At 61.2% G+C, this 56,260-nt stretch carries 54 protein-coding genes (2 of these 54 running past the window's edge); 39 read left to right on the forward strand and 15 right to left on the reverse strand.

Annotated features, from left to right (window positions below; translation table 11 throughout):
• The 7 genes from KCG45_RS14475 to KCG45_RS14505 all read right to left on the reverse strand — a co-directional run.
• A protein-coding gene (locus tag KCG45_RS14475) for an efflux RND transporter permease subunit (RefSeq protein ID WP_010412724.1) crosses the window boundary here: on the reverse strand, positions 1-2,962 show its 5' portion. It extends 206 nt beyond the left edge of the window; the window shows 2,962 of its 3,168 coding nt (coding positions 1-2,962); it begins with the start codon at positions 2,960-2,962; its stop codon lies beyond the left edge, outside the window.
• Positions 2,959-4,467 carry an efflux RND transporter periplasmic adaptor subunit gene (locus KCG45_RS14480; RefSeq protein ID WP_011413841.1) on the reverse strand — a complete coding sequence of 503 codons (1,509 nt, stop codon included), beginning with the start codon at positions 4,465-4,467 and terminating at the stop codon, positions 2,959-2,961. The genes KCG45_RS14475 and KCG45_RS14480 overlap by 4 nt, the downstream gene beginning before the upstream one ends.
• The gene (locus KCG45_RS14485) at positions 4,464-5,699 is read right to left on the reverse strand and encodes a TolC family protein (RefSeq protein ID WP_218317976.1); all 1,236 of its coding nucleotides are present in this window, start codon (positions 5,697-5,699) and stop codon (positions 4,464-4,466) included. The genes KCG45_RS14480 and KCG45_RS14485 overlap by 4 nt, the downstream gene beginning before the upstream one ends.
• A 123-nt stretch (positions 5,700-5,822) precedes the next feature.
• Positions 5,823-6,296 carry a hypothetical protein gene (locus tag KCG45_RS14490; RefSeq protein ID WP_255548251.1) on the reverse strand — a complete coding sequence of 158 codons (474 nt, stop codon included), beginning with the start codon at positions 6,294-6,296 and terminating at the stop codon, positions 5,823-5,825.
• 32 nt (positions 6,297-6,328) lie between these two features.
• Positions 6,329-6,772, reverse strand: coding sequence for a CBS domain-containing protein (locus tag KCG45_RS14495; protein ID WP_090479084.1), 444 nt, complete (start codon positions 6,770-6,772; stop codon positions 6,329-6,331).
• Between the two features lie 430 nt (positions 6,773-7,202).
• Entirely contained in the window at positions 7,203-8,609 is a 1,407-nt protein-coding gene (locus KCG45_RS14500) for an aldehyde dehydrogenase family protein (RefSeq protein WP_218317977.1), read from the reverse strand.
• Positions 8,606-10,246, reverse strand: coding sequence for an acetolactate synthase large subunit (locus KCG45_RS14505; protein ID WP_011413840.1), 1,641 nt, complete (start codon positions 10,244-10,246; stop codon positions 8,606-8,608). The genes KCG45_RS14500 and KCG45_RS14505 overlap by 4 nt, the downstream gene beginning before the upstream one ends.
• Before the next feature lie 500 nt (positions 10,247-10,746).
• Between KCG45_RS14505 and lspA the strand changes: the two genes are divergently transcribed.
• The gene (gene lspA / locus KCG45_RS14510) at positions 10,747-11,238 is read left to right on the forward strand and encodes a signal peptidase II (protein WP_010412703.1); all 492 of its coding nucleotides are present in this window, start codon (positions 10,747-10,749) and stop codon (positions 11,236-11,238) included.
• Between the two features lie 26 nt (positions 11,239-11,264).
• Here lspA and KCG45_RS14515 read toward each other — a convergent pair whose 3' ends face one another.
• Positions 11,265-11,660 carry a MerR family transcriptional regulator gene (locus KCG45_RS14515; RefSeq protein WP_010412699.1) on the reverse strand — a complete coding sequence of 132 codons (396 nt, stop codon included), beginning with the start codon at positions 11,658-11,660 and terminating at the stop codon, positions 11,265-11,267.
• Positions 11,661-11,798: 138 nt separating this feature from the next.
• On the opposite strand from KCG45_RS14515, the gene KCG45_RS14520 reads away from it, so the two are divergent.
• The 13 genes from KCG45_RS14520 (at position 11,799) to KCG45_RS14580 (ending at position 29,431) form a co-directional block, all read left to right on the forward strand.
• Positions 11,799-12,440, forward strand: a complete 642-nt coding sequence (locus KCG45_RS14520) for a cation efflux transmembrane domain-containing protein (protein WP_011413839.1) — start codon at positions 11,799-11,801, stop codon at positions 12,438-12,440.
• Positions 12,437-14,368, forward strand: coding sequence for a cytochrome c/FTR1 family iron permease (locus KCG45_RS14525; RefSeq protein ID WP_011413838.1), 1,932 nt, complete (start codon positions 12,437-12,439; stop codon positions 14,366-14,368). Before KCG45_RS14520 ends, KCG45_RS14525 begins: the two co-directional genes overlap by 4 nt.
• Before the next feature lie 159 nt (positions 14,369-14,527).
• Positions 14,528-14,872, forward strand: a complete 345-nt coding sequence (locus KCG45_RS14530; protein ID WP_137678721.1) for a hypothetical protein — start codon at positions 14,528-14,530, stop codon at positions 14,870-14,872.
• 64 nt (positions 14,873-14,936) lie between these two features.
• Positions 14,937-16,190, forward strand: coding sequence for a TolC family protein (locus tag KCG45_RS14535; protein WP_010412683.1), 1,254 nt, complete (start codon positions 14,937-14,939; stop codon positions 16,188-16,190).
• 11 nt (positions 16,191-16,201) lie between these two features.
• Positions 16,202-17,350, forward strand: a complete 1,149-nt coding sequence (locus KCG45_RS14540; RefSeq protein WP_011413836.1) for an efflux RND transporter periplasmic adaptor subunit — start codon at positions 16,202-16,204, stop codon at positions 17,348-17,350.
• Between the two features lie 37 nt (positions 17,351-17,387).
• Positions 17,388-20,651 carry an efflux RND transporter permease subunit gene (locus tag KCG45_RS14545; RefSeq protein ID WP_137678839.1) on the forward strand — a complete coding sequence of 1,088 codons (3,264 nt, stop codon included), beginning with the start codon at positions 17,388-17,390 and terminating at the stop codon, positions 20,649-20,651.
• Positions 20,652-20,664: 13 nt separating this feature from the next.
• Positions 20,665-21,090, forward strand: a complete 426-nt coding sequence (locus KCG45_RS15515; protein ID WP_225982092.1) for a hypothetical protein — start codon at positions 20,665-20,667, stop codon at positions 21,088-21,090.
• 116 nt (positions 21,091-21,206) lie between these two features.
• Positions 21,207-23,702, forward strand: coding sequence for a heavy metal translocating P-type ATPase (locus tag KCG45_RS14555; RefSeq protein ID WP_137678722.1), 2,496 nt, complete (start codon positions 21,207-21,209; stop codon positions 23,700-23,702).
• A complete protein-coding gene (locus KCG45_RS14560; protein ID WP_090479109.1) occupies positions 23,699-24,328 on the forward strand; it encodes a cation efflux transmembrane domain-containing protein in 630 nt (209 codons plus the stop codon). Before KCG45_RS14555 ends, KCG45_RS14560 begins: the two co-directional genes overlap by 4 nt.
• A complete protein-coding gene (locus tag KCG45_RS14565; RefSeq protein ID WP_090479112.1) occupies positions 24,325-25,191 on the forward strand; it encodes a hypothetical protein in 867 nt (288 codons plus the stop codon). Before KCG45_RS14560 ends, KCG45_RS14565 begins: the two co-directional genes overlap by 4 nt.
• Complete coding sequence (locus KCG45_RS14570; protein ID WP_090479115.1) at positions 25,191-26,144, forward strand: cation diffusion facilitator family transporter; 954 nt, start codon at positions 25,191-25,193, stop codon at positions 26,142-26,144. The genes KCG45_RS14565 and KCG45_RS14570 overlap by 1 nt, the downstream gene beginning before the upstream one ends.
• 327 nt (positions 26,145-26,471) lie before the next feature.
• Positions 26,472-28,580: a TonB-dependent receptor family protein gene (locus tag KCG45_RS14575; RefSeq protein WP_369410800.1), complete on the forward strand. Its 2,109-nt coding sequence runs from the start codon at positions 26,472-26,474 to the stop codon at positions 28,578-28,580.
• A gap of 194 nt (positions 28,581-28,774) precedes the next feature.
• The gene (locus KCG45_RS14580; protein ID WP_010412650.1) at positions 28,775-29,431 is read left to right on the forward strand and encodes a peroxiredoxin; all 657 of its coding nucleotides are present in this window, start codon (positions 28,775-28,777) and stop codon (positions 29,429-29,431) included.
• 98 nt (positions 29,432-29,529) lie between these two features.
• Here the strand turns inward: KCG45_RS14580 and KCG45_RS14585 are convergent, their stop codons facing one another.
• Both KCG45_RS14585 and KCG45_RS14590 read right to left on the reverse strand, forming a co-directional pair.
• The gene (locus tag KCG45_RS14585) at positions 29,530-30,174 is read right to left on the reverse strand and encodes a class I SAM-dependent methyltransferase (protein WP_010412648.1); all 645 of its coding nucleotides are present in this window, start codon (positions 30,172-30,174) and stop codon (positions 29,530-29,532) included.
• An 8-nt stretch (positions 30,175-30,182) separates the two neighbouring features.
• A complete protein-coding gene (locus tag KCG45_RS14590) occupies positions 30,183-30,545 on the reverse strand; it encodes a DUF3703 domain-containing protein (protein ID WP_010412645.1) in 363 nt (120 codons plus the stop codon).
• Positions 30,546-30,627: 82 nt separating this feature from the next.
• Here KCG45_RS14590 and KCG45_RS14595 point away from each other — a divergent pair, with 82 nt between their 5' ends.
• Positions 30,628-31,014, forward strand: a complete 387-nt coding sequence (locus tag KCG45_RS14595; RefSeq protein WP_010412642.1) for a MerR family transcriptional regulator — start codon at positions 30,628-30,630, stop codon at positions 31,012-31,014.
• A gap of 47 nt (positions 31,015-31,061) precedes the next feature.
• On the opposite strand, the gene KCG45_RS14600 is transcribed toward KCG45_RS14595, so the two are convergent.
• Together KCG45_RS14600 and KCG45_RS14605 are read right to left on the reverse strand one after the other, a co-directional pair.
• Positions 31,062-31,328: an AlpA family transcriptional regulator gene (locus tag KCG45_RS14600; RefSeq protein WP_010412637.1), complete on the reverse strand. Its 267-nt coding sequence runs from the start codon at positions 31,326-31,328 to the stop codon at positions 31,062-31,064.
• A gap of 1 nt (position 31,329) precedes the next feature.
• Positions 31,330-31,791: a hypothetical protein gene (locus KCG45_RS14605; protein ID WP_029140025.1), complete on the reverse strand. Its 462-nt coding sequence runs from the start codon at positions 31,789-31,791 to the stop codon at positions 31,330-31,332.
• 363 nt (positions 31,792-32,154) lie between these two features.
• Here KCG45_RS14605 and KCG45_RS14610 point away from each other — a divergent pair, with 363 nt between their 5' ends.
• From KCG45_RS14610 to KCG45_RS14695, 18 genes are read left to right on the forward strand one after another with little or no spacing between them, the layout of a single operon-like run.
• A complete protein-coding gene (locus KCG45_RS14610) occupies positions 32,155-32,481 on the forward strand; it encodes a hypothetical protein (protein ID WP_010412629.1) in 327 nt (108 codons plus the stop codon).
• A 26-nt stretch (positions 32,482-32,507) separates the two neighbouring features.
• Positions 32,508-32,795 (forward strand): type IV conjugative transfer system protein TraL, encoded by a 288-nt coding sequence (gene traL / locus KCG45_RS14615; RefSeq protein WP_010412623.1) that lies wholly within the window; start codon positions 32,508-32,510, stop codon positions 32,793-32,795.
• 12 nt (positions 32,796-32,807) lie between these two features.
• Positions 32,808-33,377: a type IV conjugative transfer system protein TraE gene (locus KCG45_RS14620; RefSeq protein ID WP_218317978.1), complete on the forward strand. Its 570-nt coding sequence runs from the start codon at positions 32,808-32,810 to the stop codon at positions 33,375-33,377.
• The gene (locus KCG45_RS14625; protein WP_011413831.1) at positions 33,374-34,129 is read left to right on the forward strand and encodes a type-F conjugative transfer system secretin TraK; all 756 of its coding nucleotides are present in this window, start codon (positions 33,374-33,376) and stop codon (positions 34,127-34,129) included. Before KCG45_RS14620 ends, KCG45_RS14625 begins: the two co-directional genes overlap by 4 nt.
• Positions 34,129-35,412 carry a TraB/VirB10 family protein gene (locus tag KCG45_RS14630; protein WP_138615240.1) on the forward strand — a complete coding sequence of 428 codons (1,284 nt, stop codon included), beginning with the start codon at positions 34,129-34,131 and terminating at the stop codon, positions 35,410-35,412. Before KCG45_RS14625 ends, KCG45_RS14630 begins: the two co-directional genes overlap by 1 nt.
• On the forward strand, positions 35,409-36,287 hold the full coding sequence (locus KCG45_RS14635) for a DsbC family protein (protein WP_007163824.1): 879 nt from the start codon (positions 35,409-35,411) through the stop codon (positions 36,285-36,287). Before KCG45_RS14630 ends, KCG45_RS14635 begins: the two co-directional genes overlap by 4 nt.
• A gap of 44 nt (positions 36,288-36,331) precedes the next feature.
• Positions 36,332-36,868, forward strand: coding sequence for a hypothetical protein (locus tag KCG45_RS14640; RefSeq protein ID WP_011413828.1), 537 nt, complete (start codon positions 36,332-36,334; stop codon positions 36,866-36,868).
• On the forward strand, positions 36,865-39,414 hold the full coding sequence (traC, locus tag KCG45_RS14645; protein ID WP_218317979.1) for a type IV secretion system protein TraC: 2,550 nt from the start codon (positions 36,865-36,867) through the stop codon (positions 39,412-39,414). The genes KCG45_RS14640 and traC overlap by 4 nt, the downstream gene beginning before the upstream one ends.
• Positions 39,414-39,818 (forward strand): hypothetical protein, encoded by a 405-nt coding sequence (locus KCG45_RS14650; protein ID WP_137678734.1) that lies wholly within the window; start codon positions 39,414-39,416, stop codon positions 39,816-39,818. The genes traC and KCG45_RS14650 overlap by 1 nt, the downstream gene beginning before the upstream one ends.
• The gene (locus KCG45_RS14655) at positions 39,811-40,191 is read left to right on the forward strand and encodes a TrbI F-type domain-containing protein (RefSeq protein WP_066769759.1); all 381 of its coding nucleotides are present in this window, start codon (positions 39,811-39,813) and stop codon (positions 40,189-40,191) included. Before KCG45_RS14650 ends, KCG45_RS14655 begins: the two co-directional genes overlap by 8 nt.
• Positions 40,188-40,694, forward strand: coding sequence for a S26 family signal peptidase (locus KCG45_RS14660; protein ID WP_066769751.1), 507 nt, complete (start codon positions 40,188-40,190; stop codon positions 40,692-40,694). Before KCG45_RS14655 ends, KCG45_RS14660 begins: the two co-directional genes overlap by 4 nt.
• On the forward strand, positions 40,694-41,326 hold the full coding sequence (traW, locus tag KCG45_RS14665; RefSeq protein WP_218317980.1) for a type-F conjugative transfer system protein TraW: 633 nt from the start codon (positions 40,694-40,696) through the stop codon (positions 41,324-41,326). The genes KCG45_RS14660 and traW overlap by 1 nt, the downstream gene beginning before the upstream one ends.
• Positions 41,323-42,336, forward strand: a complete 1,014-nt coding sequence (gene traU, locus KCG45_RS14670; protein ID WP_137678738.1) for a conjugal transfer pilus assembly protein TraU — start codon at positions 41,323-41,325, stop codon at positions 42,334-42,336. Before traW ends, traU begins: the two co-directional genes overlap by 4 nt.
• Positions 42,333-43,088 (forward strand): type-F conjugative transfer system pilin assembly protein TrbC, encoded by a 756-nt coding sequence (trbC, locus tag KCG45_RS14675; protein ID WP_137678739.1) that lies wholly within the window; start codon positions 42,333-42,335, stop codon positions 43,086-43,088. The genes traU and trbC overlap by 4 nt, the downstream gene beginning before the upstream one ends.
• The gene (locus KCG45_RS14680; protein ID WP_137678740.1) at positions 43,085-44,806 is read left to right on the forward strand and encodes a conjugal transfer protein TraN; all 1,722 of its coding nucleotides are present in this window, start codon (positions 43,085-43,087) and stop codon (positions 44,804-44,806) included. The genes trbC and KCG45_RS14680 overlap by 4 nt, the downstream gene beginning before the upstream one ends.
• Complete coding sequence (locus tag KCG45_RS14685; RefSeq protein ID WP_152434334.1) at positions 44,803-45,615, forward strand: conjugal transfer protein TraF; 813 nt, start codon at positions 44,803-44,805, stop codon at positions 45,613-45,615. Before KCG45_RS14680 ends, KCG45_RS14685 begins: the two co-directional genes overlap by 4 nt.
• Positions 45,605-47,041: a conjugal transfer protein TraH gene (locus KCG45_RS14690; protein ID WP_152434333.1), complete on the forward strand. Its 1,437-nt coding sequence runs from the start codon at positions 45,605-45,607 to the stop codon at positions 47,039-47,041. Before KCG45_RS14685 ends, KCG45_RS14690 begins: the two co-directional genes overlap by 11 nt.
• Before the next feature lie 9 nt (positions 47,042-47,050).
• Entirely contained in the window at positions 47,051-49,753 is a 2,703-nt protein-coding gene (locus KCG45_RS14695) for a conjugal transfer protein TraG N-terminal domain-containing protein (protein WP_137675986.1), read from the forward strand.
• 1 nt (position 49,754) lies between these two features.
• Here KCG45_RS14695 and KCG45_RS14700 read toward each other — a convergent pair whose 3' ends face one another.
• On the reverse strand, positions 49,755-49,964 hold the full coding sequence (locus KCG45_RS14700) for a hypothetical protein (protein WP_137675987.1): 210 nt from the start codon (positions 49,962-49,964) through the stop codon (positions 49,755-49,757).
• A gap of 123 nt (positions 49,965-50,087) precedes the next feature.
• Here KCG45_RS14700 and KCG45_RS15520 point away from each other — a divergent pair, with 123 nt between their 5' ends.
• The 6 genes from KCG45_RS15520 (at position 50,088) to KCG45_RS14725 (ending at position 53,519) form a co-directional block, all read left to right on the forward strand.
• Positions 50,088-50,627 (forward strand): thermonuclease family protein, encoded by a 540-nt coding sequence (locus KCG45_RS15520; protein WP_240048789.1) that lies wholly within the window; start codon positions 50,088-50,090, stop codon positions 50,625-50,627.
• On the forward strand, positions 50,627-50,758 hold the full coding sequence (locus tag KCG45_RS15525) for a hypothetical protein (protein ID WP_255478505.1): 132 nt from the start codon (positions 50,627-50,629) through the stop codon (positions 50,756-50,758). The genes KCG45_RS15520 and KCG45_RS15525 overlap by 1 nt, the downstream gene beginning before the upstream one ends.
• Positions 50,758-50,949 carry a DUF6961 family protein gene (locus KCG45_RS14710; protein ID WP_137675988.1) on the forward strand — a complete coding sequence of 64 codons (192 nt, stop codon included), beginning with the start codon at positions 50,758-50,760 and terminating at the stop codon, positions 50,947-50,949. Before KCG45_RS15525 ends, KCG45_RS14710 begins: the two co-directional genes overlap by 1 nt.
• A gap of 303 nt (positions 50,950-51,252) precedes the next feature.
• Positions 51,253-51,888, forward strand: a complete 636-nt coding sequence (locus KCG45_RS14715) for a S24 family peptidase (RefSeq protein ID WP_137675989.1) — start codon at positions 51,253-51,255, stop codon at positions 51,886-51,888.
• Positions 51,889-52,122: 234 nt separating this feature from the next.
• Positions 52,123-53,028 carry an alpha/beta fold hydrolase gene (locus KCG45_RS14720; protein WP_090483092.1) on the forward strand — a complete coding sequence of 302 codons (906 nt, stop codon included), beginning with the start codon at positions 52,123-52,125 and terminating at the stop codon, positions 53,026-53,028.
• Positions 53,025-53,519, forward strand: a complete 495-nt coding sequence (locus KCG45_RS14725) for a hotdog fold thioesterase (RefSeq protein WP_082745685.1) — start codon at positions 53,025-53,027, stop codon at positions 53,517-53,519. The genes KCG45_RS14720 and KCG45_RS14725 overlap by 4 nt, the downstream gene beginning before the upstream one ends.
• Here KCG45_RS14725 and KCG45_RS14730 read toward each other — a convergent pair.
• Together KCG45_RS14730 and KCG45_RS14735 are read right to left on the reverse strand one after the other, a co-directional pair.
• Positions 53,449-54,909: an efflux transporter outer membrane subunit gene (locus KCG45_RS14730; protein ID WP_137675990.1), complete on the reverse strand. Its 1,461-nt coding sequence runs from the start codon at positions 54,907-54,909 to the stop codon at positions 53,449-53,451. The two genes, KCG45_RS14725 and KCG45_RS14730, sit on opposite strands and share 71 nt — an antisense overlap.
• 10 nt (positions 54,910-54,919) lie before the next feature.
• Positions 54,920-56,260 carry the 3' portion of an MDR family MFS transporter gene (locus KCG45_RS14735; RefSeq protein WP_051051456.1) on the reverse strand. It continues 231 nt past the right edge of the window, so 1,341 of the gene's 1,572 nt are visible here — the last part of the coding sequence; the start codon falls outside the window, past its right edge — the gene reads right to left on this strand; it ends in the stop codon at positions 54,920-54,922.

Raw genomic sequence — 56,260 nt, forward strand, 5'->3', positions numbered from 1 at the left:
CGAGGATGACCGCGACGGTCATTGCCTTGGGCCGGACGCGCAACAATGCCCCTTCACGGATGGCGGCGGAGACTTCCTCCGCATCCGGGTCCTCACCGCGCCGCTCCAGCGCAGCTTTCAGATAGATCAGCATGATGACGCCAAATTCGGCTGACACCCCGGCCAGCGCGATGAAGCCGACGGCGGTCGCGACCGACTGGTTGTATCCCATCAGGTAAAGCAGCCAGAAGCCGCCTGTCAGCGCGAACGGCAAGGTGCCCATGATGAGCAGCGCCTCGTCGAACCGGCGGAAGATCAGGTAAAGCAGCAGGAATATGATCGCGAGCGTAGCCGGAACGACGATCTGCAGACGTTCGTAGGCCCGCGTGAGATATTCAAACTGCCCGGCATAGGACAGGCTGACGCCCGGAGGCAGATCGACCTCGGCCGCGATAACCTCCTGCAGATCGCCAACCACAGAAGACAGATCGCGCCCGCGCACATCGATATAGACATAGCTTGTGGGACGGCCCTGTTCGCTCTTGAGCATGGGCGGGCCGCTGGTCACACGCACCTGCGCAACGGTACCAAGCGTGATCTGCTGACCAGACGGGGTCAGCACCGGCAGATTGCGCAGCTCGTCGACACTGTCGCGGATCTCGCGCGGATAGCGAACATTGATCGGGTATCTTGCGAGGCCTTCGACTGTACGGGCCACATTGGCACCGCCAATTGCGCCGGAGACGATCTGCTGCACGTCGGCGATGTTGAGACCGTAGCGGGCCGCTTCCAGCCGGTCGATATCGACATCGACATAGCGGCCTCCCGACAGCCTTTCAGCCAGCGCAGAACTGACGCCGGGAATGTTCTTTGCCGCCTGTTCGATCTGGAGCGCGACGCGTTCCAGCTCGCCGAGATCTTCGCCCGAAACCTTGACCCCGATCGGGCTCTTGATCCCGGTTGCGAGCATGTCGATCCGGTTGCGGATCGGCGGCACCCAGACATTGGCAAGGCCAGGCACCTGCACGGCGCGGTCCAGTTCCTCGACCAGCATATCCGGTGTCATGCCCTCGCGCCACTCATCGCGTGGTTTGAAGCGGATGGTCGTCTCGAACATTGTGAGAGGGGCGGGATCGGTGGCGGTATCGGCGCGCCCGGCCTTGCCGAACACGGTTTCGACTTCCGGTACGGTCATGATCAGCCGGTCGGTGCGCTGTAGCAGCGCTGACGCCTCTCCGGGAGACAATCCAGGCAGGGCGCTGGGCATGTAGAGCAGGTCGCCTTCGTCGAGCGGCGGCAGGAATTCGCCGCCAAGCCGCGAGAAGGGAACGAGCGTGGTCAGGAAGACCAGCCCAGCGATGACCAAAGCGGTCTTCGGGCGGCGCATCACCCAGTCTAGCCCGGGCCGATAGGCCCGGGTCAGCACGCGATTGACCGGGTTGCTGTCCTCTGCCGGAATCTTTCCGCGCACCAGCCATCCCATCAGCACCGGAACCAGAGTGATCGACAGGATCGCAGCAGCCGCCATGGCATAGGTCTTGGTAAAGGCCAGCGGTGCGAACAGCCGTCCCTCCTGCGCCTGCAAGGTGAACACCGGCAGAAACGACAAGGTGATGATCAGCAGGCTGAAAAACAGCGCCGGGCCGACTTCCTTCGAGGCATCCGCGACGATCCGCCAGCGCTCCTGGACGGACAGAACCGTGTCAGGGTTCTCCTCGGCCCAGCGCTCCAGATGCTTGTGGGCGTTCTCGATCATCACCACCGCAGCATCGACCATCGCGCCGACCGCGATGGCGATCCCGCCAAGAGACATGATGTTCGCGTTTACGCCCTGAAAGCGCATCACGATGAAGGCCGCGAGCACGCCGAGCGGAAGGGTGACGACCGCGACGAGTGCCGAGCGCGCGTGCCACAGGAACAGCAGGCACACCAGGGCAACGACAATGAATTCCTCGATGAGCTTGGAGGTCAGGTTTTCGACCGAAGCATCGATCAATTGCGAACGGTCGTAGGTGGTGACGATCTCGACCCCTTCGGGCAGGCTTGCCTGCAATTGTTCGAGCTTCGCTTCGACCGCCGCAATTGCGCTGCGCGCATCGGCGCCCTGGCGCAGAATGACGATACCGCCGGCAACCTCGCCTTCGCCGTTGAGTTCCGCAATGCCGCGCCGCAGCTCCGGGCCGATCTGGATATTGGCCACATCGTCCAGCGTTACCGGAGTGCCGCCCGCTTCGGCGCGCAAGGGTATGCTGCGAAAATCCGCCAGCGTGCCGAGATAGCCCGAGGCACGGACCATATATTCGGCCTCGCCCATTTCGACGATAGAGCCCCCGGTTTCCTGATTGCCTGCCTGCACCGCGCGGACCACTTGCGCGTGCGTCACGCCCAGCGAAGCCATGCGATAGGGGTCGAGCACGATCTGGTACTGCTTGACCATGCCGCCCACGCTGGCGACTTCGGCGATGCCGGGAATGGTTTTCAGCTCGTAGCGCAGGAACCAGTCCTGCAGGCTCCTGAGCCCGGCCAAGTCGTGACCGCCGCTGCGGTCGACCAGCGCATATTCGTAGATCCAGCCCACCCCGGTTGCATCAGGGCCGAGTGTGCTCTGAACCCCGTCGGGCAAGCGGTTCTGGACCTGGTTCAGATACTCCAGAACGCGAGAGCGCGCCCAGTAGAGGTCGGTCCCGTCCTCGAAGATCACATAGACGTAGCTGTCTCCGAAAAAGGAATAGCCGCGCACGGTCTTGGCACCGGGGACCGACAGCATGGTCGTGGCCATCGGATAGGTCACCTGGTCCTCGACGATACGGGGCGCCTGACCTGGATAGTTCGAGCGGATCACCACCTGTACATCGGAAAGGTCCGGCAGGGCATCGACGGGCGTCGTCCGTACCGCCCAGAAACCGGCCAGCGCCAACCCGATCGCTGCCAGCACCACGAAAAAGCGGTTGGCGATCGAGCTATCGATGATGCGCGCGATCATTGGCCGATTTTCCGGATCGAGACGATGCGCGGCCCCGTACTGGCTTGCACAAATGTGAAGGAGACCCGGTCGCCGCGCGCAAAACCGCGCAGCTGTTCCGGTCCTTCGCTGGCAAAGGGCATGGTCATTGCCGGCCATTCGAGCGCAGGCACCGGACCGTGGCGCAAGGTCACGCTGTTGGCGTTTATGCGCTCGATCGTCCCGGTCGCGCGATAAGTCTGCGGTTCATCTGCATCGTCCGACCCTCGGTCTTCGCTCGCACCGGATGGTGCCTGATCGACGGGACGCACGTCGATGCCCGCAAGGCTGGCTTCGGAATCGAGCAGGAACTGGCCCGAGGTGACCACTCTCTCTCCTGCAGCCAGCCCGGCAAGGACTTCGGTCCGTCCGTTCGCTTCGCGGCCGATACGGATTTCGGCGGGCCGATAGCCGCCACCTCCCTGCGCGATCATCGCCAGGGTCCGCTCGCCGGTGCGAATGACAGCTTCCGAAGGGACCAGCAGCGCTTCGCGCCGTTCAGGCGCGAGCATCACTTGGGCAAACATTCCCGGCTTGAGCCGCAGGCCCGGATTGGGCATCGCTGCCCGCACGGTTATCGTGCGGCTCGCATCTTGCGCGCTCGGCAGAATGGCGATGATGCGTCCGGCAAACCGTTCGCCGGGAAAGGCAGTGAGCGTGGCGCTCACCGGCTGCCCGACACGCGCGTTGCCAGCCAGTGCCTCGGGTACCGCCGCCTCGAGCCAGATCGGACTGTACCCGCTGATCTCGGCCAGCGATTGGCCCGCCGCCACGGTCATGCCCGGCCTTACTGCGAGCGACGTGATCGCGCCCGATTGCGGTGCTGTGACGGTGATGATCGTTTGCGGTCTTCCGCTTCGGGTGACCGAGGCGATCATCGAGTCCGGCATGCCAAGCAGCCGCAGGCGCTCGCGGGCGGCCCGGGTCAACGCTTCGTCGCCGGTTGCGGCAACAGCAAGATACTCGTTTTGTGCGCCGCCCCATTCGGGCACAAGAATGTCGACGATCGGAGCGCCTCTGGCAATCAGGTCCTGCGGTGCATGGCCGTAGGTCCGCTGAACATAGCCGCCGGCGCGCGGCTGAACGATCGCCATCTCGCTGCCGTTATATGCGAGCGTGCCGGTGACGCTGATTTCAGGCTCCAGCACGCCATATTCCGCTTCAGCAGTCCGGATCCCGAAATTCTGGACGAGCGTCGAATCGATACTCACACCCCCGGCGCCCTGCGCGTCGCCGCCCGCGCATTTGGGGACCAGCTGCATGTCCATGAAAGGAGATTTGCCCGGCTCGTCGAAGCGCTGGTCAGGGACCATCGGATCGTACCAATAGAGCACGTCCTCGCAGCCCGTATCTGTCGCTGCATCGCCGCCGCTCTCGCTGCCGAGCATTGAGAGACCGTAGCCCGCCAACAGACTGACCAGAGCAATGCCAAGCCCAGCCGCATACATGCGCTGGCGCGGTGTGAATCGTTCGAGCGCGGAGTTCATGGCCTGCTCTCCCCGTAGGTCAGTCGCAGCCTCACCGCCGCCTCGACAGCTGCCTGTTCGCGCTCGAGTATCTCCAGTTCGAGCAGCGCGAGCGCGGATTTCGCCGCAATCACATCGACGAGATCGGCACGCCCGGCCGCGAAACTCGCTGTATCGAGGTCCGCGCGGTCGCGCGCCAGCGGAAGAAGCTCGTCACGCGCGCGTCCCCATTGCCGCACTGTGCTGCGCCAGGTTGCCAGATCAGCTTCGAAACCGGCAACCAACGCGCGCCTGCGATCCTCGCGCTCGGCCGATGCGGCAGCGGCTTCGGCTTCGGCAGCGGCAATGCGCGGATTCTGCCGCCGGTCGGTAAAGATCGGCAGTGTAATGGACCCCATGATCGACACCGCATCGCCGAAATCAGGATTGCGGCGACCATAGGTGACGCTCACCCCGAAATCGGGTCGTTTCTCGGCGCGTGCGAGCGCGACACCGGCTTCGGCCCGGCCTCGTTCGGCATCGGCCAGCAGGATTTCGGGATTGCTCTCGAGCTCGAACCGCAGCCGTTCCTGATCGAGGACAGCCGATGGCGCGGCACCCAGAGCAACCGGATCTGCGAGCGGTACATATCGGGAAATCTGCGCTTGCGCCGCGTCGCGCTCGGCTTCGATAGCGGTAATCGCATCCTCAATTCCGAGTAGCTCGCGCCGGATGGCCAGACTCTCTGCCGGGCGGGCCGACCCCGAAGCGACAGCACTGTTGGCCACCGGAACGAATGCTCTCAGTTCGTCGAGCGCGCCTTGGGCAAGATGAAGCCGCGCTTGCGCATAATGGAGCCGGACCCAGGCCGTTCCCGCATCGGCGAGAAGAATACGCTCGGCCATGCCAAGGCGTGCCTCGGCGAGGCGCACTTCCGAACTGGCAACGCCGAACCTCGCCCGTCGACGGGCGAGATTGGGGATTTCCTGCTCGATACCGATTGCGATCTGCGTGGGGAGTTGCCGGTCTGGGTCGAACGCGGCAGGTCCGGTCACAGGAAGGTTCATGATCCCTGCACGCACACGCGGATCGGGAAGCTCGTCCGCCGCTTCCGCTGCCTCGCGCCGTGATTGAACACGCAGCGCGCCAGCTTCCAGAACGGGCTGTTCGCCCCGTACCGCTGCAAGTGCTTCCTCGTATCCGACAGACTGTGCTTGTGCAGTCTGCGCGGCGAGCAGGGCCGAAAACGGCACCCAGCCAATTCGCCAATCCATAATTCTCACTCTTTCAAAGCAAGCTGACCGGGAAGGTCCACGGCGCACGCGGTCAATCGACCGGGCGCTGGGCCTGTTTATCCGTCAAGCTCGCAAGCGATGCGATGCACCGCCCGGGAAATGCTAGATGGTGAGCTGGCGTTGTGGAGGTGGCGATTCCGGCGGTAGCGGCTGGCTCTCGAGCCTGCTGGCACTCGCGGAAAGGTACTGAGGCGCAACAAAAAGCGGTTCTGTATGCGCCAGTCCCGAGCCGGTAAGCGCCAGGGGCGGAAAACAATTCATCGCAACGAGACAATCGAGTGTCATCTCGCAGCAAGGCCCGTGCTGCTCGGCATTGTCCTTATCGGCCATCACCTGCTCGGGCATTGTGTGATTGGGCATGCCTTGCACCATTTCAGCGCAATCAGTCGTTCCGGCCACTTCAATCTGCGGAACAGCTGCCTGTGCTGCGTCCTGCACAAACAGGCCGAAGCTGAAGCAGATCAAAGTAAGAGCACGAATATACGTCACCGGTTTGGGATAGTCCGAACGCATACGATGTGCAAGTCGGTTATCAGGCTGAAGACAAAGGTCAGATTTATGTTTTCGCTTCAGCAAACCCGAAGCCCAAACCTATTGCTCAAATTTGCCTAACAGCAACCTGACTTTGACGCTTCCTCGGTGGGTTCCGATACCTCACGCACCAGATCGCCGGTCTCTTTTTCGTTCGCGTGCCGAGCAATGTCGGCTTGTGAAACGATGCCGCAACATTTGCCACTCTCGTCCACAACAGGAAGCCGCCGAACTTTGTTGTCCTCCATTTTGCTGCGACAATCATCGACACTCGTGTCGGGTGTGACAGTAATCGGAGAGCTTGTCATCACGTCTTCTACCGACGTGTCAGAAGACTTGCCGTCTGCGACGCAGCGACAAGCAATGTCACGATCGGTAATCACTCCGACCAGTGTGCCGGAATCATCTACAACCGGAATTTCGCCGCAGTCGTTTTTCACCATGAGATTAGCGGCCTCCCGTACCCTGGTCGAAGGATTGCAGCATGCAGGATTCGAGGTCATCACATTCTTGGCTTCCATGATATGTCTCCAATTTCTATTAAATACCTGAATATTTGCGTACCATTGCAACGGCGAGGCGCCGGATAATGTTCCTCTCGCATTTCCGGATGAAATCGATATGGACGAACGGGCACGGTCATGCCGAACGAAAGCTGTAGAATGGCATTCGCCACCTCATGGAAGGCGCTAGCATCTGAATAGGCCTTACCCAGAAGCCCAGGAATACAGAAGTATGGGTCCGCCGAGAGGCGTGAGGCACAGGCACCGGCCCGCTTCATTGCTCTTCACAGTCTCCGCAGCGATAGCCGCCCTAATGCAAGTGTCTGCCCGCTTTATGAAGAATTCGCGGCCATCTCTCGTCTCAGTCTTCATGATGTTGAAGATCGGGTAGCAGCGATAAGTAACTGCTTTTTCAATAGTCCGTGTGCGGGACAATCATCGAACGCTCCTATCGATCTGATCGAAAACCATCCTCTGGCCAGTTCCAGACGGCCATTTTCTCAAGGCTCATATCCTCCATCGTATAGGCGATCCCGCCGACGCCAAGCCCGGAGCGGCGCAGCCCTGCAAAAGGCATCCAGTCGACGCGGAATGCCGTATGGTCGTTCACCATCACAGCCGATCCCGCCAGAGACTGTATGCAATGATTGGCGATTGACAGCCGATCGGTGAATATAGCGGCCTGAAAGGCGTAAGGCAGGGCATTGGCCTGCTCGATAGCCAGGTCGATATCGTCATAGCCATACACGCAGATCACGGGGCCGAAGATTTCTTCCTGGGATACCTTGGCACTTTCGGGAGGATCGACAATGACGGTCGGGGAGAAAAGAGTGTCACTCAGACGGCTTCCCCCGCACACCAGGGTACCGCCTGCTGCGATGGCTTCATCGACCCAGCGTTCGACGCGGTCGACTTCCTCCGTCCGGATCAAGGGGCCGCATTGGGTTTCAGCATCGGCGGGATCGCCCACGACCAGCTTTTCGGCAGCTCGCCCCAGGTCATTGGCGAAGTCTTTCAATTCTGCAGCAGGGACGAATACGCGCTGCACGGAAACGCAGACCTGACCCGAATGATAGAACCCGCCTTTGAGCAACGAGGCGATCACTGCTGCGCGCTCCACGCCGCTGTCCACGATGACCGGCGCCGCGCCGCCGTTCTCGAGAGCAATGCGGGTTCCCGGCGCCAGCTTCGAGCGAAGCATCCAGCCGATTTTCGCAGAACCGATGAATGAGAAGAACGCCGTGCGCGAATCGGTTACCATTCTTTCGGCGATGTCGTTGCCGCAAGGTGCGAACCGGCACCAGGCCTCAGGCAGGCCGGCTTCATGGAGAATGCTCACGAAGCTCTGGCATGACAGAGGTGTTTCCAGCGCAGGCTTGATAAGAACGGGGCACCCGGCTGCTACCGCCGGTCCAACCTGATGGACGATCAGGTTGAGGGGGTGATTGAATGCCGAGATCGCCACGACAGGACCGATCGGCTCGCGGAATGTATACGCCGTCCTACCCGCACCCGCTTCTGTCAGGTCCATGGGGATCTCGTGGCCCCCGCCATCGCTCAGCGCCTGAACGCACAAGTCGACGCTATTGATCGCGCGACCGGCTTCCACCCGCGCATCGACCAGGGGCTTGCCGCCCTCCCTGACGATCTGGAGAGCCAGTTCTTCGGCTCGTTCGCGCATGATATCCGCCGTTCGCCGGAGGATGGCGATACGCTCATGCACAGCAAGCCAGCAACTGCGTTCGCGGTGGAGCAACTGCGCTTCATTCAGCCATTCATCGATTTGAGCCCAGTCGACAAGCGCCACTTCTGCAATCGGCGAGCGGTCGAAGGGATTGTGAACGATCGTTTTCATAGCTCGCACACCTTCGCGCCGAGTTCGTCGATCAGCACTTTCTTGTTTTCGGAATAGTCGACGGGCAGGTCGACAAGGTGCACGCCGCCAGCCTCGAATGCGGCGTTCAGGACCGAAACCAGATCCGCGCTTCGCTCGACACGGTGGCCGGTCGCTCCATAGCTCTTGGCATAAGTGACAAAGTCGGGATTGGAAAAGGTCAGGCCGTAGTCCGGAAAGCCGAGCTGGCCCTGCTTCCACCGGATCATGCCGTATGCCGCGTCGTTCAGGATGAGCACGACGAGGTTCAGGCCAAGCCTGACGGCCGTTTCCAGTTCCTGCGAGTTCATCATGAACCCGCCATCGCCGCACACCGCGAGAACCCTGCGCCCGGGCGTGAGAATCGCCGCCATCATGGCGGATGGAAGGCCCGCGCCCATCGTCGCCAATGCATTGTCGAGCAGAATGGTGCCAGGCTCATGAGCGATGTAGTTTCTAGCGAACCAGATCTTGTAGATGCCGTTGTCGAGCGCGACGATATCATCGCGTGCCATTACGCTGCGAACGTCGGCAACGACGCGTTGGGGAACCATTGGAAAACGGTCGTCGTCGCTGGTTTCGGAAATGTGCGAAGCAATCTCGTGATGCAGGGCGGTGTAGTAGCTGCGATCGCACTGCAAGTTGCCATCCAAACGGTTTCCCAGCCGCTCGACCGAACCGGCAATGTCACCGATGACTTCCAGCTGCGGGAAATAGACCTGATCGACTTCGGCCGCCTTGTAATTGATATGAATGACAGTCTGACCGTCCGGCTCCATGAAGAATGGCGGCTTCTCCACCACGTCGTGACCGATATTGACGATCAGATCGGCCTTCTCGATCGCGCAGTGAACATAATCGTCCGAAGATAGGGCCGCGGTGCCCAGATAGAGTTCGCTATCTTCGTCGACCACGCCCTTGCCCATCTGGGTGTCGAAAAAGGGAAAACCGGTATCGGACACGAATTTCCGCAGCGCCTTCGAAGCGCGGCGGCGGTTTGCTCCGGCTCCGATTAGCAGCAGTGGCCGCTCAGCCGCGATGATCCGCTCGGCCGCTTCGTCGAGCGCCGCATCTCCGGCGACCGCATAACGCCTTTGATGCGGCGGTATGACCGGTTCGATCGTTTCCTCTTCAGCAATATCTTCCGGAAGCTCGAGCAGCACAGCGCCCGGTCTTTCTTCCTGAGCAAGTCGGAAACCTTCGCGAACGAGCGAGGGGATGCGATTGCCGTTCACGATCTGGGTCGAAGCCTTGCATAGCGGAGTAAACAGCGAAACAACGTCGACAATTTGGAACTGCGCCTGTTTCGATGTCTTTATCGGTTTCTGCCCGGTGATGATGATGAGCGGAAAGGCCCCGAGCGCGGCATAGGCCGCCGGAGTTGTCAGGTTCGTCGCACCAGGCCCGAGAGTTGCGAGGCAAACCCCCGCCTTGCCGGTCAGACGGCCATAGGTCGCCGCCATAAAGCCCGCACCTTGCTCATGGCGCGTCAATACCAATTCGATTGAGGACGTGCGCAGGGATTCCAGCAGGTCGAGGTTTTCTTCGCCGGGAACGGCAAAGATGTATTCCACCTTTTCAGCCTCTAATGCAGCGATAAACAAGTCAGAGGCTTTCATTTTCGATATTCCCTTTTCAGAAGCATGAATGCCCTACGGCAATGCTTTCTCACTACAACCGCAAAGAGAGTCACAGACGCAAGGAGCCTCGCCTCATTCGCACCATGCCGTTCAGCGAATGTTCTGAAATGCGCGTAGCCGCAAAAAGTATCCTAAAAACATGACCTTTGGATTTGGCAAGAAGGTAGGGACTCCGTTTCTTGACATTCCCACCGCCGCAGTATGAGTCCGCGATCCACCTCGTGTGCCCCCACGCGAAACCGGTGCAATTTGCGACATCGGCGAAAATGTTTTGCTTGCCCATCAAGGCATGGCGGAGACAGATATTTTCCCGCGCTGGGATCACGTGCCGATGACATTCGGATGCCTGAATGGCTGGGCCAGTGATCGGCGGGACAGTTGACCTCTCTGCATTGACATGATCGATGAGTACCGGGCCCAGACCTGATTTCTATCGTCCAGAGAATCAGAGATATCTGCCGATCATCCAAGGAACCAATATGTACCGAAGTCTTGGTCTTTCGATCGCCGTCGCAGTCTTCGCGAGCGATCTCATTTCAAAATGGCTTATTGTGAATGTGGTCATGGACCCTGCCCGCGTGATAGATGTTTTTCCATTCTTCAATCTGGTGCTCGGATATAATCGCGGTGTTACATTCGGCCTCCTGAGTTCCGGCAATCCAATCGCGCCCTATTTGCTGTCCGGGTTCGCGCTTCTTGTCGTGGGCGTTCTGGCCAGATGGCTCTGGCGCAGTACCGTACGCCTCGAATCCGCCGCGATAGGTTCGATCATTGGCGGTGCATTGGGTAACGTTGCCGACCGACTGGCGGACGGAGCGGTCACCGATTTTCTCGACTTCTATGTCGGCGGCTATCACTGGCCGGCGTTCAATCTCGCGGATGTCGGAATAGTCCTTGGAGTGGCATTGTTTCTCGTTACCTGGTGGTCCGGAGAAACGCAGCGCGACGATGGCACCGCGCCGAAAGTGTAGATTCTGCGCTTTTGCCAAGGCAATCTTCAGGCGGATTTTCTAGCAAGCCCGCCGATGATGCCGCAGTCGGTGGCAGTGCCCCCATCGCAGGCCCGTGCCAGGCCGATCAGTTCCTGTCTCATCGCCTGCAGCTGTTCGATCTGCTCTTCCACCCGGCGCAAATGATTTCGTGCCAAAGTCGCAGCGTCCTTGCAATCCCGGTTTGGTGCGTCCGACACTTCGAGCAGCGAGCGAACTTCGGACACCGAAAAGCCCAAACCCCGAGCCCGCCGGATGAATGCGAGCCGTTCGACATCGGCGTCTGCGTAAATCCTTCGTCCCGACTGGGAGCGCGGAGCGGGCTTCAGAAGACCGATCTCTTCATAATAGCGAACGGTGTTGACTTTGGTCCCGGTCGCGCGGGCAATTTTTCCTATCTGCATTCTTTAATCCTCGATGATGGCCATCGCAGGGTGTGTGTCTCCGCGACGCAATCGCACATCGGCCGTCAGACTTTCTGCGAAAGGTGCGCAGAAAGTCCTTGATCCTCCAGTAACTGGAGATTGTAAAGCTCAAAAATCATGAGTTTAGATGATTCGGAAGACTGTGGTTGCACCGGCGACCCCGAGAGGGCGGTTGACGATCCGCAATACCGCCGCGCGCTTTGGATCGTGATTATCCTCAATGTCGGTTTCGGCATGATCGAGCTGGCCGCCGGGTTTTTAGCCGCGAGCCAGGCGCTCAAAGCCGACGCGCTGGATTTCCTTGGCGATGGCTCGATCACCTTCATCGGACTGCTTGCGCTCGGATGGACGGCATCGACGCGTGCTCGGGTGGCGCTCGCGCAAGGTTTGTTTCTGGCGGCGCTTGGTGTGAGTGTGATCGGCGCGGCGATCTGGCGCATGTTCGATATGGTGCAGCCGGAAGCCGGCATCATGGGCTGGGTGGGTTTTGTCGCCCTGCTTATCAACCTTGCCGCCGTTTTTGTGCTCGCTCGCTTTCGCAAAGGAGGCGATGCTCAAGCGCGCGCGATATGGCTATTTTCACGCAACGATGCCCTGGCCAATGTCGCGGTCATCGTCGCAGCCGGTTTGGTTTATTGGTTGGGAAGCGCATGGCCTGATATCATCGTGGCCGCTGCGATTGCGTTTTTGTTCCTCCATTCGGCTCTCGAAATTATCCGCCATGCGCGCAGCGATATGAAAACGCAGCAGATTGCATGATGAAATATTTGGCGCGCCTGTCCGGCATTTGCCTGGCCCTTCTGTTGTCGTTCGGCAGCGCGCAAGCGTTGGCGGCAGAACCCAACACGATCTGGCGCCTGCTCGATTACATGGCGGTAGATTATGCAGCTGCCGTCGAGGACGGCGAAGTCGTCAACGAAGTCGAATATGAGGAAATGGTCGAATTCGCCGGTACGGTACGATCGGGTATTGCGGAATTGCCTGAACGCCCCGGTCGCGTTCGGCTAGAGGCAAACGCGAAGCAACTTGAAGCCGATATCCTCTCGATGGCCCCCGTTGATCAAGTTGCCACGGCAGCCAGAAAGCTCGCTGCGGATCTCCTAGCCATCTATCCGATCACGCTCTCGCCTTCGAGGGCGCCCGATCTTGAGCGCGGAAGACTGCTGTACCAGGAGACTTGTGCCAGTTGCCACGGGGTGTCAGGAAACGGTCGCGGGCCGGCGTCTGCGGGCCTTGATCCACCGCCGATCGCATTTACCGACGTCGATCGCGCGCGTCAGCGCAGCATTATGGGTCTCTATCAGGTTATCGACCAAGGGATCGATGGCACCGCCATGCCCGGTTTCTCGCAGCTCTCCTCCGACGATCGTTGGGCCCTGGCCTTCTATTCGGGATCCGTCGCCTTTGAGGCGGTCGACGAAGGGGCGCGTCTATGGAAGTCAGATTCCGAACTACGCAAACGCTTTCCCGATCTTGCCGCTCTCACGAAGATCACGCCGGACGAACTGGCAGGAGAGATCGGGCAAGTGCGCGCGGACGCGCTCATGGCCTATCTTCGGGCCAACCCGTCGGCGATCGCCGATGTAGCGGGGCCTCTTGGCATCACACGTACCCGGCTCGCAGAAGCTGAACGCGCCCACGCGAACGGGAATATTTCCCGGGCCAAGGAGCTCGCACTGTCGGCATATTTGGACGGGTTCGAACCCGTCGAACCGATATTGGCGACACGCAATCCGGATCTTCTGGTGCGTATCGAGAGCGGGATGATGGACTTGCGTGCAGCCATCGACGCAGATCTGCCGACCTCTGCGATAAGCGAACGGATCCGGGCCATCGAGGGTTTGCTCGTACAGGCTGAAAATGTCCTTGCGCCGGAATCTGCGACGGGCTGGTCAACCTTCGTGGCATCTTTCGCGATCCTCCTCCGCGAGGGTCTGGAGGCATTGCTGATCGTGATCGCCATGATCGCTTTCGTGAGGAAGGCGGGACAGGATCGGGCATTGCGATTTGTTCATGGCGGGTGGACCGGTGCGCTGGTGGCAGGCGCGCTTACTTGGCTTGCGGCGACCTATCTTCTCGACATCAGCGGTGCCGGCCGGGAATCGATCGAGGCATTCGGTTCGCTGATTGCAGCGCTGGTCCTTCTGTCGGTTGGCGTCTGGATGCACGGAAAATCACAGGCAGACAATTGGCAGCGCTATATCCGCGACAAGCTTGGCAAGGCGCTTTCGCGCGGATCGCTCTGGTTCCTGTTCGGGATCGTATTCCTTGTCGTCTATAGAGAGGTCTTCGAAACCATCCTCTTTTACGCTGCGCTGTCCGCTCAGGGAAGTACGGGCTATCTGCTGGCGGGCGCTGCCACGGCCGGTTTGCTCCTTGTCGTCATCGCCTGGCTGCTGCTGCGCTACAGCCGGACGCTGCCGATCGGAAAGTTCTTTGCCTACAGTTCGGTGCTCATCGCCCTGCTTGCGATTGTCCTGATTGGCAAAGGGATCGCGGGCTTGCAGGAAGCGGGTGTGATCGGAATTGCGCCGATAGCCGGCGGTCCGCGACTAAGTATGCTTGGAGTTTATCCGACGTTCCAAGTGATTGGCGCTCAACTTGCAATGGCATCCGTACTTTTACTTGGTTTCTGGATTAATCACACCCGAGCATCAAACAATGACCGGTCACGCGATGCAGTGTGATATTATATCTTTCTATTACGGCGTTTGTGTCGACCCAGGTCGGTACATGAATAGCGCATTTGTTCGTTCTTATGCATTGAGCTGCGCGACGGCTTCGGAATTCGAAGAGAATATCGACTTGTGCCATGTGATTGGTCCTGCTAGCGGGGCCAAAGTGTCATGACCCTCCGTATGCCCCTTCTTGCCTTGAAGCCGTTTTTCGCCATGCTGATTCTCTTCGGCCTGGTGTTCAGCGTAAGCGTGGACGCGGCGGTATGCGGGCCTGAAATTGGCGAACTTACAAGTGTCGAAGCTGCAAGTAGCGAGACTGGTCAAGACTTGCCGGACAGCCCGAATGAGCAGCATGGCATCTGCGCCCACGGCCATTGCCATCATGGAGTCCAATTTGCAGGCAATGCGGATATCGGGGCCGGTGAGCGTTCATCCGGTGCACAGCATTTCTTCGAACCCGTCGGCCTGACTGCAGTCCAGCAAGCGATTTTGACGCCCCCTCCTCGAATCTGACGTCCAGTATTGCCGCCGCAATGTCGGCGCGCATTCGGCATGTCAGTAGAGGAAAAATCAATTCATGTTTGCCATTATTTGGCGAGGCGCCCTTTTTGCAGGGCTGAGCCTCGCAGTACTGCCCGGTGCGGTGCGTGCACAAGAACGCGCGGTGTTGACGCTCGACGAAGCTCTCGCGCGTGCGGGTGTGGACGAAAGCGCGCAGGTGCAATCAGACAATCCGCGTTTGATCGGGCCGCAGGCCGAAACGGACGCGGCACGCGCGCTTATCGATCAGGCACGGCTTCGGCCAAATCCTGAGCTTGCCTTTGAAGCGGAGAACATCGCAGGAAGCGGTGCCTTTTCAGGGCTGCAAGCAACCGAATATACGCTGTCTTTGAGTCAGCGCCTCGAGCTAGGCGGCAAGCGGGGCGCACGCATTCGCTCGGCCGAGGCCGAGGCGCGCGTGGCAATGCTTTCTGGAGAATTGTCGGTCGCTGAGCTGAGTCGCATGGTGCGCGAACGCTACATCGAGGCGGTCGCTTCAGCTGCGCGACTGGAACTTGCCCGCGACGTAGTCGAACGCAATCGCGAACTCGCGCGTATAGCTGGCCTGCTTGTCGAAGTTGGCCGCGAGCCGCCGCTGCGCTCGCTTCGTGCAGAAGCGGCCCTTGCTGAAGCCGAGGCGGAGTTTGAAGCCGCGCGAGCTTCAGAGATAGCGGCGCGGAGCGCGTTGGTGGCGCTCTGGGGTGAAACGTCCCCTCCCCCGGACGTGCCATCGGCGTTTCCCGGGATCGAACCTCCTGCGATGCTTCTTGCATCGCCTTCTGCTTTGCGTCTCCAAGTCGCGCGTGCCGAACGCGAGGCGGCGGACGCTGCGATCGACAGGGAGCGCTCTTTGGGTGTTCCCGATCCGGCCATCTCCGCCGGTGTCAGGCGGTTCGAGGAAAGCAGGGATCAGGCCTTCCTAGTGGGCGTCTCGATTCCCCTTCCTTTCCGCAATCGCAATCAGGGTAACATCGCCGCTGCCGAGGCCCGCTTCCGCGCGGCCTCCGCACGCGAGGCTGTCGCCCGCGCGGATTTCGAACTCGAAGTAACCCAGGCGCGCGGCCGCTTTCTCGCCGCCGAGGCTCGTGTAGAGACTCTGTCCCAAACCTCCCTGCCTCAAGCGGAAGAAGCCTTGCGCCTCGTCCGGATTGGGTATCGCAACGGCAGGTTCCCGCTGATCGAGGTTCTGGCTGCGGCCGAAGCCCGCGATGCAATCCGAGAAGCCTTGATCCAAGCCCAGGAAGATCGCGGTCGCCTGGCGGCGCAGTTGATCTGGCTTGGCGCCCAATGAGGAAAATACCCATGAACCGTAAGCGTTTGGCCGTACTGATCGGCCTGATCATTCTTGTTTTTGCGGCTGCTGTAATGCTGTGGCCGGACAACGGCGCAGAACCGCACAGCGAAGAGGAAACCGAAGAAAGCGATCTCCCGGAAGGACTGGTCCTACTCGGCGAAGAGCAGATTCGAAGCTCCGAAATCATGGTCGAGACCGTTGGTGAGGGCTCGGCGGTAGAGCTAGTGTTCCCAGCCACAATCGCCGCTAGCCCCACAGGCAGCGCGCGGATCGATGCGCGAGCGGCGGGCGTGGTGCGGAGCGTTCAAAAAACGCTGGGTGATTACGTCCGGCAGGGTGAAACCATTGCGCGTATCGAAAGTGCGGAAGCGGCAGCTTTGGCATCGCAATTGAGCGCGGCGCGCGCGCGCGTCAACGAATTGTCAGCCGCCTATGAGCGCGAACGCCGGCTTTTCGAAGCCAATGTTACGGCGCGGCAGGATCTCGAAGCGGTGCGCGCCAATCTCCAGGTCGCCCAGTCAGAACTGTCCCGCGCGCAGGCAGCGGTTGCGGCAGCGGGCGTGAGTGGCGACGGTCGGTCTTTGGCGGTTACCAGCCCTCTTGCAGGACGGGTAACGGCGGCGCCTATTGTCCTTGGTTCGTTTGTCGATGCGGGAGAGGAACTCTACCAAATCGTGAATCCTAATGCGATGCAGATCGAAGTCGCGCTCCCCTCTGCAGAAGCGAGCCGTATTCAGCCAGGCGATGAAGCCACGCTGGAACTTGCAGAAAACCGCGAGATCGGAGCGCGGGTCCGCTCCGTCACGCCATCGCTCGATCCTGAGAGCCGCAGCGCGACGGCAGTCCTTTCGCTCACGCGGTCCATCCCCGGTCTTCAACCAGGTGCCTTCCTGCAAGCGCGCATCCGACCTTCGGGCGAGGTCGACACGGGCCGCATGTCGGTGCCCGAAAGCGCGGTGCAGTCACTCGACGGCCAGGAAGTGGTTTTCGTGCGCACGCGCCGCGGCTTCCAGACCCGTCCGGTGGTGACCGGCGCACGTTCCGCAGGCCGCGTGGTGATCGAATCCGGTCTCGAAGCGAACTGGCGGATCGCAACCGAGAATGCCTTCCTGCTCAAAGCCGAACTCGAAAAAGAGGAAGCCGAACATGGACACTGATCGCATGCAGGAAACGGAGCACTCGCACCGCCACGGCCTGATCGGCATGATCCTCGACATGGCCGTGCGTTTTCGCTGGGCCATGGTCGTTTTGACGATCGGTGTCGCCATCTATGGCGTGATGAACCTTCTTCGGCTTCCCATTGACGCCGTACCCGACATTACGAACGTTCAGGTGCAGATCAATACCGAAGCGCCCGCCCTTTCCCCCTCCCAGGTCGAAACGCAGGTAACCTATCCGGTGGAAACCGGTCTCGCCGGGATCGATGGTCTGGAAATGACCCGTTCGATTTCGCGCAACGGGTTCAGCCAGGTTACTGCAATCTTCGAAGAAGGTACTGACATCTATTTCGCGCGGCAGCAGGTCAATGAGCGCCTGACGCCGATCACCGCTTCGCTGCCCGAAGGAGCAGAACCGGTAATGGGACCTATCTCGACCGGTCTGGGCGAAGTGCTCATGTATACGATCGAGTTCGAGCATCCGGGGGGCAAGGAAGCACCGAAGGGCAATGCGGTCGGTTGGCAGTCCGACGGAAGCTTCGTTACCGAACGCGGTGACAGGCTGGATAGCGATGTCGCTAAGGCTGCTTATCTGCGTACCATTCAGGACTGGGTGGTCGCTCCACTCATGCGGTCGGTCGATGGCGTCGCCGGTGTCGATTCCATCGGGGGTTTCCGAAAGCAATATCTCGTACAGCCCGATCCTGCTCGCATGACAGGCTACGGGCTTTCATTCGATGAGGTGATCGATGCGCTGGAAGCCGCCAACCTTGCCGAAGGCGCGAATTTCGTCGAGCGATCAGGAGAAGCCCTGCTGGCTCGTGTCGATGCACGGCTCGGCAGTGTCCAGGACATCGAGCAAGCAGTCATATCTACACGTGGAGGCGTTCCCATTCGCGTGGGAGATGTCGCAACGGTCAGCATTGGCGGTGATCTCAGAACCGGGGCTGCATCGCTGAATGGCGACGAGGCTGTGGTTGGTACCGTCCTCATGCGGGCAGGAGAAAACAGCCGCACTGTTTCAGCCCAGGCCGCTGAGAGGCTTGACGAAGTCCGCGCCTCCCTGCCACAAGGTGTGGTAGCCGAAATCGTCTACAATCGTTCGTCTCTCGTCGATGCAACGATCGCGACCGTCGAGAAGAATCTCGTCGAGGGTGCGCTGCTGGTCATAGCCATCCTGTTCCTTTTGCTCGGCAACATACGGGCCGCAATTATCGCCGCTCTGGTTATCCCTTTTTCGATGCTGATGGCATCGATCGGCATGAACCGGCTCGGAGTGTCAGGCAATCTGATGAGTCTGGGCGCGCTTGACTTCGGTCTGATCGTCGATGGGGCCGTGATTATCGTCGAGAATAGTGTGGCACGTCTTGCGGCCAGACAGGAGCATGAGGGCCGGCTCCTGACACTTGGCGAACGGCTGACGGAAACGCGGCTTGCCGCGCAGGAGATGATCAAGCCGACTGTCTATGGTCAGGCGATTATCCTTCTGGTGTTCGCACCGTTGCTGACCTTCACCGGAGTCGAGGGCAAGACGTTCTCGCCGATGGCCATCACGGTCATGCTGGCGCTCGCGTCGGCATTCGTACTCTCGCTGACTTTCGTCCCGGCGATGATCGCGATCCTGCTGAACAAAAAACTGACGGAGAAGGAAGTCAAACCGATCCGGATCGCCAAGGAACGCTATGGGCCTCTTGTCCGCAAAGCCATCGCCCGCCCTTGGCCGGTGATCGGGGCCGGTGCCGGCATTTTTGCCGTTGCTGCTCTGGTGTTCAGTTTCCTTGGCAGCGAGTTTACACCGCAGCTCGACGAGCGCGATATCGCGGTGCAATCATTGCGAATCCCTTCCACATCTCTCGAGCGGTCTCTGGCGATGCAGCGGCGAGTAGAAGATCGATTGGAGGAATTTCCGCAAGTGCAGCTGGTATTCTCACGTACCGGTACTGCGGAAGTGGCCAGCGACCCGATGCCGCCCAACGCCTCCGATGCGTATGTGATCCTGAAGCCGCGCGATGAATGGCCTGACCCGGATCTTTCGAAAGATGATCTGGTGGCAGAAATGGAGAGTGCTCTGGGAGGCCTGGTTGGCAATCTCTATGAGTTCAGCCAACCAATCGAACTTCGCTTCAACGAACTGATCGCTGGCGTGCGCGGCGATGTCGCGGTCAAGATCTACGGCGACGACCTGACCGCCATGACCTCGGCAGCGAACGAGGTCGCCGGGATTTTGCGCGAGGTCGAGGGAGCTGCGGATGTTAAAGTCCAGCAGGTCACCGGTTTCCCAACGCTTGATATTGCCTTCGATCGTCCAACGATCGCTCGATATGGGCTGAAGGTCGAAGACGTCGCTCAATCCGTCGCAATTGCTTTGGGCGGGCGGCCTGCCGGGCTGGTCTTTGAAGGCGATCGAAGGTTCGAGGTCGTCGTTCGGCTTTCGGATGCGACACGCGATGATTTCGATCAGCTTGGTGCATTGCCGGTGCTGCTTCCGAACGGAGCGACCATACCGCTGCGCTCGGTCGCCGAATTCCGGGTTGTGGATGGCCTTGCCGAAGTCCGCCGTGAACAGGGACGCAGGCTGGTGATCGTTTCCTCCAACGTGCGCGAGCGCGATCTTGGCTCCTTCGTTGAGGAAGCGAGGGCGAATGTCGAGGCGCAGGTCGAATTGCCCGCTGCAGCCTTCATCGAGTGGGGCGGCCAGTACCAGAACCTTCAGGCTGCGCAGGAACGGTTGCAGATCGTTATCCCGATCGCTTTCGCGGTTATTCTCCTGTTGCTCTATATGGCAGTCGGAGGCTGGGTTCCCGCTCTGGCTGTTTTCAGCGCGATCCCGCTCGCCCTCGCTGGCGGCATCTTCTCGCTGGCTCTGCGCGGAATGCCGTTTTCGGTTTCGGCGGCAGTCGGGTTCATCGCCCTCTCGGGCGTGGCGACCCTCAACGGTCTCGTGATGGTGACTGCAATACGCCAGCGTCTGGACAAGGGGATGGCGCTCGATGAGGCCATCGTGGAAGGCGGACTGGCGCGCTTGCGTCCAGTATTGATGACGGCTCTGGTCGCGTCGCTCGGGTTTGTCCCCATGGCGATCGCGACCGGCACTGGAGCGGAGGTTCAACGGCCTCTGGCAACGGTGGTCATTGGCGGTCTGATCACCGCCACTGCGCTCACCTTGTTCGTCCTTCCCGCGATCCTGAAGCTCGTCTTCGCCACCAGAAAGGATGACCGGACGTGGCGTCAACGCTGGTGGGACCGCCTGCGCCGCAACGTCACTCCCGAGGAACGGCAAGAGCTGCAAGAGGTTACGTGAATGGAGAGCATCAATGATTAGTAGCCAGCTCAGTGTGACTCTTGCCGGCGCCCTGATACTTTCAAGTGTTCCAGCATCGGCGCAGGATCAGAGCACGCTTGTTCCGATCGCCGGTGTCTGGAGCCTTGGTGAAACGCGGTCTTGTGATAGCGGACCGGCCTGGGTGTTTTTCGCAGATGGCTATTATGCCGAAGTGCAGCTTCCGGACGGTGGCCCCGCCGCCGTCGGAATTTGGCGAGACGAGGGCGATGCCATCGCTTACACCCACGCGCACATGCCATTTGAAGGTCATGAACGGCCGATGCGGGTTCGTCATCTTACCATCGAAGAGCGCACCGCCGAAAAACTGACAACCCGCAATTATCGCGGTGTCACGCGCACGTTTCACCGCTGTCCAGCGAATTCGCTGAAAGTGCCGGCAGGTCAGGACGCACATTGACGCTTTCGTTACGCAATATGCGGGCTTCGCTAGTCCCTATTCGGGTTTCGCGAACCTGCAAGCTTACGGGTCTGCGGCACCGGGAGCGGTCAATTTCCAATGGGAAGCAATAGGCAATGACGCGAACCATCGAACTCGAAGTCTCACCGCTCCTTCCCGACATCCCGAGCGAAACCGATCATTGCATCGCGCGCTTGCAGTCTTTGCTCAGCTCGCGGATCGGCGTGCACGAGGTCACGATATTGCCCGGCGAGAAAGATGCATCCGCCCGACTAGCGATATCATACGATGCCGATCGCCTGACTGTCGCCCGCATCAAGGAGTTGGCCCATGTGGCCGGAGCGGAAATCTCCGAACGCTACGGACACGTTGTCTGGCAAGCCGATGGCATCAATTCCACCCGCCGTGCCCAAACGGTCGCGGACCTGCTGGCGAGCAAACCCGGTATCCTCGAAGCAAATGCTGATGCGAGCGGGAGGTTCATCGCCGAATACGACCGTCAGCTAACCGATGAGCCTAGGATTGCGGGCGAGCTCAAGAACCTCGGCGTGTCGGTTCTGGCGGGCGATGTCGTCAGGAACGCCGAGCACTCTTCCAAAGACCATAGTCACGATGATGAAGATCATGCCGGACACAGTCATGGCGGAATCTTCGGCGCGAACACCGAACTCTATTTCTCGCTCGCCTCGGGCGCATTTCTCGCGACCGGGTTCGGGATTGAGAAACTATGGTCTGGGCATCCCGGATGGCTGCCATTCGCGTGCTATCTCGCAGCGTATTTCTTTGGCGGATTCTTTACCGTCCGAGAGGCGTGGGACAATCTGCGCCTCCGCCGGTTCGAAATCGACAGCCTCATGCTTGTCGCTGCTGCGGGCGCCGCCTTTCTTGGGGAATGGGCCGAAGGCGCGCTTCTGCTGTTCCTGTTCAGTTTCGGCCACGCGCTCGAACACTACGCGATGGGCCGCGCCAAGAGGGCGATCGAGGCGCTCGCCGAGCTCGCGCCGGAAACGGCACGAGTAAAGCGCGGAACTGACGTCGTTGAGGTTCCGGTCGAGAAGCTTGCGATTGGCGACGTGGTCATAGTGCGTCCGAATGAACGCCTTCCGGCCGATGGTTTCATCCTGGACGGCGTCAGTGCCATCAATCAGGCTCCGGTGACCGGTGAAAGCGTGCCGGTCGACAAGAGCGCGGTTTCGAATATCGCTTCTGCGCGCGCCAATCCTGACAATCTTGCGGATGACAATCGCGTCTTTGCAGGGACGATCAACGGATCGGGCGCGCTCGAAGTGGAAGTGACCCGGCGATCGAGCGATACGACGCTCGCCAAGGTCGTCCAAATGGTGAGCGAAGCCGAGGCTCAGCAATCTCCTACCCAGCGTTTCACGCAGCGCTTTGAGCGAATTTTTGTGCCCGCCGTGCTCGCTCTGGCCGGCCTGCTCCTTTTCGCCTGGGTTGTCATCGACGAGCCGTTCCGCGACAGTTTTTACCGGGCGATGGCGGTGCTTGTGGCTGCCAGCCCCTGCGCTTTGGCGATCGCCACCCCGAGCGCGGTCTTGTCCGGAGTAGCCAGAGCAGCACGCAGCGGTATTCTGGTAAAAGGCGGAGCGCCGCTCGAAGATCTTGGTGCGCTAAAGGCCATCGCGTTCGACAAGACGGGTACGCTTACAAAAGGTGAGCCCCGGATTACCGATGTTGTGGCAGCGCCCGGCGTAGCGGAACGGGAGTTGCTTGCGATTGCGTCCGCCGCCGAAAGCCTGAGCGATCATCCTCTGGCACAGGCGATCGTCAAGGATGGCCGCGAGCAGATCGGCGATGAGACACTACCCAAAGCGCGCGATCTTGAAAGCTTCACAGGCAAGGGCATCACCGCAATTGTTGGCGGGGAGCGGGTGTGGATCGGCAAGCTCGAAATGTTTGGCCAAGACGGCGTTCCTTCGCTCAGTGAGGGCCTGTCGGGAGAAATCGAGGCCATGCGCGAGCGTGGGCGGACAACAATGGGCGTTCGTTCGGAAACGCGCGATCTTGGAGCGATCGGTTTGCTCGACACGCCGCGGGCGGCAGCAAAGGCGACGCTCGAAGCGCTGCGCGGCCTCGGGATCACCCGAATGATCATGATCTCGGGCGACGATCAAAGAGTGGCCGATGCGGTTGGAAAGGATGTCGGCCTCGATGAGGCCTGGGGTAATCTCATGCCCGACGACAAGGTCGAGGCCATCCGCAAGCTTGCCGGTCAGGACAAGGTTGCGATGGTCGGAGACGGGGTTAACGATGCTCCTGCCATGGCGAATGCCACTGTCGGGATAGCAATGGGCGCTGCAGGCTCGGACGTTGCATTGGAAACAGCCGATGTCGCCCTTATGGCTGATGATCTTGCCCGGCTGCCTTTCGCCGTCGATCTGAGCCGGCAGACCCGCTCGATCATCCGGCAGAACATGATCGTCAGTCTCGGAATTGTCGCTGTGCTTATTCCGGCGACTATTTTCGGTCTCGGGATAGGCCCCGCTGTCGCGGTTCATGAAGGTTCGACATTGATCGTGGTCGCCAACGCGCTCCGGCTTCTGGCGTATAAAGAGAAGAGCGGTGCAAAGGCGATAATGGAGACGCAAGCATGAGCGGCGATGATAACTTCAATCTGGATACGTCTGACAAGCGCCGCACATTATGGATCGTCTTATGGCTTAACGTTGCGATTGCGGTCGGGTTTTTCGTCATGGGCTACTTTGGCGACTCGAATGCGCTGCTGGCCAACGGACTCGACAATTCGTCGGACGCGCTTGTCTACGCTCTCAGTCTCCTTGCGCTGAGTCGACCGCGCTCCTGGAAGCGAGGCGCAGCGCGCTTTTCTGGCGTCATGCTTTTGATCTTTGCCGGCGGAGTGATTGCTGATGCCGTCAGGCGGTTTGTTGAAGGTTCTGAGCCGGGTGGCATCCTGATGATCGCGATGGCTGCCGTCGCGGGCATAGTGAACCTCTATTGCCTTCGCCTGTTGCAAAAGATGCAGAACAAGGACGTCAACATGCGGGCCGCCACCACATTCAGCTTCAATGACTTCATTTCGAACGGCGGGATTATCATCGCTGGCGTCATCGTTATGATCACAGGCGCGAACTGGCCGGACCTTGTGGTCGGCATCGCTGTGGCTGGCATAGCTCTTTACGGCGGGATCGATATCCTGCGCGACGCGCACAGTGACAAGCACGACGAAGCGGGAACGGTTCATGGCGAAACACGGGAATGAGCCTCGTCCACGAGATATTTGTAACTGAGGATTTGTCGGCGATCCTGACCTTGGCGATGCTGGCAAGCCTCGGCCTGGGTGCTGGCGTTGTCTGGGAAGAAAAGCACGGGCCTACCCCGAACGAAAATGGGTTCGCGGCGGCCGTCCACTCTGGCGCCCTTGCCGCACTTGCGCTTGTTTTGACCGGTCCTGCAGTTGGACAAGCAAGGGGTGACTTCATAGACGCAGCCCTGCTCCCCGCTGGCGGGACTCTCTATCTTCTGGCGGTGCTGATCGGAGGCTGGGCTTCGCATCGCGACTCAGTTGGAACCCTGTCCGACGCCGTGGGAAGACGCGGGCCGAAGATGACCATTGCGCTTCAAGGCGGTATTGCGCTGGGGTTTGGTGGCATCGCTCTGGGTGCAGCAGCAGCCGTGTCTGTCTTCGCCGGTTTCGCAGCAACACTAGGGGTTGGAATCACCTTTTTCCTGGTGGGGCGAAAGACAACAGCCGGATTTCGCGACAGCGCGATGAAACGCATGGATCGTCTGGCGATCCATGTTTTTCTGTCACTCGCCTTTGTTGCCGCAGCGGTAGCCGGGTTTTGGCTTCTCCACGGCATGAGCGAAACAACCGACGCGCGGTTGGCAATTCTACTCGCAGGATACTTTCTTATCTGGTCGGTTCATTTTTTGCTGCAAATCCCGGGCAGACTGGGAGGTTTGAATTTGGCAGCACTCGCGGCCTTCATCTCCGGGCTTGCGATGTTCGGAATGATTGCAGTCGGATTTAACGCCGCGATCGGAGCAATCGATAATTCCGATGCGATCCTTCAGCATCCGGATACCGCCGGCAACGAAATCGTAAATAGCGGAGAGAAGTGATGGCGCACTCGCACGATCATACTGGCCACAGTCACGGCGAGGAAAACCTTAGCGATCGTCAGCTGATCCTCGCGGTCGCGATCAATGTCCTCCTGACCCTTGCCCAGATCGTCGGCGGCATCCTTTCGGGGTCACTGGCGCTTATCGCGGATGCATTGCACAACTTCAGCGATGCGGCCTCTCTTGGTCTTGCATGGTTTGCGCGGCGCATAGGCCGGCGGCCGGCGGACAAGCTGATGACCTTCGGCTACGCCCAGGGAGAAGTCGTCGCCGCGCTCATCAATCTGACGACCTTGCTGATCATCGGATTCTATCTGATCGTTGAGGCGATCAACCGTTTCGCCGCGCCGCAGCCGGTCGAAGGCTGGACCGTGATCTGGGTTGCCGGGATCGCACTTGTCATCGATCTCGTCACCGCATTCATTGTCTATCGCGGCGCGCATGACAGCATTAACATGAAGGCTGCCTTCCTGCATAATGTTTCGGACGCGCTGGCCTCGATCGGTGTGATCGTCGCCGGAGTGCTAATCATTCTATACGATCTCGTCGTCGCCGATCTCATCATCACTCTCATCATCGCGGCCTATGTCATCTGGCAGGGCGCGACGCTCCTACCGCGAACCGTTCGTCTGCTGATGGGAGCAGTGCCGGACGAGGTGGAATTTGATCAGATGGTTGAAAACCTGCGCGCGCTTGGCGGCGTGCAGGATATTCACCACGTCCATGTCTGGAATCTGGGAGAACATCACCGGGCGCTCGAAGCCCATCTCACTCTTGTTGATTACTCCCAAACAGCATTCGAGGGAGTCAAGCGACGCGCGCGGGCGATGCTGGAAAAGGATTTCGGCATCGCACATGCCACTTTCGAGCCCTGCCTCGCTACGGACTGCGATGATGCGCTGATCCCTGCCCACCCGGCACCCAACAACGGGAAAGACACGGCCGGTGATTAAGCTTTCGCTGGCCTGTTCCTGCCCGGCCGTTCGCAGACCCTGAGCCCTCATCGCGCGCCGGTCACGGACGGTATTGCAGTCCGGAACCGATGCACCGCGAGCCGCCCTAACCCGATATGGGCATAAAAGCCTACTACTGCTATTGCGAATACGTCTCAATAGCAGTAGTAGGCTGGTAAATGTCTCGAAAGGATTCTTCACAGGTATCGCGCTACCGCCTCGCTCATAGCAATTGCACTGGCCGCCCCTGCTTACGCCAATGAAAAAGACCCGACCGATGAGCGGCAATCGCAGGACGGGATAGCAAACCCAAGCGAATCGATTATCGTGATTGGCGGTCGCATCGATGCGTATGAAGTGGCCGGTGCGGCGGACCTAATCGATGGCGAGGAACTGAGCGAATTCGAGCATGGTGACGTCAACCGTGTCCTGCGCCAGGTGCCGGGGGTCAACATTCAGGAAGAGGACAGTTTCGGGCTATTCCCGAATATTGGCTTGCGCGGCGCGCCGGTCGAACGGTCGAGCAACATCACCTTGATGGAAGATGGCGTTCTTATTGCCCCTGCCCCCTACGCCGCTCCGGCCGCGTATTACTTCCCTGCGATCGGTCGAATGGATGCAGTCGAAGTGATCAAGGGCGCGGGCTCGGTACGCTATGGTCCTCGCACGATCGGCGGGGCCATCAATTTCCGATCGACTCCGATACCGACCGAGAGCCTTGCTGGCGAAGCCTCCGGACAGCTTGGTTCTCGCGGCTATTATCAAGGTCATGGCTGGATTGGCGCTAGCGCCGGCAATTTCGGGGCGCTGGTGGAAAGCTATCAGCAAGGCAGTGACGGGTTCAAGACGATAGATGGGCTTCCCGGCGCTGAGACCGGTTTTCAACGTCAGGACTATCGCGCCCGCTTCGCCGTCCACACCAGCCCAGATTCGCCGGTCGATGCGCGCCTCGAGTTCGCCTATGGTCGATCAGAACTTGAGGCGAACGAAACCTATTTGGGCCTCGCCGACGCGGATTTCGCGAGCGATCCGTACCGGCGCTATTCGGCCAGCCAACGCGACGTTTTCACGGGCGAGCACGATCAATATCGGCTCACCGGCACCCTCCGGTTGCCCGACGACACGCAGTTCGCGGTTACCCTATATCGCAACGATTTCACACGAAGTTGGTCGAAGCTACAGGACATCGATTTCGATGGTGATGGCAGCTTTGATGCCATCCAACCCGTTTTCGATGCTCCCTCCTCAAACGAGAGAGGCCTCGCAATCCTGCGAGGCGCAGAGTGCGCTGAAGGTGCCCTTCGCATTCGCAACAACAACCGCGTCTATCGGAGCGAAGGCGTCCAGCTTTCGTTCGAAAGACCTTTCGAGACCGGCGAGGTCAGGCACAACCTGGCTGCGTCGCTCCGGTATCACGAGGATGAAGAAGACCGGTTGCAGAATGAGGAATTCTATACGCAAACGGATGGAGATCTCGTTTTCGTCCGGCAGACGGCTCCGGGCGCTCAAGCCAATCGCGAGGCGAAGGCGAAGGCGATCGCTTTCTATCTGGAGAACCGGATCGAGATCGGCGGGCTTACTCTGACACCCGGCATTCGGTACGAAGGCATCGACCTTACTCGACTGGACTATGATCGAGCCGACCCCGCTCGTCTCGATGGACCTGCGCGCATACGCAAGACCAACGTTGACGAATGGCTTCCCGCACTCGGTGCAACCTATGCACTGGGAGACGTGCTGTTGATTGCAGGCGCTTCGCGCGGTTTTTCTCCCCCCGGGCCCGGAAATCCGGAGGCACGAGCCGAGAAAAGCTGGAACTATGAATTTGGTGGGCGTTTTCGGAATGGCGCCATTCAAGCTTCCGCGATTGCGTTTTATTCCGACTATTCCAATCTGCTCGGAAACTGCACACAATCCGTGGGGTGTAGCGTCGGGGATATTGGCGACCAGTTCAATGCTGGGGCCGTCTCCGTGAAGGGGTTGGAGCTGGCAGCTTCGACGGAGCATCAAGTGGGTAGGGAAATTTCTATTCCCTTCTCGGTGGTTTACACGCTCACCGACGCGCAATTCGAAAGCAGTTTCGAGAGTGCGTTCTTCGGTTCCGTGTCCCAGGGCGACGCACTCCCCTACATCGCTCGCCACCAATTCTATGCCGAAACGGGGCTCGCATTTGGACCGGCATCCTTGCTCGTGAGCGCCAATTACACATCGCAAGTACGCACCGAAGCAGGTAGCGGGGATATTTCGCCCGATGAGCGTATTGACGAAAGGATTGTCTTTGATCTCGCCGGCCGGTTTGCGCTGACGGAAGGTCTCTCTTTGTTTGCCAGAGTGGATAATCTGTTCGACAATGCTTATGCTGTAGCGCGTCGGCCTTCGGGTTTGAGACCGGGGGCTCCCCGGCGCTTCGTAGCAGGCGCTAGCGTGCGCTTCTGAGTATCTACGCCGGCCGATGATCGCGCAATCTTGTAGGAGGCGGGAGCGCCAGTGAGCATTTCCGCCTCACTAAATGCAGGTGAGGTCGAGACTCACGCAATCGATTGCGCCGACATTCGACGTGCCGCAGGCCACACACCCGCCAAAATATGAGGACGGCGGACACCTCCCCCAGAATAAATAGGAGTTTTGACATGACCCTCTCCATTGGCTCGACAGCTCCCGATTTCACAGCGGAAACGACCCAAGGCACCATCACCTTCCATGATTGGATGGGCGACAATTGGGCTATCCTGTTTTCTCATCCAAAGGCATTTACCCCGGTTTGTACGACCGAGCTGGGTTACATGGCCGGTCTCGGCGAGGAATTTGCCAAACGCGACACCAAGATTCTCGGCCTGTCGGTCGACAGCAGCCAAGACAATCGCGACTGGCTACCCGATATCGAGGCGGTCAGCGGCAATAAAGTCGATTACCCGGTGGTCGGCGACAGCGACCTGAAGGTGGCCAAACTCTACAATATGTTGCCCGCCGAGGAGACTGGCAGTGCGGAGCAAAGAACCGCAGCCGACAATGCTACCGTTCGCGCCGTCTATATCGTTGGCCCGGACAAAAAAATCCGTGCGATGCTACTCTATCCGATGAGCAGCGGACGCAATTTCGAAGAAGTGCTCCGATTGCTCGATTCAGTCCAGCTCACCGAAAGTAAAGGCGTGGCAACCCCGGTCAATTGGCAGAGTGGGGATGACGTCATCATTCCACCGTCTGTTTCCGATAAAGAAGCGAAAGCGCGCTTCCCGCAAGGTTTCACAACGCTGCGCCCCTATCTGCGCACGGTTAAAATCGACTGACCAGCGCAAGCGGATGTGGTGTATTTGGGCTCGAACTCAACAGGGGAACCCGCATGAAGCTAGACAAAAGCAGTCACGCAACTGCGGCTTCTGCCGCATTACGATTTGGCACCGACGAATTCGTAAGCGCATCCTGCCAGAAACTCGCGGAAATGGAGTTCGTTCAGCTCTCGGCGGGCTGGTAGCCACGGGCGGAATTCTTCGTATTCGCGCGAGACGCCGAACGGTTTCGTAGCGAATATTCCGATTTCAATCAGCCATCGCGGCCAGCGCTCGGGGTGCTTCAGGCCAAGCAGGGCCATCCGGCCACCCGTCGGGAGAGCAGCTGAGGCGCGCTCGATGATCGCGGCGTAGTCAGGTGGCATTTCCAGTCGAAAGGTGCTGATGACTGCGCTGGTCTCGCTCGGAAAGCGGAAGGCGGCTACGTCTGACTGCACAAATTCGACATTGCTAGCTCGCAGGCGCTTCGCTCGTCGACGGGCTTGGTCGAGCATGCCTTGCGAAAGGTCGACCAGCGTCACCTTGCCGCTTGGTCCTACTCTCTCAAGCAGAAACGCGAGGTTTGCGCCGGTGACAGCACATAGATCGATCACATGGTCACCGGCCTTGAGTTCAAGCCGGTTAACCAGATCGCGTCGCCAGCGACCAAGACCGGCCCACCGAAACCCCGACACCAATCGGTCATAGATTCCCGCGTTCTTGTCGTAGAGACGTTCAACCTGTTCGTTGGATAGAATTGCCATGGCGCGTGCTAGCGAACCTCGTCCGAAGAGATGGTGAAAACCTCCGCGAGGTCGTCCGGGTATGGCATTGGCGCGAATGCGCTCACGTTTGCGCGTCCGGTATTGCCCCAGGGGAGCCGTCCGGTGAGATTACCAAGGGGAGCGAGCGCAAGACGTATGACCTGCCCCAGAACTTCGCGGCCATCGCGGGTTTCAACTGCATAGCCCAGCATCGTCATATGTGAACGAAGGTGCGGCCCGAAGAAGCCCTGGCCCAGAATATGTTCCCGCTCGAGCGCGGTCCAAGCCAAAGCCCGGTCACCAGACTGCCTGGCGGCACGGAAAACGCGCCGCTCAGCTTCGATAAGTTCAATAATGTCCTTCTTTGCCACAGGATTTTACCGTTCTGCTTGCATCTTCGAATCGTCTTATGCACCTTGTAGTGGCTACAAGGTCAAGCATTGCGAGAAACCCATGAAGATTGGTGCCCTGGCGCGGAAGACCGGCACGACCGCCGAAACGATCCGCTACTACGAACGGACCGGATTGCTGGAGGAACCACCACGCACCGCCGGAAACTACCGGGACTATGGCCCGACCGAATTGGCCAGATTGCGGTTTATCCGCCGCGCACGCGACCTCGGCTTCACCATGGCGGAGGTGCGCCAATTGCTTTCTTTGTCGGATGATCCATCGCAATCGTGCGAAGCCGTGGACTCTATTGCCAGCCTCCACCTACGCGAAGTGGATCGGAAGCTTGGTGACTTGCGAAAACTGCGAACCGAACTGCGCCATATGGTCGACGACTGCCAGCACGGAGCGGTTGGCGAATGCCGGATAATCGAAGTGCTTTCCGGCTAGCGGGACAGCGCGCGTTTATTCGAGCGGTGACGGGACGCAAACCATGATCATCTCGAAATTCGGGGCGTGTTCTGACATATCTCGTCGGTGCGTTCGACAACAGAACCGATCCAGTCATCGATCTCGGCTTCGACCCAAACCGTGCAACGGGGACCGAGCGAACGCGACTTTGGAAAACGGCCTTCGCGCATCCGCTGATAGATTGCCGTTCGGCGCAGGCCCACGCGCGCCATGACCTCGGGAAGACGAATGAGCCGGTCTGGCGTTGGCTCGACAGGAACGGCTTCCGCGTCCGTTTCGAGACCAGTCGTCATTTCAGAGAGCGAAGCTTTGTTCATCCTGCCGCTCCAGTTGCGCGAGGTGATCCGACAGGAGACCGGCGGTGCGGTGAGCGGTCCCCTTTGCCCAGCGCGGTCTCACATCGAGCAGCCTCTCGCCCAGCGCTTGATCCAAAGCAGACGGCAACTCGCTTATGAAGGTTTCAAGAAATTCCAGCACGCCGCTATTCTGCCAATCCTTGCTACGCTGCGAGTACCCCGCGAGTGCCAGCATCAGGGAGGTGCGCGGCGCGTGACCGCTCGCGTCAAGGATGGCCAGCGCCTCAAGCAGTGTGGCTGACCTTGTCCCGGCGAGGATGCGTCGGAGCGCGTCCTTGTTGATATTCGTCTGTGCGGCAATCGTCCGCCGGGACTTGCCACTTTCGTCCACGGCATGGTCGAGGAAAGCGGCGACTCCTCGCGATAGTTCTCCCCATTTGTCGTTTGTGTTTCGCGCCATTGTTCCTGCTTCCGGTGATCTTTAGCGAATCACCAACAGGCTAGGCGACGCGTCAAACTGTAGGAAAGGAAAAAGAACAAATAAGGAACTCGTAGGAAACTGGCTCATCGTCACACGATTTGATTCGCGCAGAGTCCGGTCCCTCGATCTCAGATTTCGGTATGGGTGGCGCAATGATCGGTATTCTTGGCCGCAATGTCTGCACCGGTCGCGCAAAGCCCGGTCAGATTGCCCAGAATCGACGATTTCTCTTGGTCGGAATGCCGCGTGCGGCAGTTTCCGTTTTCCTACACCCTGCCTTCCAATCGAGGAAAGAACATACAGCGAACGCATCGCTGCCAATGTTCGAAACGGAGTTCCTCGATGAACAATGCAATCACCCTTCCCCGCCCATCCGTCAAAGGCATTCGTGCCCGCGACTATATTCTTCCGGCCGCGATTGCGGTCGCCTGCGCCGGTGCCGCCTATGCCGGTGCCGACACGACCTTTGATCCGGCGCTGCAGAAGTTCACTGACTTCCTCGAAGGTTCGGGCGGCAAGATCATCACCGTCCTCAGCCTTGCCGGCGGTTTGATCGCGCTCGCCTCGGGCCGCTTCGCCCTTGGGCAGGTCGCGGTCCCGGTCGGTGTCGGAATTGGCGTCGGCACAGGCGTGCCGATCGTCACCTCGGTCGTGACCGCAACCATTTGATCGCGGTCTAACGACGGGAGGGCGGCATGGCCGACAGATACCTCGTTCCACGGCGGCTCGACGACCCGGAGCTCATCGGCTTCTGGACCATCGACGAGTTTGCGGGACTGCTCGTCCCCTTCGCGTGGGGCATCCTTTCGCAGCACATCATCATCGGCACCGGCCTATCGGTCATGACCTGGTTCGCCCTTCGAAAGGCGAAGGCATCAGGCGCAGGGTCGAAACTGGTCCATGCTGCCTACTGGTATCTGCCGGGGAGCTTCCTCGGGCTGAAAGCCACGCCGCCCTCCCACTGCCGCCTGCTCGCAGGCTGAGGGAGGACCCAAGTGAAACACGAATTCGCCTATGAGGAAGCGCAGCGTCACCTCAAACAGCGCAACCGCTTCGCCGCGCTGTCAGCCGTGCTGGGCCTTACCAGCCTGCTGGCGGTCGGCGCGGCGGCGACGCGCGAGGAAAGCGTCATTTTGGTGCCTGTCACGACCGAGCGCCTGACGCTCGGGAGCGGCGGTACCGATGCGCACTACCTCGAACTCGTAACCCGCGACACCGCGCTCATGCTGCTCAATCGCGCACCCGAGAGCCTCGACTACTGGATGGAACAGGTCCTCAAGGTGGCAGATCCGTCAGCGCACGGGAGCCTCAAGGCCGAGCTCGTCAAGATCGTCGACGAGCAGCGCGGTTCGGACATCAGCCAGGCCTTCGTCATCTCGCGGATGGAGGTCGACCCGCAGGCGCTCACCGCGACCGTCACCGGAACGCTCAAGACCTTTGTCGGCGCGCAGGTGATCGCGAGCCAGCAGCGCAGCTTCGAATTCAGCTGGAACCGCCGCGGCCTCAGCCTCGGCCTCACCGGCTTCCGCCAGCTCCCAACCGAAACCGAGGAGGAGAACCCATGACACTCCTATCCCGCCCCTTCCCCGCCGCGCTGACCAGCGTTGCGCTGGCAATCGCCACGGCCGCCTACGCTTCACCGGCACATGCCGACCAGTTCGTCGAGGCCGCTGATGGCGCCGCGATCGATTGCGTGCTCGCGCGCGGCGCGCTGACCCGTATCGCCCTCATCGAGGATGGTTTCGCCAATGTCTCGAAGATGGCGAGCGGCTATCCCTACAACGATTTCGAGGTGACCCACGAACCGGTGCGCGGCGACATTTATGTCTCGGTGCCGCTGCAATATGCGAGCGCCAGAGTCAGCTTCTTCGCGACCAGCAGCGCGGGCTATGTCTATAAGTTCGCCTGCCGCGTCGATGGCGAGGAAGCGAGCCAGCTCTTCGTCACCAATCCCGCGCTCGCCAAGTCCCAGGCGAGCGAATGGGAAGGCTATGCAGCGACGCGCGACGAAGCCGCGATCCGCCTGATCGAGGCGATGGCGAGCGACGGTGTTCTGCCGGGCTTCCGGGCGCGCGCCGAACTCTCGCGACCACGCCGCACCGACAGCCTCGAAGTGCAGCAGGTCGCCGAATATGAAGGTGCCGAGCTGATCGGTCAGGCCTTCACCCTGCGCAATCTCGGCCCGATGCCCGTCGACCTTGCCGGTGAACGCGAGGCGCCCGCCGGGGCGCTGGCCTTTGCCTATGGCCGCGACAGTCTCCAGCCCGGCGAGAGCACGCAGGCCTTCCTCGTCTTTGCGAAGGGAGGGCTCGAATAATGGCCGATACCGACAGACACGATACGCCCGCCGCAGCGCCCAAGGACGAGACGCGCGGCGAAGCCCGGCGCAATCTCAACCGCACGGTCGCGCAGCGCCAGAAGCTGCTGCTCGCCGGCATCGGCGGGGTGGCACTCATCTCCGGTTCGATGTTCATCTTCGGCGGCGAGGATGAAGCCGGCGCCGGCGGCGCGGGCGCGACCACGATCGAGACCGGCGCGCTGGTCAATCGCAATCTCTCGCAGCGCGAATTCGTCGCCACTTATGGCAACCGTCTTGATGCGCAGGGCCGCGCGATCAAGGACCTGCAGGAAAGCCAGCTTCCCAAGGCCTCGATCGAGCAGGAGCTCGAGACATTGCGCGGCGAAAACGCGCGGATGATCAGCGACGGTCAGGCGGCGATCGATGCGATCTCGGCCGAGAACGCCGCCTTGCGCTCGGAACTCGAGACGGTGCGCGCCAATCCCCCAGTTACGCCGGTTCCCTCAGCCGATCCGCGGGCTCCGGGCTTCCCTCCCGGAGCGCTCGAGCCACCCAGCGAACCCAAGGCAAGCCTGCTGAGTTTCTCATCCGACAAGCCGGGCGCCGCCAAGACCAAGGCAATCGAAAGCGCGCCGACGCTGCTGCTCGAGGCAAGCCGCGATTACCTGCCGCCCAACAGCTATGCACCTGCCACCGTGATCGTCGGGGTCGACGCCTCGACGGGCGTTACCAGCCAGAGCGATCCGCTGCCCGTGGTGCTGCGTATCACCGGTCCGGCGCGCTCGGTGCTGCAGGGCAACAAGCTTCTCACCACCGATCTCACCGGCTGCCTCGTCAACGGCGCGGCGCGCGGCGATCTCTCGGCCGAGAAGGTTTACGTCAAGCTTGTGCGCATGACCTGTGCGCAACCGGGCGGACGCTTTGCGGTGAGCGAGGTCAAGGGGTTCATCGCCTTTGCCGGCAAGTCGGGCGTTCGCGGCAATGTCGTCAGCCGCGAAGGCAGCCTCGTCAGCCAGGCGCTGCTCGCCGGGATCGTCGGCGGGTTCGGACGCGGCTTCTCGGCCAATGCCAACGGCATCTTTGCGCAGCCTGTCGGCAGCGACGGCAGGCGCGACGCGCTCTCGCCGACCGACATTCTCGCAGGCGGCCTCGGCCAGGGCGCGGGCGAAGCCGCCGACACGGTCAGCAAATACCTCATCGAACGCGCAGAACAGTACCAACCCGTCGTCGAGATGCCGACCGGCATCGCAGTCGAGATCGTCTTTCTCGACGGCGTCCATGTCAGGAGCACACCCCAATGAACTACTCGAACCAGCGGCCCGGCCTCAAGGCGCGCGCCGCGCACATATCGCTCGCCGCCGCCAGCGCAGCAGCCCTCCTTACAAGCGGTGTCGCGGTAGTGACCGCCATGCCGGCGCAGGCCGCGATCACGCAGAATGTGGTTGAAGCGCTCAAGCTTCGTCTGCCCAAGACACCGATCGACGCGCTCGATTGCAAGACATTCGCGCCGTGGTGCGAGGTCGTCTCGGGAGAGACGCTGTTCTACATCGACGAAGCGGCACGCTACCTCTTCGTCGGGCGGCTCTACGACATGGAGGAGCGGCGCGACGTAACCGCCGCGCGCCTGCTTGAACTCAATCCCGACCTGCTCGCCGCCGGCGCAGCCCGCGCTGCCGGCGAGGACACTGCCGGTCGGCACGACGTTGCAGAACCCCGCGACAGGCGGGCCGCGACGCATGTCGATCTCAAAGTCTTGCCCGCAGTAGGCGCGATCCTGTGGGGCAATCCCAAGGGGCCGAAGCTGGTTGTCTTCTCGGATTTCCAGTGCGGCTACTGCAAGCGGCTCACCGGCGAACTCGAGAAGGCAGGCGTCCTTGTCGAGGAGCGGCCGATCTCGATCTTCGGCGCATCGAGCCGCCGCATGTCCGAGGCGGTGCTGTGCGCCGCCGATCCGGTCGGGGCGCTCCATGCCGCCTACACCGGCAAGCACCTCGAACCGCGCGCTGCCTGCAAGAAAGCAGCTGCGCTCGATGCCAACGAAGCCTTTGCACAGGCCAACGGCTTTGCCGGAACCCCGGTGATCGTCAGAGCGCGCGACGGTGCGGTGCTGCACGGCTACCGCGATGCAAAGACACTGCGCGCATTTGCCAATGCCAAGACCGGATCGAAGCAATGAGCGGCCGTGTGACCCGTGTCGGAGCGACGGCAACCCTCTCCTTGATGATCGCCAGCTGCGCGACGCTTGGCGGCAACGTCAAGGGCGACTTTTCCTGCCGCGCGCCGGAGGGAAGCTGCGCGCCAACCTCGATGATCGACGATGCCGCCACCCGCGCTTCACAGGCAGAACGGTCCGGTCATGCCTCTGCGCGAGCGCACGGGGTCGGTGATCGCGAATTGCGGATCGTCGTTGCGGGCTACCGCGACGAGGCGGGCCGCATCCACGAGGCCCGGGTCGTTCATGTCGTGCTGCCCGATCGCGCTGCCGAGCGCTGGCGCGCGCCGCGTTCGACCGGCGACGTTCTGCGCGCACTGGCGCGCCCGGCTGAAGCGGAAGGCCCGCCGCCCGCCGCCGCAGAAGCACGTCCATTCCAGCATTCCAATCCCTCCCCCCAGCAGCCTCCCGATGTCCTGGTCATCCCCTCACAGGATCTGACGGAGCTGCCCGGTGCCAAAGCGCCGGACCCCGGGGCACCTGGTCGTTCCCCCTCCCCCGGCCAGGTGCCCCACCCTGTTCTGCCCGAAGGAGAGCCCAAGTGAACCTCTCGCTATCCTCTGCGCGCGACGCGCTCCTCGCTGGCCTGTTCGGCGATGCGAAGAAAGCCGACCATGCGCAGCCGCGTTTCGCGCTCGACATGCTGTCGGACTGGCTTCCGTACCGCATCTATGACGAGGGCCCGGGGCTCTACCGGAACGCGCACTCGAAGGGCTTCATTCTCGAAGTCACCCCGCTCATCGGCGCCGATGAGCGCACCGGTGAAATCCTCGGGCAGTTCTTCTCCGAGAGCCTGCCGCAAGGCGCCTGTTTGCAGGTGCTGAACTTCGCGTCTCCGCGCATCGGCGCCATCGTCGGCCCCTGGTTCGCGCCGCGCTACGAGCAGGGCGGGATCTACGAAGCGATCGCGAAGGCCCGCACCAACCGGCTCTACGATCTCGTCTGGAAGTCGGGCTCGGCACACGCGCCGTTTCATGCGCGCCATGTGCGTCTCGTGCTGTCGCTGGGCGTTCCGGTGCCCGGAAACGTGACCGATGCAGAACTCACCGAATGCCGCGACGGGATGGCGGGGATGCTGAACTCGCTCGGCCTTGCATCGAACAGGCTCGAGCCCGCAGGCCTGCTCGCACTGGTCGACGAACTCACCTCGCCGACGACAGCGCGCGAACCCGATCTCACCCACTGGAACCGCGAGGACACGCTCGACGCGCAGGCCATCCGCCGCGATATCGAACTCGAGGTCGAGGACGACCGGCTTATCTTGCGCACCGAGCGCTTCCGCGAGACCGGGCGCTCGCGAGATGGCGTGCCTCAGGTAGGTGAATGCTATCCCGACCGCTTCGATGTGCGCCATTACGGCGTGCGCTCTACCCCTGAGCGCTGGGCACCGTGGGAATGCGCGCGGCTCATCGGCGACATGTTTACTGACAAGCTGCGCTTTCCCTGTCCCGCCGCGACAATGCTGTGCCTGCACTATCCCGACCAGGAGGCCGCCTCGGCGCGCGCCGGCTACAAGTTCATGCGCACCACCAGCCTGTCGGAGACCAAAAGCGCGCGCTTCCTGCCCAAACTGTCGGAGCAGTCGGCAGAATGGAGACACGTCCAGGCCGAACTCCAAGCGGGCAAGAAGCTCGTCAAGCTGTTCTATGGTCTCACCACGATCTCGCCGCTCGGCGAAGGCGATGCGCATGAGCGCACGGTCAAGGCGATTTACAAGGCGGCCGGATGGGACCTTGCCGACGAGCGCTTCCTCCAGCTCCAGGGCCTCGTCGCCTCGTTCCCGTTGAGCCTCGCCGATGGTCTGGTCCACGACCTTGCGCGGCTCAAACGCTTTCGAACCATGCTCTCGACCACCGCGGCCAATATCGCCCCCCTGCAGGGCGAGTATCTCGGCGGCACGATCCCGCACCTGCTGCTGCTCGGACGGCGCGGCCAGCCCTTCTTCTGGTCGCCCTTCGAGAACAAGGCGGGCAACCACAACATCGCGATTTGCGGGAAGTCGGGCTCGGGCAAGTCGGTGCTGCTGCAGGAGCTATGCGCCGCGCTGCGCGGCGCTGGCGCCAAGGTCGTGGTGATCGATGACGGCCGGAGTTTCGAGCACTCGATCAAACTTCAGGGCGGCCGCTTTGTCGAGTTCACGCTCGCCTCGGGATTCTCGCTCAACCCGTTCTCGATGGTCGACGATGCAAGGGCGCATCAAGACGAGGATTACCGGCTCGACTGCTTTGCGATGATCAAGGCGATCGTCGGCCAGATGGCGCGGCCAAGCGCCGCGCCCTCTGACACCGAACGCGGCCTCATCGATCGTGCAGTAACACAGGTCTGGAATGCGCTCGGCAGCGGCGGCGCGATCGACGATGTCGCGCATGCCCTCCATCAAAGCGAAAACGAGGCGGGCAGGGATTTGGCGACCGCGATCGCGCCTTTCTGCCGCGGCGGCAGCTATGCCGGGTTTTTCTCCGGCAAGGCGAGTTTCGCGCTCGAAGACGATTTCACCGTCTTTGAGATGAGCGACCTTGCGTCCCGCGAGGAACTGCGAAGCGTTGTCCTCTCGGCGATCATGTTCATGACCGGCCAGGCGATGACGCGCAGCTCGCGGTCCACCAAAAAGCTGCTTTTGATCGATGAAGCCTGGGCCATGCTCAAGGGTGGTTCGATGGGCGAGTTCGTCGAGACCTATGCTCGCACCGCGCGCAAGTACGGGGGTGCGCTCGCCACTGCCACCCAGTCCTTGAACGATTACTACAAATCCGACGGCGCGCGGGCCGCGCTCGAAAACAGCGACTGGATGCTGGTGCTCCAGCAGAAGCCCGAGACCATTGCCGATTTCCGCAAGGAGGCCCGGCTCGACATGGACGACCGGACCGAGACGCTGATCCGCAGCCTCAAGCGCTCGGGCACCGAGTACAGCGAGATCTACCTCAAAGGTCCCGAGATGGAAGCCGTTGGACGCCTGGTGCTCGACCCACTCTCGGCAACCATCTTCTCCTCCGATCCTGACACCTATGCCGCGATCCACCGCCATGTCGAAAACGGCATGCCGCTGGAGCGCGCAGTCGCGCTGGTCGCGGGCGTGGAAGGAGGCATGTGATGGTGCTCGAGACCACCACGCTCGTAGATCGCGTGCCGCTTCCGTCAGTCAGACAAGCCCGCGACAAGCACCGTGTGATCGACTGGCTGGCGCTGTTCCAGGGCACCTGCCTGGTGCTGATCGAAACGGCAAGCTTCGCGGCGAGCACGCTGCTGCTGGTCCTCGGCCTGCCGCTGTTCGTGTTCCTGGCTGTAGCAGGCTGGGATCTCACGGCGCTGTTCGCGCAGCTCGGCAATCTTGCCGACCATTACCGCACCGCTGAACCGGTCGCGCGCCGCTTCTTTGCCCAAGACCTCCAGATCGCATTCCTCATCGCAGCCGGCGGCCTCGCCCTGCTGCGATTGCCGGCTTTCCTGCGCCGCCTCGATCGCCGCCTCGCCGAAGGATCTCCCCGCCATGGATAAACTCAACCTCCCGCTGCGCCTGCTTGGCCCGAAACTGCTTGCCGTAGCCTTGCTCGTTGCTGCGCTCTTGTGGGGCGCGTGGCTTACCCAGCAGGTCACCAGCGCCCCCAAGCAGCGGATCGTCACGGTCCGGCTTGCCGAGACCATCGGCACCTTCGTCGAGGAGGCCGCGCGCGCCGATGCCGATCCGGCGGTCGTCCAGGCGGCAAGCCTCGCCTATCTCAAGGCCGCCGAAAGCGCCGTTGCCGACATGGGCCATGACGGCCGCGTGGTGCTGGTTGCCGAGGCCGTGCTCGCGGGCGCTGCCGACGACGCAACCTCCGAACTCGAGCAGCGCATTGCGGACAAGCTCGCCGGGGAGAAGCAGCCATGAGCCTGACCCGCACGATCCGCCGTTCGCTGCTGCTCTCGGGCCTCGTCCTGCTGCCGCTCGCCTGGGCGCCGCTCGATGCCTTCAGCAAGGACCACGCGTTCCTCATCAATGCGAGCCCGAGCCTGCCCAACTGGGCGTTCTGGCTCGACAAGCACGCGCCGATCGAACGCGGCAGCCTGATCTTCTTCGAGCCGCCGCAAAGCGAGCTGCTCGAAAGGCATTTCGGAAAAGGACCGCAGATGTTCGGCAAGCGCGTGCTTGGCATGCCGGGCGATGTCGTGCGCCACGAGGGCGATGCGGTCTTCATCAACGGGAAGCAGGTCGCGAGCCTGCTCGAGGTCACCCGCCTTGGCGTGCCGCTTACGCGCGGTCCCGAAGGCGCAATACCGGAAGGTTGCTACTACACCGGAACCGACCATCCGCGCGGGCTCGACAGCCGCTACGGCGCAATCGGGTACGTGTGTCGCGGGCAGATCCTCGGCAGCGGGAGGGCAATCCTGTGATGCGCTCCTTCCTTCCGCTCGGCGCCTTTCTCCTCGCTGCGCTCCCGGCCAGCCTGCAAGCACGAGACTACGGCCAGCGCGGCGCGGTCTTCCCCGTGATCGAGCGCGACCTGCTCGAACAGATCCATACGCGCCTCGCGCAGATGGAAAATTCGGGCGAGACCGCCCGCCTCAATCAGGAGCTCAAGCGTCGTACGATCGCCCGCGTCAACCGGCCTGATCCGGTTGCCGGCGTGATCCGCGCAAGCGCAAGCCGCCAATGGGCCTTCGATCCGACAATTACGCTTGCTGCCGATATCCGGGGCGCAAAAGGCGAGCTGATCCATGCCGCCGGAACCCGGGTCAATCCGCTCGACAGCGTCAAGCTGCGCGGCGACCTCCTGTTTCTCGACGGCGACGATCCGGCGCAGGTCGCCTGGTCGCTGAGGCAAGATGCCAATGCCAAGCTCATCCTCGTGAAAGGCGCACCGCTCGAGCTGATGAAGGCCCGCCAGCGAAGGTTCTATTTCGACCAGGGCGGCAAGCTCACCGACAAATTCGGAATTCGGGCGACGCCTGCGCGCGTGCGCCAGAACGGCCGGATGCTCGAAGTGAGCGAGATCGCGCTGCCGCCCCGGAAGGCACAGCCATGAGCAGCATCCGCGCCTTCCTGGTGCTGTTCACGGCGATGCTATCGCTGGTATTCGCATCACCGGCTTCGGCCGATGCCGGTCCGGGCAAGTGCACCGGGCAATTCGTCAACCCGATCACCGACATCTGCTGGTCGTGCCTGTTCCCGATATCGGTCGGCGGGCTCGAAATCTGGCCGAGCAATCGCCCCGATCCCGACAATCCGGACCTACCGGTGTGCCTGTGCGGGCTTCGGCCCGGCATCGCGATGGGGTTCTGGGAGCCGGTCCGGCTCGCCGATGTCAGTATGAAGCCTTGGTGCTTCGTCAACCTCGGCGGGATGAAACTCGATCCCGGCTTTGATATTGGCTTCCGCTCGATCTCGGGTCCTTCGGCGGTGGGGGGCGCAAGCCAGTATTATTCGAGCTGGCATGTCCACTGGTATGCCTATCCGCTGATCTACTGGATGGAGATCGTCGCCGATTTCCTGTGCCTCGAGCCCGGTTCGATCGACATCCTCTACATCTCCGAGATCGATCCGCTGTGGCAGGACAGCGAGCTCACCGCGATCATCAACCCCGAAGCGGTGCTCTTCGCCAACCCGCTGGCGCTTGCCGCTTGCGCTGCGGATTGCGCGGCATCGACCGCCAATTTGCCGCTCGACGAGATGTTCTGGTGCGCGGGCTGCCAGGGTTCGATGTACCCGATGAACGGCAACGTCTCGGCCTCGATCGGACATGTCCAGGCCTCGCGGCTCGTGCTCTCGCGCTTCGCCTACAAGCTCCACCGCGAACTCGTTTCGTGGGGCACGATGGGATCGAAGGGCCTGTGCGGCAAATACCTGATGCCGGTGATGCGCAAGCAGCAATACCGCTTCCAGGCCACCAATCCCAATCCGGCAACCAAGGGCCGCTTCGCCTGCCCGCCTATCGGTGCCTCCACCACCTTCCAGTCCCCCGGACAGGTCATCCCCGCCATCGGCGAAGACATGGGATACCTCGTCTGGCGCAAGAGGAATTGCTGCGCGCTATGAGAATCGCCTTCCCCCTGCTGGTCGCTATCAGCCTTGCGACCGCCGCCGCCTTTGCTGCCGCGTCTGCGCAAGAGAGTTCGCCCGAACTCGATCTTGCCGAAATCCGCGCGCGCGCCAGCGAGCATAGCGCCGATGCCGAAGCGCTCGCCACGTCGGTGAAGACAAAAGCCGATGCGCTGGCAGAGGACGCGCGCGCCGCTCAACAAACGGCCCACGCGAACCGCGCAGCCTATGCAGAAGCGGCGCAAGCGACTGCCGATACCGGCCCGCTCGATCTCGATGGCATGATCCGCGCCCAGGCCGATGCCGAAGTGGCGGCAATGGGCGAGACGCCCCGGTTCATTGCCTTTGCCTCGCTGGGAATGCCGGAACGCTCGCTCAAGGCGCTGGTTCACGATGTCGCGAGGGCGGGCGGCGTCACCGTGCTGCGCGGGTTCCCGCAAGGCGACAGCGCGCGCTTCAAGAAACGCATCGCCGCGATCTGGAGCGATGGCCATGAAGCCGGCGCGCTCGGGATCGACCCGCGCCTGTTCCGCGCCTTCGATATCGAGGTCGCTCCGAGCTTCGTGATGATCGCGAGCGACTTTGCCCCCTGCGACGGGTTCGACTGCAGCGACATCCTTCCGCCGCACGACCGCATCGCTGGCAATATCAGCGTGGCCGAAGTGCTCGACACCTTTGCTTCAGGAGGCGGTCCGGGCGCGCAGCTTGCACGTCTCCATCTCCGCCGCCTTGAAGGAGAGCGGCCATGAGGCTCACACAATCGCTTCGTCTGGGACTGCTCGCTCTTCTCGCCGTCGCCGCGCCCCTCTCCGCGCAGCAGCAGGATGCGCGGGCTGACGGCAAGGCCTTTGGCGAAAGCCTGCGCAGCGAAGCGCAGGCAGCCGCCAACTCGCAGCACGACGCATCCACCCTCCCCAATTACGATCGCAATGCCGTGCGTGACCTCGAAACGCTTGCCGACGATCCCGACCGGATCGAGAGCAATGCCGCGGCGGTGGCCACCGGGCACCAGGGCTATCGCGCGATGCGCGACAGCATCGCCAACCGCGCACGCTTCGATCCAGACGAGATCGAGGATGTGATCGCGCGCAGTCTCGCGATCAACGAGACGCCGCTTGAATACACCAGCGGCATGGATATCTCGGGCGGCCAGGGCAATTGCGTCCCGCTGCCGCCCGGCTCGGGCTCTGCGGGAACCTACACCGCGACCTGCAACACCGGCACGCGGATCGACCAGTCGGCGGGTCAATGCGCGGTGCCGCTCGTCGCCAGCGTGACGCAGCGCCAGCAATGGCATTATCTCTGCAACGACACCGGCATCTACCAGGGTCTTCCTTGGTGCTCGGCCTTCGATGGCGGCTCGTGCCGCATCACCGGCTATCGCCCCGGCCCGTGCCTCCAGTGGTGGGACAACGGGTTCAACCGCTTCTGCTCCGAGCCGGGCGATCCGATTGCCGAAATCTCCTGCAATGCGCCCGATCCTCGCTACACGCCTTATGCGGTCACCACAGACAGCACGGTCGATGCGGTTCCAGACGAGAGCCAGTGCACGGGTTTTGCCGACAATGGAGACTGCACGCTCGATGTAGAGATTTGCACCGATGCCGATCCGCAGACACGCGTGATCGACGGCGTCTCGGTGACGCGGCCCTGCTGGGAATGGCAGCGCAGCTACACCTGCACCTCGCGCGAAGCGGCGACCGATTGCTCGGACATCGAGAGCCAGGGCACCTGCCGCTTCGTCCGCGAGGAATGCCTCACCGACGAACTTCCGTGCGAGACCTGGGAGCGCATCTACGAATGCCCGTTGCCCGATACCGAGAACACCACGCAATATGTCTGCGATGGCGATGTCTATTGCATTGATGGCAGCTGCGAGACGATCGAGCGCACCGCTAATGACGAGTTCAAGGATGCAGTCACCGCGCTCCATGCGATGGACGAGGCGCGCGGGCAATTCGACCCGAACACGCTGACGCTGTTCCGGGGAACGCGCAACACCTGCTCGTCCAAGGTCTTCGGCGTGCTCAATTGCTGCAAGGGCAAGGGTTTCCCGCTCATTCCGGGGATCAGCCTGCTGGTCGCGCTCGGCTGCGACCGCGAGGAAGTGTTGCTCCACCAGCGCGATGCGCAGGGCCTGTGCGCCTTTGTGGGCACATATTGTTCAAAGAAGTTCCTTGGCGTCTGCCTGACCAAGAAGAAGGCCTATTGCTGCTTCGAGAGCAAGCTTTCGCGCATCTTGCAGGAACAGGGCCGCAAGCAGCTTCCCAAGCCCTGGGACAAGCCCAAGGAAGAACAATGCGAGGGCTTCACCCTCGACGAGTTCGCTCAGCTCGATCTTTCCCGCATGGATTTCAGCGAGGTTTATGCCGAGTTCACCGAGGCCGCGCGGCTGCCCGACGAGCTCGAGACCTCCATCCTCATCCAGCAGAAGATCGACGACTATTACGCAAGGGGCGGTCAATGACCCATCTGGACTACCTGACTGCGCTCGCACTCAGCTTCACTGCGCTCGCCGCCGCTTCGGCGCATGCCCAGGAACCTCGGGAGACGGCATCGATCACCGACGCCGACGCGCTCTACTGCGAAGAGCGAAAGCTCGGCTACTGGTTCTACTGCGTCAAACCTGTGCCCGCAGAGGAACCGCAAACGCCCGAAGCCGAACCGGTCGCGGCCAGCCAAGAACTCGATGCGATCACCTCCGAATTGCGCGAGTTGAAGGCGCGCGCGATCCTCTATCCGACCGAAGCGAATGTCGCAGCCTATATCCGTTTCCAGCGCGCGCAGCTCGACCGCGCCTCGCTGTTCTCCGATGTCTGGCAACGGGCGATCTGGCAGGACCCCGAACTCGACTACACGCTCGAACGCCCCGTCGGAGCGGTCGCCAAGAAGCAGTGGCAGGACGCCCGCAGCGCCGAGCGCGACAGCGTCATGGCACGGCTCTCCGAGCGCTACGGCCTGTTCTATTTCTTCAGCGCCACCTGCGGCCCGTGCGAAGTGATGAGCCCCATCGTCAAGGGAGTCGCCGACCGCTGGCGGATCACTGTGCGCGCCATCTCGACCGATGGCGGTCCTTCGCGCCATTTCCCGGACTACAAGGTCGAGACCAACCAGCGCGCCAGGCTCGGTCTTGAAGGCAAGGCCACCCCGGCGCTCGTGCTGTGGGACAGCGCGACCAAGCGCCCGATCCCGATCGGATACGGCGTGCTCTCGGCCGACGAGCTGCAGGACCGCATCTATCTCCTCACCTCGAAGGAAGCCGGACATGATTACTAGCATTCGCAACGCGGCGCTGACCCTCGCCGCTGCCAGCATGGTCGCATCACCCGTCGCCGCCAATGTCGGCGACAGCATGGACCGGTTCATGGACGACATGGGCGCGGCGGCCAATGTCATCGGCCCGACCGCTTTCGAAGGCCAGTCGGCGGGCTATTACAGCCTCGGCAATGTCTGGACGCGCTTCCCCCAGAAGACCACCAACGTGGCCAACCTACAGCTGCCCCGCGCCCGCGCGGGCTGCGGCGGGATCGACATCTTCGCGGGCTCCTTCTCCTTCATCAATGCGAGCGAGATGGTCGCGCTCCTGAAAGCCGTGGCGAACAACGCGGTCGGGTTCGCCTTCAGCCTCGCGATCGACACCGTTTGCCCCGAGTGCAACAAGATCATGCAGGAGTTTTCGCAGAAGGCGCAGCTCATGAACAACCTCTCGATCAACTCCTGCGAAATGGCGCAGGGGCTGGTCGGAGGCCTGTGGCCCAAGGGCGATCTCGCCGACAAGGCGATCTGCGAAGCGATCGGGAATTCCGAAGGCATCTTCACGGACTATGCCGCAGCCAAACACGGCTGCGGCACGCGCGGGCAGCGCGCCTCAACGAATGAAGGCGCCGGCGCCGACTACGCCGACATCAATCCGGGCGTGGCGCGCAACTACACCTGGCACGTTCTGAAAAAGAGCGCCTTCTTCAACCCCGGCGGCACATTCGACCGCGAGCTTGCCGAATACGCCATGACGCTGATCGGCACGGTGATCTATGTGCCGCCCAAGGACGACGAGGCAGGCAAGTTCGTGCCTTTCGCAGGCGATGCTTCATCCACCCTGGTGAGCGCACTGCTCGACGGGACGCAGGGCCAGACTGTTCGCGTTTTCCGCTGCGACGAGACCGATCTTTGCCTCAATCCCACCTTCGAGCAGATGAGCCTATCGAATGCAAAGGCCATCCGCCCGCGGGTCACGCTCCTGATCGGGAACATGGTCGATGCGATCCGGGCCGACACCGCGATCGGCAATGCCGAAAAGGAATTGCTGCAGGTCGCCTCGGTCCCCTTGTACAAGATCCTTACCGTCCAGGCCGCCTATGGGCGCGGAATGCCGACTGACGACCGCGACACGCTCGCCGAGATCGCCAGCATCGACCTGCTCTATGCCATCCTCGACCGGATCGTGTCGGAAGCCGGGCGCTCGATGGCGAGCTTCATCGCCGCCGACGAAGCCAAGCTCGCGATCTGGCGCGGCCAGGTTGCTGAGGTGCGTTCGGGGCTCGTCCAGCGACAGGCCACCGGACAGGCCAAGGTCTCCGCTATCATGCAGATCATCGAGAAAACGGCGATGATCGAGAACGCCCTTGCCGCCTCGATGTCGCCCTCGATGTCGGCAGCGCTCGACTGGTCGCGCGGGCTCCAGTCGCGCTCGATTATCCCCTGAGGCCGCGACATGGTCGAGATCTTCACAACCGGCGGCGGCGAATACATCGTCAATGTCTTGAACGCCGTCGCCGCGTGGACCGGGGCCGGTGGCTACAAGAGCCTGATCCAGGTGGCGCTGGTCATGGGCATGGCGCTTGCGGTCATTGTCGTCGCGTTCAACCAGGACTGGCGCGCCTGGCTCAACTGGTTCCTCGGCGCGACACTCATCTACATGTGCCTGATGGTGCCGCGCATGGATGTGCAGGTCACCGACCGTGTCAATCCGAGCCTCGCTCCGGCGACAGTCGCCAATGTCCCGCTCGGGCTCGCGCTCATGGCAAGCTTCACCAGTCAGGCAGGCGACTACCTTACCCGCTCCGCCGAGCTCGTCTTCGGCCTCCCCGACGATCTCAACTACTCGAAGAACGGCATGATTTATGGCGCGCGCCTGCTCGAAGCGACACGGTCCCTGCGCATTGCCGATCCCGAGTTTGCCGCCAATTTCGACGAGCATGTGCGGCAATGCGTGTTCTACGACCTGCTCCTCGGCCGCTACTCGATGAAGGAACTGTCCGAAAGCAACGATATCTGGGCGACCATTGCGCCTGGCAGTGCCGCGCGGGCACAGCGCTTCCTCACCCGGCAGGCGGACGATAGCGTCACGGCCACGATCATCACCTGCCGCGAAGCATACACTGCGCTCTCCAACCAGTGGGCCGGGCTTATTGATGAGATGACACGGGTCGCCGGGCGCCAGCTCTACCCCCGGCAGACCGAGGCGCTCGCGAAGGCCAAGCTCATCGCAGACCTGCCGATTGCCTATCAATACCTCACCGGCGTCTCGAAGGATGCAAGCAGCATCTTCCGCCAGGTTCTGACCATCAACGCCATGAACCAGGCGATGCATGGCTTCGCCGGAGCTAGCGGTGCATCGAGCGTCGATGTGTTCGCGCAGACCCGCGCCGACATCCAAACCGAACGGACCTATTCCTCGATCGCGCACAACGCGATGAAATGGGTCCCGATCCTCAATGTCGTCCTGACGGTCGTATTCTACGCGCTTTTTCCGGTGCTCTTCCCACTGTTCCTGATGCCCAAGACCGGACCGATCGCTCTCAGAGGATACGTCACGGGCTTCTTCTATCTGGCAGCTTGGGGGCCGCTGTTCGTCATCCTGCACATGATCCTGATGCTCAAGGGCGCGAGCGATGTGGCGGCAGCGGGCGGCGCGACCGGTCTCAGCCTCGCGACCTTCTCCGGCATGACCGACGTCAACAACGATATCGGGATCCTGGCCGGCTACCTCGTCGCATCGATACCGTTCCTTGCAGGCGGCGTCGCCAGGGGCGCGCTCGCAATATCGGGCCAGGCAACCAGCTACCTCAATCCGAGCCAGAACGCGGCAGAAGAGGCGGCGCGCGAAGCGAGCACCGGCAATATTTCGCTCGGCAATTCCAGCCTTGAGAACTCGAACGTGTTTTCGCGCCAGTTTGCGCAAGCCAGCCTTGCTCCCAACATTGGCTACGGCGCCGCGCAGACGCGAACGACGGGCGAAAACGGCACCCAAACCACCGGCTTCCCGCAGGCCGAGTTCGCGACTGTGCCGACCTCGAGCTATCCGTTCACACCAACGCTAGGGCAGGACTTCTCGAGCCGGCTTGCGACCATGGCGAGCCAGAGCCGCGGCCAGAGCGAGACATTCTCGAACCTTGCCCAGCAATCGACGAGCTCGGCTGTCACCCGCTTCAGCGAGTTGCGCGATGCCTACACCCGCTCGCGCTCGAACGAGAGCGTCAGTGGCACGTCAACGAGCGACAGCATCGGCAGCGCCTTCAGCGAAGTCGACAACGCCTCGAAAACACTCCAGCAGCAGTTCGGGCTGTCGCGCCGCGCGGCCGACGACATTACTGTGTCCTGGTTCCTGAACGGGGATGCCGGTCTCGGGGTCAAAGGAGAACGAGGCTCGATCAAGGGCACCCTCGGGTTAAAGGGTGGTCGGAACCAGACCTGGACTGACAGTGATATCGGGATCGCCTCCGAGGATCGCTCGCGCATCATGGGCGCGCTGAGCCAGATCTCGGACAGTCGCAGCTGGTCGAGCACGCGCGAAGGCTTCCTGCGTGAAACGAGTTCGAGTTCGGAGGCGCTGGTGTCAAGCAGCTCGGCCGGGATCACCACGTCGATCACCGAAGCGCAGAGCTACACCCGCGAAGCGCGCCGAGCCGAGGAGATCGCCAGCCGCCTCGAGAACCAAGCAAGCTGGTACGAAAGTGCCAATGCCGCAGGCACGCTCAACCTCAGCCAGGCCTATCGCGAATGGGGCATGGCGGAGATCGATGGTAACCGCGACTACTATGGGCCGGTGCGCTTCGACGACATCGATTTCCAGATGAGTGCGCGGGGCCAGAAACTCCAGGCGCGGTTCGTCGAAAGCTATGCGAACCAGCTCAATGCCGAGATCGCGGATGACCTGGCTCTGCCGCCCTTTGCGTCCGTCGCTCGACCCGCTGTGAGCAGCGCAGATGGCGTGCGGGGATCGGTACGGCTTGGCGGGGTACCAGGGAGCCTTGGCGCCCCCTCAAGCGAGCGTGAAGACATCGCCCGGAATGTAGGTCGGGTCCAACAACAAGGGGACCGGCGGATCGGGACCGTCAAAGGATACCTCGATGGCAAGACTCGCGATGCCAAGGGAGCCTCGGCTGAGGCGGCCGACGATGTGAAGGAATGGTAGCTCAGATCAGCCCGTCGTAGATGATCACATAGATCAAAAAGGCGAGGAACAGGACCCCGAACAGGATCAATCCAAGCTTGCCCCACGGGTCAGCCCAGGTCTTTTTCCAGGTGTAGGAAGTGAGACGGTTCTCGGCGATGGCCCGATCTACTTCGCGGAAGCCCTCCCAGCCCTCCTTGCCGCCCGGGGGTGTGTCGTCTGGATCGTTCATCGCTCATTCTCCTTCACAAGAAGGGAGCCGCCCTCTCCTCTTCTCAGCCCCATCTTGTTGCTGAGAAAATAGCCGAAAATCATCGGAAAAGCGAGCACGGTATCTTGGCTTGCAGGCCCGAAAATGAAAGGAGTTGGCATGGCAGGAAGATCACCTCAGAATAATGTCTTCGATTTTCACGCAGGAGTTCTCCGACAGAAGCAAGGCAAACGGCGCGGCCTTGCGCTGCTTGTTGCCGGAGGCTTACTCGTTGGCATTCTGGGCGGCATTCTTGGCATCTACTGGCCTTTTGGTTCGGCGATCGCTGAGGCACGAACCAAGCACAGCTTTGCCGTTTGCGGCATGGTCAGACGCACTTGTGTCATCGATGGCGACACGATCTGGCTCGAAGGCGTGAAGATCAGGATCGCGGATATCGACACGCCTGAAATTTCGCAGCCAAGATGCGATATCGAATACGATCTCGGCATAAGGGCACGCGACAGGTTGGTGGTTCTGCTCAATCAGGGAGAGTTCTCCGCCGTTCCAATCGGTAATCGAGACGAAGACCAGTACGGTCGTAAGCTCCGTGTCCTGATGCGCGATGGCCGCTCGATCGGCGACCAATTGGTCGCGGAAGGACTAGCACGAACCTGGTCCGGACGCAGGGAGCCATGGTGCTGATGCGCATCTGGCCGGACAGTGACGATCCCTTGCCGGGCAACGAGCGGGAATGGAAATTGAAGCTCGAAGCATGGCTGCTGGGTATTCCGATTGTCCTTATGCTCATCGCAGGCATCGGGTCACTCTTCTGATGCTCACCCGTGATCAGGAGCTTTGGGGCATGGCGCTGTGGGTGGATAAGCACCATGGCGACGCCGGAGGTGAATTCATTGCGTCGAAGATCGATCAGCTATACCAGGCCGGCGAGCAGGACGGGGCAAGACTTTGGCAGAATGTTGCCCGTCGCTATGAGCAACTTGTCGAGCGCAGGACCTATTCCTGATAGAACCTTGAGGATCTCTAGCGTCGACTGACTGCAGATAGGCTTCCAGCCGTTCAAGCGTTCGTCGACGCGGCCTTCGCCCTTGCCTGAGATCGAGTACGAATCGAGGATCGCCAACTGCGCGCCGGCCGAAGCGCGTTGCCGAAATATGGTGATCTTTCAGATGCTTTTCGATCCGTTCCAGCAAGGTCATAACCCTTTCGCTCCGACTCGCAAATCCCTTGTGTTCTTGTTATGTTCTTAGTAGGATCACATCCGCGAGTCTAGGAAAATTCCTACAATTGAGATTCGAAGGACAGACAGATGGAACATGTCAGGGAAGAGCTCGACCGGCTGATCCTCAAGGGCGGATATGGCTACGCCTCGATATCGCGGCTGCTTGGCCGCAACCCTGCCTATGTGCAGCAATTCATCAAGCGCGGTTCACCGCGAAAGCTCGATGACGAAGACCGAAAGACACTTGCCTGCTTCTTCGGCGTCGATGAGCAAGTGCTCGGCGGTCCCGCCAATCCAGTCAATGATGGTATGGTCGAGATCCCCGTTCTCGATGTGGAAGCATCTGCTGGATTCGGCGCGGTAGCTGCCAGTGAGACTGCACACACCCGGTTCGGGTTCGATGAGCGGTGGCTGCGGCACCTGACGTCGGCCAAGAGCGCCAGCCTGTCGATCGTCGGCGTAAAGGGTGACTCGATGGAGCCCACGCTCAGCGATGGTGACGAGGTCCTGGTCGACGCGTCAGACCATGGCTCACGATTGCGCGATGGAATCTACGTTTTGCGCGCTGATGATGCTCTGGTCGTTAAGCGTATTGCTATCAAGCCTGGTGGCCGACAAATCACAATCGCCAGCGACAACCCAGCTTATCCAACTTGGCACGACATGGACCGATCTGAGGTGCACGTCGTCGGTCGGGTCATCTGGTTTGGCCGAGCCTTGTAACGGCAGGACTTGGGCCGGAAGCGGAAAGGCAGCTTTTATATCTTTGAGCGGATTAAGCGGACAGCGACTACTGACCGAATCGCAAGCCGGTGCATTAGAGAATGGTCTGGAGAAACCCCTCTTGGCATAGACTTTTGCCGTCGTTGAAACGCCCCTGCAGGACAGCCAACACGGAGCCGAGAGCCACAAACTAAATTGGTTTACTATTTAGCGCGCCTTTCCTACCATCCGGAGATGGCGAGAGAAACCTTTACGATTGAGGGCGCAGGCGCGATTTCTCTTACAGCCGAGGCTGAGGGGGATGCCTACGCTAAACCCGTCCTTCTTGCGCACGGCGGCGGGCAGACACGGCGCGCGTGGAGAAGGGTGGTCAGCGAGCTGGCTCAAGCCGGCTTTCGCGCAATCGCCTTCGACATGCGCGGTCACGGAGACAGCGATTGGTCGCTATGCGGAGCTTATGAAATGCGCGACTTCGCGGCGGATCTGGTCGCTGCAGCGTCGCGCCTGGACCAGAAGCCAGCGCTGGTTGGCGCTTCACTGGGCGGGCTCGCTGGACTGATTGCCGCAGGGGAGCTTGCTCCAGGTAGCTTTGCTTCACTCACATTGGTCGACATTGCCCCGCGCATGGAGCCCAGCGGTGTGATGCGCGTGGTTGGTTTCATGGAAGAGCATGTCGATAGCGGCTTCGCCTCACCAGAGGAGGCGGCCGACGTGATCGCTCGCTACATACCGCATCGTCCCAAGCGGGGCGCGAGCGATGGTCTGAAAAACTATCTGCGGCAGAAGTCGGATGGGCGCTTCTATTGGCACTGGGACCCGGTGTTTATCCGTAATATAATGTCAGCCAGACAAGGCGACCCAGACAGCCAAGAACGTCAATCGGCAATGCTGAGCCAAGCTGCGGCGAATCTCACGCTTCCGCTTCACCTCATCCGAGGCGGCTCTAGCGATCTTGTTTCCGAAGAGGCCGTTTTGCATCTGCGACAACTCGCCCCCCATGCAGAATACACCGATATTGCCGATGCCACGCACATGGTCGTGGGCGATGCGAACGATGCCTTCTCCGCCGCTATCGTCGATTTCCTACGAACCCATCACTCTTGCGATACGGCTCAACCACAGGGGACGAGGGAGCTATGATCGATCGAGAGCGCTTGCAGGAAATGCTGAATATCGCGCCGTTTCATCGATGGCTTGGGCTGGAGATTGCAACATGCTCCGACCAGGGAATCGCGATCACCATGCCATGGCGCGAAGAGATCGTGTCGAACCCTATGATTGGGTCGGCGCATGGAGGGATCCTGGCTTCACTGGTCGACCTCACCGGGCTTTATACTCTGCTTGCCGGGGGCGTCGCGGCGAGAGCGACGGCCGATCTGCATGTCGATTACCACCGTCCTGCAACCTCAGGACCTCTCACTGCTCACGGACAGATCGTGAAGATCGGGCGACAGATTTCGGTGGCGGAAACCCGGGTTCTCGAGCCCGACGACAAGTTGGTCGCCAGCGGCAGGGGCGCCTACTTCTCGTCAACCGGATCACTTGATCAGCGCGGCGGGACTATTGATCTCGAACAGGCTCTTGCCACCCAAGGCCCAGCGACTTCTGCAGCGCGATCCACGCCAGCGTAAGGGCACCTTTTGCCCGGACGAGGTCTGCTGAGGCCTGCTGCTGTTCTCGCAGGGCCCGGTTGAGGTCAGCCTTCGAGATCGCTCCTGCGGCAAAACGTTGGCGGTTCAGGTCCGCCGCGCCGTCAGCCTGCTTCTTGATTTGCATACTGGCAGCGAGCGCCACACGCTGCTGGCCGAAGCGAGCCAAGGCACGTTCGGCGTCTTGCAGTGCCAGAAGCACCGTCTGCTGGTAATTGGCGACTGCTTCGTTGCGCGCCGCCCCGGCTTGGTCGATCGCAGCGTCTACCCTGCCGAAATCCAGAAAATTCCACTGGAGGCGTGGGATCGCGAGTGCGGAGAAATCGCCGACATCGACAACGTCGTCCAACGAGGATCCGCCGAGGCCCAGGATCCCCGTGAAGGACAATTTCGGGAACCGCGCCGCCTCGGCCACCCCGATCCGCGCCGTCGACGCGGCAAGAGACCGTTCGGCCGCCCTTATGTCAGGCCGACGCGCCACCAGGCTTGCCGGATCGCCGATCGCGACCTGCTCTGGCGGCATGGGAATGGAATGCGCAGTCGTGAGCGCTGCATCAACTGATCCCGGCACCTGTCCGGTCAGTATAGCGAGTGCATCAGACAGGACTGCGATATCCGCTTCAGCTTCGGCAAGTTGTGACTTGAGCATCTCCAGTTCGGCATTCGCGGTGCCTACCGGGAAAAGCGGCAATGCACCGTGCTGATAGCGTTGGTATGTCAGCGCCAGGATCTCTTCCTGCAACGAAATCTGCGCCTCAAATTGCTCTGCGCGGAATTGGGCCTCCCGCAAATTGACGTAGGTGCTGGCCACTTGGGCAGTCAACTGGACCTTTGCGTCCTCTGCATTGGCCACGGTTGCAGCAGCTTGGGCATTGCTGGCTTCAATGCGCCTGCGCGAGCCACCGGCGAACTCCAGCTCCCAGTTGGCGTTAAGGCCCACATTGAAAAAGCTGAGCGAGTCATCGGTTTCTGCGTCGGAATTGGTTTGCTCTGACGGGGGGGGCGCCCCGCCTTGAATGTCGAGACCACGAAGCCGGCCCTGCACGGTGGTGGCCTGTGCCCCAAGCGATGGCATTCGACCCGCACGGTCTTGCCTGATGGATGCCCGTGCCTGGGCAATGCGCGCCTGCGCTGCGGCGAGCGAAGGGTTGCCGGACAGCGCAGCCTCCACCAGCCGCGTCAACTCGGGATCGCCGAGCAGCAGCCACCATTGAGCGACAACCGGATCAGATGCGCTCACATCACTGCCAGCGCGCACAAAGCGAGTGCCCGTGTCTGCTGACACAACTTCCGGGGGGCCTGCATAATCGGGCCCAGCCGTGCATCCAGCTAGCAAGGCGATAGTGATAATCGGAGGTAGCAAGTGGCGCATAATCTCGGGCTCAGTGCATCGAAAGGGAGACATTTTCCGGAAGCGGCTTGAGGAACAGAACAAGCGGGACTGTCGCGAGTGTGAGAAGTCCCATCACCAGAAAGACATCATTGTAGGTCATGATGAACGCTTCGCGCTGGAGAGTGCCGCCGAGTGCCGCCATCGCTCGTTCCATATCGCCCAAGCTTCGCGCCAGTCCGTCGAGATAGGTCTGCAGCGAAACGCTGTTCGCATTCAGCGTTTCTTCCATGCGCCTCGTATGGTGCCAAATTCGCTGGTCCTGGAACGAAGCGAGGGCCGAGAGGGCGAATGATCCGCCAAGATTGCGGGCCGCGTTGAAAATGCCCGAGGCATCGCCCGCGTCTTCCTTGGCCACCGACGCAACCGTTGCCTGATTCAGGAACATCATCGCAAGTATCATTCCGGCCCCGCGGATAAGCTGACTTTCAGTGAAGACAGCGCCGCCGGATTCGGCGGTCAGACTCGTGCTGACAAAGCAGCTGATCGCCATCAGCAGCATTCCGGTGCCGACGGCAATGCGGATGTCCACCTTGCGGATCATCAGGGGCAGAACCGGCATCAGGAGAAAGGCCGGGACACCCATCCAGAAGATGACCAGTCCCGTCTGAAAAGCATTATAGTCAGAGATGATCGCCAGAAACTGCGGAATGACATAGGTCGAACCATACATCACCATGCCCAGGGCGAGCGCCATGATCGCGACGCTGGCGAACTGTCGATTGAACAGGAGCTGCAACTTCAAGACTGGCTTGCGTGCCTTCACCTGTCCGTAAATCAAACAGGCAAAGCCGATAATGGTCACCACCGTTAGCCAGCGAATGAGTGAGGACTCGAACCATTCCTCACGGTGCCCTTCCTCGAGTACAACAGTCAGACCGCCCAGTCCGAGGATCAGCCCGAGAATGCCAGCCCAATCGGCGTCCGTGAGATATTCCCACTTGGGCTTCTCGTGAGGCAGCCCGATAAACAGCAAGAGCAGCAGGATTGCGCAGACTGGCACATTGACGAAAAAGGCATAGTGCCAGCTCAGGTTCTCGGTCAGCCAGCCGCCGATCAATGGCCCCATCACGGGGCCAAGAACCACAGTCATGCCGAACAGGGCCATTCCGATTGGCTGTTGGTGCGGCGGTAATCGTTTAGCCACAATAGTCATTGCGGTCGGAATGAGGACTCCGCCCGTGAATCCCTGACCCGTTCGGCCGATGATCATGGTCGTAAGGTCGGTTGCAATCCCGCATAGCACCGAAAATGCGGTGAACGCGCTAACCGCGATGATGAGGAGGGTTCGCAGACCGAACAGCCGTTCGAGCCAAGCGCTCAGCGGAATGAC

This window comes from Erythrobacter ani (assembly GCF_019204025.1).
In the GTDB taxonomy this organism is placed as follows: Bacteria; Pseudomonadota; Alphaproteobacteria; order Sphingomonadales; family Sphingomonadaceae; genus Erythrobacter; species Erythrobacter ani.

Excerpts from the sequence above, each read along its gene's own strand:
- KCG45_RS14480 (WP_011413841.1), bottom strand. The coding sequence starts at position 4,467 with ATGAACTCCGCGCTCGAACGATTCACACCGCGCCAGCGCATGTATGCG.
- KCG45_RS14485 (WP_218317976.1), bottom strand. The coding sequence starts at position 5,699 with ATGGATTGGCGAATTGGCTGGGTGCCGTTTTCGGCCCTGCTCGCCGCG.
- KCG45_RS14495 (WP_090479084.1), bottom strand. The coding sequence starts at position 6,772 with ATGGAAGCCAAGAATGTGATGACCTCGAATCCTGCATGCTGCAATCCT.
- KCG45_RS14500 (WP_218317977.1), bottom strand. The coding sequence starts at position 8,609 with ATGAAAACGATCGTTCACAATCCCTTCGACCGCTCGCCGATTGCAGAA.
- KCG45_RS14505 (WP_011413840.1), bottom strand. The coding sequence starts at position 10,246 with ATGAAAGCCTCTGACTTGTTTATCGCTGCATTAGAGGCTGAAAAGGTG.
- lspA (WP_010412703.1), top strand. The coding sequence starts at position 10,747 with ATGTACCGAAGTCTTGGTCTTTCGATCGCCGTCGCAGTCTTCGCGAGC.
- KCG45_RS14515 (WP_010412699.1), bottom strand. The coding sequence starts at position 11,660 with ATGCAGATAGGAAAAATTGCCCGCGCGACCGGGACCAAAGTCAACACC.
- KCG45_RS14520 (WP_011413839.1), top strand. The coding sequence starts at position 11,799 with ATGAGTTTAGATGATTCGGAAGACTGTGGTTGCACCGGCGACCCCGAG.
- KCG45_RS14525 (WP_011413838.1), top strand. The coding sequence starts at position 12,437 with ATGATGAAATATTTGGCGCGCCTGTCCGGCATTTGCCTGGCCCTTCTG.
- KCG45_RS14530 (WP_137678721.1), top strand. The coding sequence starts at position 14,528 with ATGACCCTCCGTATGCCCCTTCTTGCCTTGAAGCCGTTTTTCGCCATG.
- KCG45_RS14535 (WP_010412683.1), top strand. The coding sequence starts at position 14,937 with ATGTTTGCCATTATTTGGCGAGGCGCCCTTTTTGCAGGGCTGAGCCTC.
- KCG45_RS14540 (WP_011413836.1), top strand. The coding sequence starts at position 16,202 with ATGAACCGTAAGCGTTTGGCCGTACTGATCGGCCTGATCATTCTTGTT.
- KCG45_RS15515 (WP_225982092.1), top strand. The coding sequence starts at position 20,665 with ATGATTAGTAGCCAGCTCAGTGTGACTCTTGCCGGCGCCCTGATACTT.
- KCG45_RS14555 (WP_137678722.1), top strand. The coding sequence starts at position 21,207 with ATGACGCGAACCATCGAACTCGAAGTCTCACCGCTCCTTCCCGACATC.
- KCG45_RS14560 (WP_090479109.1), top strand. The coding sequence starts at position 23,699 with ATGAGCGGCGATGATAACTTCAATCTGGATACGTCTGACAAGCGCCGC.
- KCG45_RS14565 (WP_090479112.1), top strand. The coding sequence starts at position 24,325 with ATGAGCCTCGTCCACGAGATATTTGTAACTGAGGATTTGTCGGCGATC.
- KCG45_RS14570 (WP_090479115.1), top strand. The coding sequence starts at position 25,191 with ATGGCGCACTCGCACGATCATACTGGCCACAGTCACGGCGAGGAAAAC.
- KCG45_RS14580 (WP_010412650.1), top strand. The coding sequence starts at position 28,775 with ATGACCCTCTCCATTGGCTCGACAGCTCCCGATTTCACAGCGGAAACG.
- KCG45_RS14585 (WP_010412648.1), bottom strand. The coding sequence starts at position 30,174 with ATGGCAATTCTATCCAACGAACAGGTTGAACGTCTCTACGACAAGAAC.
- KCG45_RS14595 (WP_010412642.1), top strand. The coding sequence starts at position 30,628 with ATGAAGATTGGTGCCCTGGCGCGGAAGACCGGCACGACCGCCGAAACG.
- KCG45_RS14600 (WP_010412637.1), bottom strand. The coding sequence starts at position 31,328 with ATGACGACTGGTCTCGAAACGGACGCGGAAGCCGTTCCTGTCGAGCCA.
- KCG45_RS14605 (WP_029140025.1), bottom strand. The coding sequence starts at position 31,791 with ATGGCGCGAAACACAAACGACAAATGGGGAGAACTATCGCGAGGAGTC.
- KCG45_RS14610 (WP_010412629.1), top strand. The coding sequence starts at position 32,155 with ATGAACAATGCAATCACCCTTCCCCGCCCATCCGTCAAAGGCATTCGT.
- traL (WP_010412623.1), top strand. The coding sequence starts at position 32,508 with ATGGCCGACAGATACCTCGTTCCACGGCGGCTCGACGACCCGGAGCTC.
- KCG45_RS14625 (WP_011413831.1), top strand. The coding sequence starts at position 33,374 with ATGACACTCCTATCCCGCCCCTTCCCCGCCGCGCTGACCAGCGTTGCG.
- KCG45_RS14630 (WP_138615240.1), top strand. The coding sequence starts at position 34,129 with ATGGCCGATACCGACAGACACGATACGCCCGCCGCAGCGCCCAAGGAC.
- KCG45_RS14635 (WP_007163824.1), top strand. The coding sequence starts at position 35,409 with ATGAACTACTCGAACCAGCGGCCCGGCCTCAAGGCGCGCGCCGCGCAC.
- KCG45_RS14640 (WP_011413828.1), top strand. The coding sequence starts at position 36,332 with ATGATCGCCAGCTGCGCGACGCTTGGCGGCAACGTCAAGGGCGACTTT.
- KCG45_RS14650 (WP_137678734.1), top strand. The coding sequence starts at position 39,414 with ATGGTGCTCGAGACCACCACGCTCGTAGATCGCGTGCCGCTTCCGTCA.
- KCG45_RS14655 (WP_066769759.1), top strand. The coding sequence starts at position 39,811 with ATGGATAAACTCAACCTCCCGCTGCGCCTGCTTGGCCCGAAACTGCTT.
- KCG45_RS14660 (WP_066769751.1), top strand. The coding sequence starts at position 40,188 with ATGAGCCTGACCCGCACGATCCGCCGTTCGCTGCTGCTCTCGGGCCTC.
- traW (WP_218317980.1), top strand. The coding sequence starts at position 40,694 with ATGCGCTCCTTCCTTCCGCTCGGCGCCTTTCTCCTCGCTGCGCTCCCG.
- traU (WP_137678738.1), top strand. The coding sequence starts at position 41,323 with ATGAGCAGCATCCGCGCCTTCCTGGTGCTGTTCACGGCGATGCTATCG.
- trbC (WP_137678739.1), top strand. The coding sequence starts at position 42,333 with ATGAGAATCGCCTTCCCCCTGCTGGTCGCTATCAGCCTTGCGACCGCC.
- KCG45_RS14680 (WP_137678740.1), top strand. The coding sequence starts at position 43,085 with ATGAGGCTCACACAATCGCTTCGTCTGGGACTGCTCGCTCTTCTCGCC.
- KCG45_RS14685 (WP_152434334.1), top strand. The coding sequence starts at position 44,803 with ATGACCCATCTGGACTACCTGACTGCGCTCGCACTCAGCTTCACTGCG.
- KCG45_RS14690 (WP_152434333.1), top strand. The coding sequence starts at position 45,605 with ATGATTACTAGCATTCGCAACGCGGCGCTGACCCTCGCCGCTGCCAGC.
- KCG45_RS14695 (WP_137675986.1), top strand. The coding sequence starts at position 47,051 with ATGGTCGAGATCTTCACAACCGGCGGCGGCGAATACATCGTCAATGTC.
- KCG45_RS14700 (WP_137675987.1), bottom strand. The coding sequence starts at position 49,964 with ATGAACGATCCAGACGACACACCCCCGGGCGGCAAGGAGGGCTGGGAG.
- KCG45_RS15520 (WP_240048789.1), top strand. The coding sequence starts at position 50,088 with ATGAAAGGAGTTGGCATGGCAGGAAGATCACCTCAGAATAATGTCTTC.
- KCG45_RS15525 (WP_255478505.1), top strand. The coding sequence starts at position 50,627 with ATGCGCATCTGGCCGGACAGTGACGATCCCTTGCCGGGCAACGAGCGG.
- KCG45_RS14710 (WP_137675988.1), top strand. The coding sequence starts at position 50,758 with ATGCTCACCCGTGATCAGGAGCTTTGGGGCATGGCGCTGTGGGTGGAT.
- KCG45_RS14715 (WP_137675989.1), top strand. The coding sequence starts at position 51,253 with ATGGAACATGTCAGGGAAGAGCTCGACCGGCTGATCCTCAAGGGCGGA.
- KCG45_RS14720 (WP_090483092.1), top strand. The coding sequence starts at position 52,123 with ATGGCGAGAGAAACCTTTACGATTGAGGGCGCAGGCGCGATTTCTCTT.
- KCG45_RS14725 (WP_082745685.1), top strand. The coding sequence starts at position 53,025 with ATGATCGATCGAGAGCGCTTGCAGGAAATGCTGAATATCGCGCCGTTT.
- KCG45_RS14730 (WP_137675990.1), bottom strand. The coding sequence starts at position 54,909 with ATGCGCCACTTGCTACCTCCGATTATCACTATCGCCTTGCTAGCTGGA.